At 45.2% G+C, this 57,552-nt stretch carries 60 protein-coding genes (2 of these 60 cut by a window edge); 22 read left to right on the top strand and 38 right to left on the bottom strand.

Going from position 1 to position 57,552, the window contains the following annotated elements; translation table 11 throughout:
- The 7 genes from KNQ08_RS03845 to KNQ08_RS03875 form a co-directional block, all read left to right on the top strand.
- Positions 1-610, top strand: partial view of an alkaline ceramidase gene (locus KNQ08_RS03845; RefSeq protein WP_214804796.1) — the 3' end only. 662 nt of this gene lie to the left of the window's left edge; the window shows 610 of its 1,272 coding nt (coding positions 663-1,272); the start codon falls outside the window, past its left edge; it ends in the stop codon at positions 608-610.
- A gap of 625 nt (positions 611-1,235) precedes the next feature.
- Positions 1,236-1,715, top strand: coding sequence for a DUF4825 domain-containing protein (locus KNQ08_RS03850; RefSeq protein WP_214769728.1), 480 nt, complete (start codon positions 1,236-1,238; stop codon positions 1,713-1,715).
- A 143-nt stretch (positions 1,716-1,858) separates the two neighbouring features.
- Positions 1,859-2,206 carry a PadR family transcriptional regulator gene (locus tag KNQ08_RS03855; protein WP_214805702.1) on the top strand — a complete coding sequence of 116 codons (348 nt, stop codon included), beginning with the start codon at positions 1,859-1,861 and terminating at the stop codon, positions 2,204-2,206.
- On the top strand, positions 2,193-2,915 hold the full coding sequence (locus KNQ08_RS03860; protein WP_214804798.1) for a hypothetical protein: 723 nt from the start codon (positions 2,193-2,195) through the stop codon (positions 2,913-2,915). The genes KNQ08_RS03855 and KNQ08_RS03860 overlap by 14 nt, the downstream gene beginning before the upstream one ends.
- 10 nt (positions 2,916-2,925) lie before the next feature.
- Positions 2,926-3,711, top strand: coding sequence for an ABC transporter permease (locus KNQ08_RS03865; protein WP_214769734.1), 786 nt, complete (start codon positions 2,926-2,928; stop codon positions 3,709-3,711).
- On the top strand, positions 3,708-5,189 hold the full coding sequence (locus KNQ08_RS03870) for a hypothetical protein (protein WP_214804800.1): 1,482 nt from the start codon (positions 3,708-3,710) through the stop codon (positions 5,187-5,189). Before KNQ08_RS03865 ends, KNQ08_RS03870 begins: the two co-directional genes overlap by 4 nt.
- A 12-nt stretch (positions 5,190-5,201) precedes the next feature.
- Positions 5,202-5,840, top strand: coding sequence for an ATP-binding cassette domain-containing protein (locus KNQ08_RS03875; protein WP_214804802.1), 639 nt, complete (start codon positions 5,202-5,204; stop codon positions 5,838-5,840).
- A 51-nt stretch (positions 5,841-5,891) separates the two neighbouring features.
- On the opposite strand, the gene KNQ08_RS03880 is transcribed toward KNQ08_RS03875, so the two are convergent.
- From KNQ08_RS03880 to KNQ08_RS03890, 3 genes are all read right to left on the bottom strand, one after another.
- Positions 5,892-6,797, bottom strand: a complete 906-nt coding sequence (locus tag KNQ08_RS03880) for a TerC family protein (RefSeq protein WP_214804804.1) — start codon at positions 6,795-6,797, stop codon at positions 5,892-5,894.
- 218 nt (positions 6,798-7,015) lie between these two features.
- Positions 7,016-7,966, bottom strand: coding sequence for a TIGR03571 family LLM class oxidoreductase (locus KNQ08_RS03885; protein ID WP_214804806.1), 951 nt, complete (start codon positions 7,964-7,966; stop codon positions 7,016-7,018).
- An 11-nt stretch (positions 7,967-7,977) separates the two neighbouring features.
- Positions 7,978-9,180 (bottom strand): MFS transporter, encoded by a 1,203-nt coding sequence (locus tag KNQ08_RS03890; protein WP_214804808.1) that lies wholly within the window; start codon positions 9,178-9,180, stop codon positions 7,978-7,980.
- A 311-nt stretch (positions 9,181-9,491) separates the two neighbouring features.
- Between KNQ08_RS03890 and KNQ08_RS03895 the strand changes: the two genes are divergently transcribed.
- Together KNQ08_RS03895 and KNQ08_RS03900 are read left to right on the top strand one after the other, a co-directional pair.
- Positions 9,492-9,821 (top strand): winged helix-turn-helix transcriptional regulator, encoded by a 330-nt coding sequence (locus KNQ08_RS03895; RefSeq protein ID WP_055967696.1) that lies wholly within the window; start codon positions 9,492-9,494, stop codon positions 9,819-9,821.
- A 65-nt stretch (positions 9,822-9,886) separates the two neighbouring features.
- Positions 9,887-10,504: a hypothetical protein gene (locus tag KNQ08_RS03900; RefSeq protein WP_174316222.1), complete on the top strand. Its 618-nt coding sequence runs from the start codon at positions 9,887-9,889 to the stop codon at positions 10,502-10,504.
- Between the two features lie 57 nt (positions 10,505-10,561).
- Here KNQ08_RS03900 and KNQ08_RS03905 read toward each other — a convergent pair whose 3' ends face one another.
- The 4 genes from KNQ08_RS03905 to KNQ08_RS03920 all read right to left on the bottom strand — a co-directional run bounded on the left by KNQ08_RS03905 (position 10,562) and on the right by KNQ08_RS03920 (position 12,208).
- Positions 10,562-10,864, bottom strand: coding sequence for a hypothetical protein (locus KNQ08_RS03905; RefSeq protein WP_214804810.1), 303 nt, complete (start codon positions 10,862-10,864; stop codon positions 10,562-10,564).
- 109 nt (positions 10,865-10,973) lie between these two features.
- Positions 10,974-11,666: a hypothetical protein gene (locus KNQ08_RS03910; protein WP_055967703.1), complete on the bottom strand. Its 693-nt coding sequence runs from the start codon at positions 11,664-11,666 to the stop codon at positions 10,974-10,976.
- Positions 11,667-11,691: 25 nt separating this feature from the next.
- On the bottom strand, positions 11,692-11,892 hold the full coding sequence (locus KNQ08_RS03915; protein ID WP_035397707.1) for a hypothetical protein: 201 nt from the start codon (positions 11,890-11,892) through the stop codon (positions 11,692-11,694).
- A gap of 16 nt (positions 11,893-11,908) precedes the next feature.
- Positions 11,909-12,208, bottom strand: coding sequence for a hypothetical protein (locus KNQ08_RS03920; RefSeq protein ID WP_214804812.1), 300 nt, complete (start codon positions 12,206-12,208; stop codon positions 11,909-11,911).
- Positions 12,209-12,396: 188 nt separating this feature from the next.
- Here KNQ08_RS03920 and KNQ08_RS03925 point away from each other — a divergent pair, with 188 nt between their 5' ends.
- From KNQ08_RS03925 to KNQ08_RS03935, 3 genes are all read left to right on the top strand, one after another.
- The gene (locus KNQ08_RS03925) at positions 12,397-13,314 is read left to right on the top strand and encodes an NAD(P)-dependent alcohol dehydrogenase (protein ID WP_214804814.1); all 918 of its coding nucleotides are present in this window, start codon (positions 12,397-12,399) and stop codon (positions 13,312-13,314) included.
- A gap of 92 nt (positions 13,315-13,406) precedes the next feature.
- On the top strand, positions 13,407-14,159 hold the full coding sequence (locus KNQ08_RS03930) for a collagenase (protein ID WP_251133315.1): 753 nt from the start codon (positions 13,407-13,409) through the stop codon (positions 14,157-14,159).
- 26 nt (positions 14,160-14,185) lie between these two features.
- On the top strand, positions 14,186-14,446 hold the full coding sequence (locus tag KNQ08_RS03935) for a hypothetical protein (protein WP_214804816.1): 261 nt from the start codon (positions 14,186-14,188) through the stop codon (positions 14,444-14,446).
- Between the two features lie 93 nt (positions 14,447-14,539).
- Here the strand turns inward: KNQ08_RS03935 and KNQ08_RS03940 are convergent, their stop codons facing one another.
- Positions 14,540-14,851, bottom strand: a complete 312-nt coding sequence (locus KNQ08_RS03940) for a hypothetical protein (RefSeq protein WP_214769767.1) — start codon at positions 14,849-14,851, stop codon at positions 14,540-14,542.
- Between the two features lie 403 nt (positions 14,852-15,254).
- Positions 15,255-16,313, bottom strand: a complete 1,059-nt coding sequence (locus KNQ08_RS03945) for a serine hydrolase domain-containing protein (RefSeq protein WP_214804818.1) — start codon at positions 16,311-16,313, stop codon at positions 15,255-15,257.
- Between the two features lie 109 nt (positions 16,314-16,422).
- Here KNQ08_RS03945 and KNQ08_RS03950 point away from each other — a divergent pair, with 109 nt between their 5' ends.
- Positions 16,423-17,298 (top strand): MerR family transcriptional regulator, encoded by an 876-nt coding sequence (locus KNQ08_RS03950; protein ID WP_214804820.1) that lies wholly within the window; start codon positions 16,423-16,425, stop codon positions 17,296-17,298.
- 144 nt (positions 17,299-17,442) lie between these two features.
- Here the strand turns inward: KNQ08_RS03950 and chbG are convergent, their stop codons facing one another.
- Genes chbG through KNQ08_RS03975 form a run of 5 tightly spaced genes read right to left on the bottom strand, consistent with a single transcriptional unit; the run spans position 17,443 to position 21,394 of the window.
- A complete protein-coding gene (chbG, locus tag KNQ08_RS03955) occupies positions 17,443-18,135 on the bottom strand; it encodes a chitin disaccharide deacetylase (protein WP_214804822.1) in 693 nt (230 codons plus the stop codon).
- Positions 18,128-18,430: a PTS sugar transporter subunit IIB gene (locus KNQ08_RS03960; protein WP_047390543.1), complete on the bottom strand. Its 303-nt coding sequence runs from the start codon at positions 18,428-18,430 to the stop codon at positions 18,128-18,130. The genes chbG and KNQ08_RS03960 overlap by 8 nt, the downstream gene beginning before the upstream one ends.
- Positions 18,427-18,759, bottom strand: a complete 333-nt coding sequence (locus tag KNQ08_RS03965) for a PTS lactose/cellobiose transporter subunit IIA (RefSeq protein WP_419718319.1) — start codon at positions 18,757-18,759, stop codon at positions 18,427-18,429. The genes KNQ08_RS03960 and KNQ08_RS03965 overlap by 4 nt, the downstream gene beginning before the upstream one ends.
- Positions 18,756-20,075 carry a PTS cellobiose transporter subunit IIC gene (celB, locus tag KNQ08_RS03970; RefSeq protein WP_214804824.1) on the bottom strand — a complete coding sequence of 440 codons (1,320 nt, stop codon included), beginning with the start codon at positions 20,073-20,075 and terminating at the stop codon, positions 18,756-18,758. The genes KNQ08_RS03965 and celB overlap by 4 nt, the downstream gene beginning before the upstream one ends.
- A complete protein-coding gene (locus KNQ08_RS03975; RefSeq protein ID WP_214769779.1) occupies positions 20,072-21,394 on the bottom strand; it encodes a 6-phospho-beta-glucosidase in 1,323 nt (440 codons plus the stop codon). The genes celB and KNQ08_RS03975 overlap by 4 nt, the downstream gene beginning before the upstream one ends.
- A gap of 173 nt (positions 21,395-21,567) precedes the next feature.
- Here KNQ08_RS03975 and KNQ08_RS03980 point away from each other — a divergent pair, with 173 nt between their 5' ends.
- Positions 21,568-22,284, top strand: a complete 717-nt coding sequence (locus KNQ08_RS03980) for a GntR family transcriptional regulator (protein WP_058713528.1) — start codon at positions 21,568-21,570, stop codon at positions 22,282-22,284.
- 99 nt (positions 22,285-22,383) lie between these two features.
- Here KNQ08_RS03980 and KNQ08_RS03985 read toward each other — a convergent pair whose 3' ends face one another.
- From KNQ08_RS03985 to KNQ08_RS04070, 18 genes are all read right to left on the bottom strand, one after another.
- Entirely contained in the window at positions 22,384-22,602 is a 219-nt protein-coding gene (locus KNQ08_RS03985) for a hypothetical protein (RefSeq protein ID WP_193748182.1), read from the bottom strand.
- A gap of 682 nt (positions 22,603-23,284) precedes the next feature.
- The gene (locus tag KNQ08_RS03990; RefSeq protein ID WP_214804826.1) at positions 23,285-25,171 is read right to left on the bottom strand and encodes a DUF4084 domain-containing protein; all 1,887 of its coding nucleotides are present in this window, start codon (positions 25,169-25,171) and stop codon (positions 23,285-23,287) included.
- A 210-nt stretch (positions 25,172-25,381) separates the two neighbouring features.
- On the bottom strand, positions 25,382-27,649 hold the full coding sequence (locus tag KNQ08_RS03995; RefSeq protein ID WP_149427253.1) for a putative bifunctional diguanylate cyclase/phosphodiesterase: 2,268 nt from the start codon (positions 27,647-27,649) through the stop codon (positions 25,382-25,384).
- 233 nt (positions 27,650-27,882) lie between these two features.
- Positions 27,883-29,061 (bottom strand): hypothetical protein, encoded by a 1,179-nt coding sequence (locus KNQ08_RS04000; RefSeq protein WP_214804828.1) that lies wholly within the window; start codon positions 29,059-29,061, stop codon positions 27,883-27,885.
- Between the two features lie 37 nt (positions 29,062-29,098).
- Entirely contained in the window at positions 29,099-29,437 is a 339-nt protein-coding gene (locus tag KNQ08_RS04005) for a hypothetical protein (RefSeq protein WP_214804830.1), read from the bottom strand.
- 18 nt (positions 29,438-29,455) lie between these two features.
- Positions 29,456-29,737: a hypothetical protein gene (locus KNQ08_RS04010; RefSeq protein WP_214769788.1), complete on the bottom strand. Its 282-nt coding sequence runs from the start codon at positions 29,735-29,737 to the stop codon at positions 29,456-29,458.
- 33 nt (positions 29,738-29,770) lie between these two features.
- A complete protein-coding gene (locus tag KNQ08_RS04015) occupies positions 29,771-30,196 on the bottom strand; it encodes a hypothetical protein (protein ID WP_244290131.1) in 426 nt (141 codons plus the stop codon).
- A gap of 402 nt (positions 30,197-30,598) precedes the next feature.
- The gene (locus tag KNQ08_RS04020; protein ID WP_167507556.1) at positions 30,599-31,453 is read right to left on the bottom strand and encodes an NmrA family NAD(P)-binding protein; all 855 of its coding nucleotides are present in this window, start codon (positions 31,451-31,453) and stop codon (positions 30,599-30,601) included.
- Positions 31,454-31,506: 53 nt separating this feature from the next.
- On the bottom strand, positions 31,507-31,926 hold the full coding sequence (locus tag KNQ08_RS04025) for an RrF2 family transcriptional regulator (RefSeq protein WP_055967752.1): 420 nt from the start codon (positions 31,924-31,926) through the stop codon (positions 31,507-31,509).
- A 36-nt stretch (positions 31,927-31,962) separates the two neighbouring features.
- Entirely contained in the window at positions 31,963-32,256 is a 294-nt protein-coding gene (locus KNQ08_RS04030) for a hypothetical protein (RefSeq protein WP_149427258.1), read from the bottom strand.
- Entirely contained in the window at positions 32,243-33,121 is an 879-nt protein-coding gene (locus KNQ08_RS04035) for an NmrA family NAD(P)-binding protein (protein WP_214769791.1), read from the bottom strand. The genes KNQ08_RS04030 and KNQ08_RS04035 overlap by 14 nt, the downstream gene beginning before the upstream one ends.
- A gap of 233 nt (positions 33,122-33,354) precedes the next feature.
- Positions 33,355-33,873 (bottom strand): hypothetical protein, encoded by a 519-nt coding sequence (locus tag KNQ08_RS04040; protein WP_214804832.1) that lies wholly within the window; start codon positions 33,871-33,873, stop codon positions 33,355-33,357.
- Positions 33,874-33,893: 20 nt separating this feature from the next.
- Positions 33,894-34,364 carry a DUF7878 domain-containing protein gene (locus KNQ08_RS04045; RefSeq protein ID WP_214804834.1) on the bottom strand — a complete coding sequence of 157 codons (471 nt, stop codon included), beginning with the start codon at positions 34,362-34,364 and terminating at the stop codon, positions 33,894-33,896.
- Between the two features lie 28 nt (positions 34,365-34,392).
- Positions 34,393-35,286, bottom strand: coding sequence for a DMT family transporter (locus KNQ08_RS04050; protein WP_214804836.1), 894 nt, complete (start codon positions 35,284-35,286; stop codon positions 34,393-34,395).
- Positions 35,287-35,452: 166 nt separating this feature from the next.
- Entirely contained in the window at positions 35,453-39,181 is a 3,729-nt protein-coding gene (locus KNQ08_RS04055; protein ID WP_214804838.1) for an ABC transporter permease, read from the bottom strand.
- Between the two features lie 52 nt (positions 39,182-39,233).
- Positions 39,234-42,950, bottom strand: coding sequence for an ABC transporter permease (locus KNQ08_RS04060; RefSeq protein ID WP_214804840.1), 3,717 nt, complete (start codon positions 42,948-42,950; stop codon positions 39,234-39,236).
- 210 nt (positions 42,951-43,160) lie between these two features.
- Positions 43,161-43,682, bottom strand: coding sequence for a GNAT family N-acetyltransferase (locus KNQ08_RS04065; protein WP_149427264.1), 522 nt, complete (start codon positions 43,680-43,682; stop codon positions 43,161-43,163).
- A gap of 15 nt (positions 43,683-43,697) precedes the next feature.
- Positions 43,698-44,924, bottom strand: a complete 1,227-nt coding sequence (locus KNQ08_RS04070) for an MFS transporter (protein ID WP_149427265.1) — start codon at positions 44,922-44,924, stop codon at positions 43,698-43,700.
- Positions 44,925-45,610: 686 nt separating this feature from the next.
- On the opposite strand from KNQ08_RS04070, the gene KNQ08_RS04075 reads away from it, so the two are divergent.
- Positions 45,611-45,916 carry a hypothetical protein gene (locus tag KNQ08_RS04075; RefSeq protein WP_214769814.1) on the top strand — a complete coding sequence of 102 codons (306 nt, stop codon included), beginning with the start codon at positions 45,611-45,613 and terminating at the stop codon, positions 45,914-45,916.
- Between the two features lie 45 nt (positions 45,917-45,961).
- Here KNQ08_RS04075 and KNQ08_RS04080 read toward each other — a convergent pair whose 3' ends face one another.
- Together KNQ08_RS04080 and KNQ08_RS04085 are read right to left on the bottom strand one after the other, a co-directional pair.
- Positions 45,962-46,399: a hypothetical protein gene (locus KNQ08_RS04080; protein ID WP_064299957.1), complete on the bottom strand. Its 438-nt coding sequence runs from the start codon at positions 46,397-46,399 to the stop codon at positions 45,962-45,964.
- 147 nt (positions 46,400-46,546) lie between these two features.
- Positions 46,547-47,140, bottom strand: coding sequence for a TetR/AcrR family transcriptional regulator (locus KNQ08_RS04085; protein ID WP_064299956.1), 594 nt, complete (start codon positions 47,138-47,140; stop codon positions 46,547-46,549).
- A 234-nt stretch (positions 47,141-47,374) separates the two neighbouring features.
- Between KNQ08_RS04085 and KNQ08_RS04090 the strand changes: the two genes are divergently transcribed.
- Positions 47,375-48,259, top strand: coding sequence for an ABC transporter ATP-binding protein (locus KNQ08_RS04090; RefSeq protein WP_064299955.1), 885 nt, complete (start codon positions 47,375-47,377; stop codon positions 48,257-48,259).
- A gap of 47 nt (positions 48,260-48,306) precedes the next feature.
- Positions 48,307-49,917: an ABC transporter permease gene (locus KNQ08_RS04095; RefSeq protein WP_149427268.1), complete on the top strand. Its 1,611-nt coding sequence runs from the start codon at positions 48,307-48,309 to the stop codon at positions 49,915-49,917.
- Positions 49,918-49,984: 67 nt separating this feature from the next.
- Here the strand turns inward: KNQ08_RS04095 and KNQ08_RS04100 are convergent, their stop codons facing one another.
- Positions 49,985-51,055, bottom strand: a complete 1,071-nt coding sequence (locus KNQ08_RS04100) for a peptidyl-alpha-hydroxyglycine alpha-amidating lyase family protein (RefSeq protein ID WP_214769821.1) — start codon at positions 51,053-51,055, stop codon at positions 49,985-49,987.
- 169 nt (positions 51,056-51,224) lie between these two features.
- Between KNQ08_RS04100 and KNQ08_RS04105 the strand changes: the two genes are divergently transcribed.
- On the top strand, positions 51,225-52,256 hold the full coding sequence (locus KNQ08_RS04105; RefSeq protein ID WP_133208676.1) for a zinc-binding dehydrogenase: 1,032 nt from the start codon (positions 51,225-51,227) through the stop codon (positions 52,254-52,256).
- Positions 52,257-52,320: 64 nt separating this feature from the next.
- Here KNQ08_RS04105 and KNQ08_RS04110 read toward each other — a convergent pair whose 3' ends face one another.
- On the bottom strand, positions 52,321-52,815 hold the full coding sequence (locus KNQ08_RS04110; protein WP_214769824.1) for a hypothetical protein: 495 nt from the start codon (positions 52,813-52,815) through the stop codon (positions 52,321-52,323).
- A 141-nt stretch (positions 52,816-52,956) separates the two neighbouring features.
- On the opposite strand from KNQ08_RS04110, the gene KNQ08_RS04115 reads away from it, so the two are divergent.
- The 4 genes from KNQ08_RS04115 to KNQ08_RS04130 all read left to right on the top strand — a co-directional run bounded on the left by KNQ08_RS04115 (position 52,957) and on the right by KNQ08_RS04130 (position 56,482).
- Positions 52,957-53,934, top strand: coding sequence for a DUF389 domain-containing protein (locus KNQ08_RS04115; RefSeq protein ID WP_058704035.1), 978 nt, complete (start codon positions 52,957-52,959; stop codon positions 53,932-53,934).
- A gap of 24 nt (positions 53,935-53,958) precedes the next feature.
- On the top strand, positions 53,959-54,309 hold the full coding sequence (locus tag KNQ08_RS04120; protein WP_050677800.1) for a potassium channel family protein: 351 nt from the start codon (positions 53,959-53,961) through the stop codon (positions 54,307-54,309).
- A complete protein-coding gene (locus KNQ08_RS04125) occupies positions 54,306-55,538 on the top strand; it encodes a chloride channel protein (RefSeq protein WP_058704037.1) in 1,233 nt (410 codons plus the stop codon). Before KNQ08_RS04120 ends, KNQ08_RS04125 begins: the two co-directional genes overlap by 4 nt.
- An 89-nt stretch (positions 55,539-55,627) precedes the next feature.
- Positions 55,628-56,482: a LysR family transcriptional regulator gene (locus KNQ08_RS04130; RefSeq protein ID WP_149427272.1), complete on the top strand. Its 855-nt coding sequence runs from the start codon at positions 55,628-55,630 to the stop codon at positions 56,480-56,482.
- Positions 56,483-56,552: 70 nt separating this feature from the next.
- Here KNQ08_RS04130 and KNQ08_RS04135 read toward each other — a convergent pair whose 3' ends face one another.
- Together KNQ08_RS04135 and KNQ08_RS04140 are read right to left on the bottom strand one after the other, a co-directional pair.
- Entirely contained in the window at positions 56,553-56,840 is a 288-nt protein-coding gene (locus KNQ08_RS04135; RefSeq protein WP_064299947.1) for a putative quinol monooxygenase, read from the bottom strand.
- A gap of 54 nt (positions 56,841-56,894) precedes the next feature.
- Positions 56,895-57,552, bottom strand: partial view of a type 1 glutamine amidotransferase domain-containing protein gene (locus KNQ08_RS04140; protein WP_149427273.1) — the 3' portion only. It continues 5 nt past the right edge of the window; only the last 658 of its 663 coding nucleotides appear in the window; the start codon falls outside the window, past its right edge; the stop codon is at positions 56,895-56,897.

Below are 57,552 nucleotides of genomic sequence, written 5' to 3' on the forward strand. Positions count from 1 at the left end.
CCAAGGGGCGACGGGGAACATCAATGCGAAATATCGCGGTGACCTAGCAAGTCTACAGAAGATGGCGTTTGCTTTAAGTGGACACGTCTTGACGACGATTCCAGAAGTGTCGTATCAACCGTTAACGCACCACCGGATTCAGTCGGTGATCTATCCGATGCGTTTAACAGAAGTACTGGATACGAACGAATTACAAGACATGGCAACTTACGCTGAACAGACATGGGGTGTCAGCGCATCGTGCTGGTCGGCGTACGTTCAAGAGCAATCGGGAACAACACTCACCATCCCGCTCGAAGTTCAATTGTTCGAACTAAACGAAGGTTCGTTCTCAGGCATCCCGATGGAACCGTTCTGTGAAACAGCGTTACAGATTCAACAGATGCGTCAAACGGAACTCGCATTCTTCGGAGGCTATACGAACGGTTACATTGGTTATTTGCCGACAGCGGAAGAACATCCGTATGGTGGATACGAAGTGGCAATCAATCCTGTCGTCTACGGTCCTGTGACGGGTCTTTGGATGCCACCTGTACCGGAAACGGCAAACGAAATCGTGCATCGTATCCGACAACTTTATGAAACAAACAACCCGGCTTCTCTCGTCTGAGAGACCGGGTTGTCGTGATTACGATTTGATTTTTTTGATGATCCAAAATAAAGCGAAAACGATTCCGCATGTCAGTAAGACGAATAAGAAAAGTAGAATAAGTAAGTTAGACAGTTGTAGCATCAAAGACCTCCGTGAATAGGTATAGCTGGATTTTCGAACTTTCGAATAATAATAGAGTAACATAGTAATTAACATTATATAGGGAAATGACTTATTGTTTTTGATATTTCTTAAAGGATCTACTTATTATATGAACGAATAGTTATTTTATTCCATTTTGAAAAAGAGAGGGATATCATGATCATCAAAAGATTTATTTTTAGTGCTATCATCACTTATTTATTTCTCAGTTTGCTTTTATCTTTCAGCATCGGATATACGATCGATTGGATTCTGGAAGCAACGTTAGCTCAAAAGATTAAAGGATACGCTTTTTAAGGTTCACTCGTTTTAGTGTTATAAAGCTTTTAATTGTTGCAGGTGTAAGTATTTTGTACAGTTTACTCTCCTCAAAACAAAGAGCATCGAGTTCACGTAAGCGTTGATTTCCTTTATTTTGAAACTTTTCTTTGTTTGATTACGTTTATTAGGTATAATCGGTCTACTAAAAGGAGAGAGTATGATGAGAAAGAGAATCGGCGCAATTGCTCTAGTGAGCGGCATGCTGATACTCGGAGGTTGCGGAACAGCGGCAACACAAACCGATGTATTTGATCAACAAGGTACATATCTAGGGGATAACAGTAACGTACGAGACATCGTCCAACAGCTACCCCATGGCGATCAGTTAAAGAAGATAGAACTGTCGACGAAGGATAAACCGTATCAACTCACGTTACGTTATGCTGGATTCGAAGAAGGACAGGTCGAACAAAAAAGTCATCGTACGGCAATCTACAATGCAACAGCACTGTTCACATTGATTCCGAATGTCGACCACGTCAACATGACGATCGAGGATGCTTCGTATCACTTTACGAAACAACAGCTTCGCGATTGGTATGGAAAAGACTTTACGTCGTACGATAATGAGAAAGCACTGAAGGCATTCACGAAGCCTTTTATCGAAGATTCGAAGAAAGTAAACGACTTATTGAACTAAACCGACTGGGCACGCTCTTAAACAGGAGCGTGCTTTTTCGTTGATTCATTCTCATAAGTTGTAAAAAGTACTTTGCATTACAGAGTAATTCAGTTTATCGTTAAGGTACTGATACATCCAGAATTAGGAAGGGGTTGGACGGGATCGAGATTGATAAAGAGTTATTAAAGGGGCATGTCGACACGATCATTTTGTCGTTGCTGAACGAACAAGATCGATACGGGTATGAAATCGCGAAGACGATCCGGCAAACGTCAGACGAGCAGTTCGAACTGAAAGAGGCGACACTCTATTTGTCACTCAAACGACTTGAGAAAAAAGGGTTCGTCACATCCTATTGGAGTGACGAAGCAGCGGGCGGCGGGCGACGTAAATATTATACGCTGACGACTGAAGGAGAAATCCTTCTTGCGAAAAAACGACGCGAATGGCGTTTTCTGAAGCAACTACTCCCGAAGTTTCTTGAAGAGGGAGACGGTGCGCTTGAATAAACTCGATCATTTCGTCCGCGACTTGTATCAAGATGCGGATGTGACGGATCCGGAAATCATTGACGTCATGGAAGAGACGCGTAGCCATCTCGAACAATCGATGCGAGACTTGATGATTCAAGGTTATTCTGAAGAAGAAGCGACGAAGCTTGCCATGTATCGCTACGGTAGCAAGGAACATGTCGATCAGCTCTTGACGTGGGTCTATCGAAAAGAGCGGACGTTCGCTTCGTGGTTGCTCCGAATCGGGATTAGTATCGCTACTGCAACGATACTATGCTTTATCGGCACGATGATGTTGAGCCAGCATCAGTCACTCGCCTATGCGGATGCCTTTAATGGTAATGAACGCTCGATTGAAGCGTATGAACGTATTTTAGAAGATCATCTATTGCTAGTATCGATTTCCGGACAAGACGCGGCGTCTTCACGTGATTTCACCATTCATAAATCGATTTGGTTACCGGAGTTGTTCATTTCACACGGCATGTATCTGATTGACGAACAGCACCTGACGACGACAGAAAGTTTCGATGTTACGAAATTCGGTGCGGTGTTCGCGTTGATCGGCATGACGATTTATCTCGTGACATCCGTCATTTGGAGCATCATCAAGCTCTATCATGCAGGACGATTGCATCTATTAAGTATCGTCTCAGTCGTGTTCTTTAACGTCCTGGGTTATTGGTTTTGGGCATTACGAAAATAGGAGGGGTCATATGTCGCAGCAAATCAAGCTCGTTTGGTCGCAAGCGTTCACGGTGAAACGATGCGTGTTCTATCTTCTGATCATTCTCGGGTTACCGGTGCTTCAATTCAGTTTCATTTATGAAGGCTATCAGTTCTTCTTACCGATCGAAGTGTTCGAGGAGACGCTATCAGGAACGATCCCGATGCTGTTTCCGGTACTTGCGGTCTTGATCTTCTTGCCAATCTTCATCGCTGAATACAAGGATAACTATCTGACATATGTCCGAACACGTGCGAGTCTAAAGGATTATCTGCTTGCGGTCGGTTTCGTCAATGCGATGCTGACAGGACTCGTGTTCTTTTTAATGACAATCGTGACGTTCGTCCTCATTCATTATGTCGAACCAGTCATCGGTCTCGTTGACTATTGGTCTCTCAGCGAAAAGACATATGAGACCTCAAATGCATTTTCGTTCTTGGCGGACATTCATCCGTTACTCTATGCCGTCCTCTATGCTGCTTGGATTGGACTCAACGGAGCCGTGTATGCGACGCTTGCTTATCTGTTGATTTTGGCGCTCGAACAAGTCTACCTCGCAATTTCGTTACCGTTCGTCGCTTATCATGTCTTTAATTTCGTCGCGGGTATCATGCAAGCACCACAGTTCTCGCCCATCAGTACGGTCTTTCCGTTCAATATCACGGAACAACCGCTTTGGACGGTGTTCGTGCCGTTTGCTATTTTGATCGTCGTTAACATCACGCTCTATCTAACGATGATTCGACCGAAACCGGAGTGGATCTTCCAATCATGAAGAGGACACGAAACATTTCGATTGTACTTAACAGTCTATTCATCCTCGTGATCAGCTACGTCGCATGGTATAGACGACAAGAAGTTCTGTCCGAGGCACAAGAATTCGGCAAAGACGTCAACACGTGGGACATCACATTTGCGATTCAAAATGATATGTACCTAATCCTCTTTTTCCTGATGCCGTTACTGCTGTTCCTCTCGTTTCGAACGATTGAACAGCAGTATGAACCGACGATTTTGATTCGGGTCGGCTCATTTCGGTACTGGCTGTACTACTCGACAAAACGGTATGTACGCGCTGTCCTGTCACTGTCCGGATTCGTCTTGTTGCTGAGTCTTCTTAGTGCTAGCGATCAATCGTTTACGTTGCAGTGGAGTCCATACAGTCAACTCGCAACGAGTGGTAACATCAGTCATCATCTCGTTACGACTTTCCGCTCACCCCTGTCAGTGATTTTCTTACAACTGATTCTGTGGCTGCTTGTGAGCATTGTCCTACATGGATTGATGTGTCTTGTGTTTCTGTTGCATGAAAAACGTAATGGCTTGTTGCTACAGGCGGCAGGGGTAGTGTTTTGGTGTATCTTTAGTTTTAAATCATCGTTTGGAGTAGGAGAGTTCTTTTCACCCGCTGTGTATTTCTCTGTCGGGGCTGTATCCAATATAATGCATCCTTTGATGGCACTCGTTATCCTCAGTCTCGTGATCGCACTGATTTATTTATCGGTCCAATGGATTCAATTGCTCCGTCAGCTACTGACTTCGATAAAAGAATTATTGCCATATCTAGTCTATGCGATGCTTGCTAGTCTGTACATCTTCCTCAGTAGTAGTCGAGCGTCAACTGAGCTGCAAACGATTGGTGATCTGTTCGTCGTCGTGTTTTACGGTGTCAGTGCGGAGGACAGTTCGTTTCTCCAACTCGTGTCGCATCTGATCCTTTTCTTCGGACTCGCTTACTTAAGTCAATTGCGTCTGCAGGATCAAATGACGGCAATCGGACCATACACATGGATGCGTTACCAACGACTCGAGAAATGGGCACTACATGTCTTCGTAAGGGAAGGGCGTTTTTATCTACTTGCTCTCTCACTTCTGATCCTCGGAACGATGGTAATCGGAATGCTGCAAGGCGTATCGCTATCGCTTTCGACAAGCCTTTTATCGATTTCAACGATGCAGTTGTTGCTGCAACTGATTGGCATCTCGATGTTACAATTAATGCTTTATTCACTCTTCAGCTTCATCTTGCTGTGGCAATTCCCAGATGGATACGCGATGCTCGGTTTGTTCGGCGTCTTATCGGTTTTCTTACTGCCCAATTTCAATCAGTATGGCATCTTTCCGTCCGGATTGAATGGATTCGCCCAGTTGCAGTCGTTTAGTCTGACACATCTCTTGATCGTTTTGTTGATCTATGTTGGGCTTTCACTTGTCTGGTTATATGTTCTGTTTCAAAAAAGCATACGAATATAAGGAGGACGTATCATGGAAATGATCAAGCTCGAGCAGGTCACGAAAGGGTATCAAGGTAATCCGTTATTCGCAGACGTCGATTTGACGATTCAAAAAGGAGACATCGTCGGCATTACGGGACCGAACGGTTCAGGAAAATCCGTCTTATTCATGATGATTTGCGGCTTCATCCATCCGGACGCGGGAACGATCACCGTCCGGAATGAACAGCTCGGTCCGACACGACGCTTTCCGGAAAACGTCGGCGTCATCATTGATCGACCGGGTTATATCGCTCATAAATCAGGGTTTGATAACTTAAAGCAACTCGCAGCGATCCGTAAAGTGATCACAGATGCCGACATCGAACAAGCGATGCGGACCGTCGGCTTACAGCCTGGAAATCGTCAGAAGGTCAAACAATATTCGCTCGGAATGAAACAAAAGCTCGCAATCGCGCAAGCTATCATGGAACAGCAGGACATTTTGATCTTGGATGAGGCATTCAATGCACTCGATCACGATAGTGTCTTGCGTCTGCGGGAACTTTTGTTGTCGTTCAAAAAAGAAGGGAAGACGATCATCTTGACGAGTCACAATCAACAGGACATCGACGCACTTTGTGACTCTGTCTACCGGATCAATCAAGGTCGGCTCGAACAGGTCGGCTAATACAAACAGGGAGTGGATCAACGGATCCACTCCCTGTTGCATTACAATTGATTATTTTCCTGGCTTCGTCTTGTAGAAGCTGTAGAAGACGCTGATCAGGATCACGAGGACGATCGTACCGAGTGACATCCAGATTGGCATTTTGTAGACGTCACTGAAGATCATTTTCGCTCCGATGAAGACAAGCATGAAGCTAAGACCGTGTTTCAAGTAGTAGAAACGATCAATCAAGTTCGCGAGGACGAAGTAGAGACTACGGAGTCCAAGGATCGCCATGATGTTCGCATAGAAAATGATGAACGGGTCACGCGAGTACGCGAAGCTTGCTGCGACCGAGTCGACGGCGAAGACGATATCCGAGATCTCGATGAAGACGAGCGCGATTAAGAGTGGCGTGAAGAACAACTTCCCATCAATCCGTTTCGCGAACTTACCAGACGAGATGTCTTGCGTGATCGGTAAACGTTTCTCTAACCAACGAATCGTTTTGTTCTCTTCGAGCGACGTCTCTTGACCGATGTTTTTGTACATCATCCAACCAGTGTAGACGAGGAACGCTCCGAAGATGTAGTAGACCCAAGCGAAGTTCTCAAGCAACGAAACACCAGCGACGATGAAGATGACGCGGAAGAAGATTGCACCAAGAATACCCCAGAATAAGACTTTGTGCTGATACTTCAATGGAATCGCGAAGTATGCGAAGACGAGTGAGAAGACGAAGACGTTATCAATCGCGAGAGCCTTCTCGATGAAATAAACGCTCGTATATTCGATTGCAGCGGAGCTACCTTGATCGAAGTAGAGCCAGCCCCCGAAGGCAATCGCAATCGCGATCCAGACGAACGTCCACGTCCAGGCCTCCCGAAGCGAAACTTCATGTGCCTTACGATGGAAGACTCCAAGGTCAAGAGCGAGCATGATGAAAACGATGGCTAGAAAAGCAATGAGTAGTGTCAACAGCGCTTCCTCCTTTAAGGTAATTGTTATCTTGAATTTATTATAAGGTCACGAGAACTCAAAAGTAAAGAAATAAATGTTCGGAATGTGCAATTGGTTAAAAAACAATCCCCGAAAGTGGAAGAATGTATTCGAAGTGATGTGCGATGAAACGACATGAAACCCAGTTCCGAGAAGGGACTGGGTTTCATGCATGTTACTTTTAATTATATAAGTCATCATGATAAGGGAGGGAAATGCGGTAAGACGTACGTTCCGAGTTCATCGATGACGTCTTCTGCTGATCGCTCACCGTCGAATAGCGCGAAGAATAAATGATTGACGCCAAGCTCACGATACAATTCCAGCAACTCGATCAGTCGATTGCGACCGATCCGAAAACCGAGTCGAATCGGTGTCGCTTCCTCGTTCGGATCCGCGGATAAATCAAGATGCATCGGCATCGAAAACGGGCGAAACGTTGTGTTACCGGCTGCTTGACTCGCAGCACGCCATTGCTCGATGGCACGTGCTTGTTCGAACGGTCCTTGCGGATAATACATCCAGCCGTCGCCGTTTTCTGCGAGCCAGTCCATATCCTGCTGTGCGAAACCCGTGATCATCGTCGGGATTCGTTTCTTTGGTCGTGGCACGAGTGTCGCACCACGGACTTCCCCATACGTCGAATCGATTTGCGGATAGTCTTCGTATAAGGCTTGTTCCATCACTTGCAGTGCTTCCTTGAACTGAGCACCACGACTTGGATGATCGACACCAAGTCCATTGAAGTCGGCTTGCCGGTCACCGGACGAGACACCGAGAATCAAACGTTCCGGGAACAACGCATCAATCGTCGCGACTTCCTTCGCAGAGCGTAACGGATGACGGAGCGGCAGGACGAGTGCTGACGTTCCGAGGGCGATGTGTTTCGTTTGGCTAAGGAGATGCGTCCCGTATATCAGCATGTCATGAATCTGTCCGACAGCCGGATCAAGAAAATAAGGATCCTTTAATAAGACGTCGCGTAACCAGAGTGTCGTAAAACCATAGTTCTCTGCTTTTTGTGCGAGCTCGACTTGATTGGCAAGCGTCGGCGTTCGCATCTTGAAATTCTCGAGCGGGACGTGGAGACCGAGCGTGAGCTCGCCCTCCCGGTACATCCGCTGATAACTTTTATGATCGTTAAACATAGTGGTCCTCCTTATTGATGTTCGAGACGACGCGAGACACCCGTCAAGATGACGGCAAGGATAACCATGATTCCGCCGACCCATGGCGTGTGGACGAGACCGATCGTATCGGTGACGAGACCACCAATCGTTGCTCCGAGTGCGATTCCGATGTTGAAGGCTGCGATATTCAAGGCAGATGCAACATCGACTGCTGCTGGGACATATTTTTCAGCCAACTGGACGATATAGAGCTGTAGTCCAGGGACATTCATGAACGCAAGGAGTCCCATTAAGATGATGCCGATGATACCGGCGACCTTGAACGGAATCATGAACGAGAGGGCGATCATGACGATGGCATGGATGATGAACATATAGAACAACGCTTTAATCGGATTACCGTTCGCGAGTTTTCCGCCGACCGTGTTTCCGATCGCAACCGCGATTCCGTAGACGAGCAGAATGATACTGATTAAGCTCGGACTGATTTTCGTGACGTCCTGCATGATCGGTGTCAAGTACGTAAAGGCGACGAACGTTCCACCGTAACCGAGGGCAGTGATCAAGAAGCCGAGCATCAAGCGTCCGTTCGTCAACAATTTGAACATGTCGGAGAACTTAGCAGGTGGTGATTGTTTCAAGTCTTTTGGAATCAAGAAGAAACTTGCGATGATTGCGATGAGTCCGAGTGCAGCAACCGCGAAGAACGTCGCGCGCCAGCCGAATGATTGACCGATGAATGTCCCGAGTGGTACACCTGTGACCGTTGCGACTGTCAGACCTGTGAACATCAAGGCGATGGCACTCGCTTTTTTATGCTCCGGTACGAGCTGGACGGCAATCGTCGCACCGATTGAGAAGAAGACACCGTGCGAGAAAGCAGTGATGAAACGAGCAGCGATCAACAATTCAAACGTCGGTGAAATCGCGGAAACGAGGTTACCAGCAATGAAGACGACCATCAATGCCATCAGTAACGTTTTCCGATTCATTCGGTTCGTTAGTGCCGTCAGGATGGGTGCACCGACGGCGACACCGATCGCGTAACCAGAAATGATGAGACCAGCGAGTGTGATGCCGATATTTAAGTCACCAGCGATCGCTGCGAGCAGTCCGACGGGAACGAATTCCGTCGTACCGATCCCAAAGGCGCTGATGGCTAAGACAAGTAGGGCAAGTCCGCCGTTTCTTGGGACCTGTTCCTCCTGGATCCGTGATTTTAATTGATTCATAGGGATTCCTCCTAAAAATGATTTCAGTAAGGATCGTGTTCAGTGGGCCCGACCGAACATGATCCGATTGACATGAACCCAGCATAACCGGGGTGTTTCATTTCGGGAAGTACGTACTTTAAAGTGCGATAGGCACTAAAAAGTACCCTACTCCTTCATTTAGATGCAAGGTCTAAAAGGAGGTTGTACTTTCCGTTGACAATTGCTATCATATAGCCAGCTAATCTGCTTGGGAAGTACGCACTTTCAAGTACGATAGGCACTAAAAAGTACCTATGCCCTTAACGGAATCACGAAAGGATGGAACATATATGCCATACAATATCCCGGTCGAAGCAACACTTGAAGTCATCGGTGGAAAGTGGAAGGTCGTCATCATGTGTCATTTGATCAAAGGCGAGCGTCGGACGAGTGAGCTCCGCAAGCTAATGCCGACGATTACGCAAAAAATGCTGACGCAACAATTGCGCGAGTTAGAAGAAGACGGCGTCATCATCCGGACGGTCTTTGAACAAGTCCCACCGAAAGTCATCTACTCGTTATCCGAGTACGGCTGGTCGCTGAAGCCGATTCTTGACGCGATGTGCGCATGGGGAGAAGGACATATTGATTTGACGGGTGGAGAAGTCGTCTCGTCATGACGAACAAAAGTGAGTCTCGCTCGAGGCTCACTTTTTTGAATACATATACAAGGTGGGGAAAAAAGATGGAGCAATCAATCGTTCAGTTCGATTCGATTACAGTCAGTTTTGAGGATAAAGCCGGCAGACGCCAGTCAATCGAGGAGTTTGCACAAGGATTCGAGCATGGCATCTTATTTTTCGGTCATCCGCCGGAAACCAATGATATCAAAGTCGTCCTTGATCTGAAGACAAACTTTGGTGAACGGACGTTTCGATTTAACTTTTGCCGGATGGACCGGGCAATCGGCCATTATCTAATCGATGGGTTGGTCTGGAAATGGGTCATCTTGTGGGAATGGTACTACCAGGAGAGTTATCAAACGGGTGAGTCCTACCATATCAATCGTCCAAAGGAAGGAATTCGTGATTTTTATCGACAAATCGATGTACAAAATGAGACCTGTTCGAATGATTATTTAGAGTCAGGCATTCACGAGGAGGACGTATCGTGTACGGATAGTTATACAAATTTTGAGAACCTAGATTGGGTCACCGAGGGAGATCCGATTAATACATTAGAGCGGATGCGGAACCAAGGTGTCTTTTTCGAGTATTATTTTAAAACCTGGATTGATTTAGAGCATTCATTGCCCGCGATTCGACGCGTCATGGATGAATTGTATGCACATACACCTGAATAATGCTTAATCAAATAAGCACCGCTCCCTCTGTCATTGACAGAAGGAGCGGTGTTTTGGTTAGAACGCTTTACGTTGACCTTTTAGAATCGTCTGCTGCAGGGGACCAAAATCTCCTGAAACCGTCCGTTCCATGAACAGATACGGTTTTCCATCGACGATGAATTTGCGATCTCCAAGATACTCGAAGTGACGACCGTCGTCCTTTAGTCTTCGCTTAACAGCTTGAATATGGTCTTCATGATGGATGAACCGCTCGTTAAACGTCATGACGATATTTCCTTTTTTGAATCCGAGTAAGAAGACATAGTAGAACCAATAGGCAACGAGACAAATACCAACGGCCAATAACAAATCATACATGTGTGTCGAGCTCCTTTCGTGTATACAGATTTTTACGAATATTACTGTAAAAAGATTCAATCAATTTCAATTAAAAGTAAAAAAGTATTCATCCGAAGATGAATACTCGTTATTTTTGAGCGATATATCTCTTTTGATCGAAATCATATTTAAATTCAACGATCATCCATTCATCACCCGTTGGATTCCGATACGAGTAAAAGAGCGATGTCTGTTTTTCTGGATATTCGACTGTACTGTCATTGTAGGCTTTTCCGATCTTAGAGTAATCTTCTGTGCGGTGAGCCGTCATGACACCTAGCCCTTTACCTGAAAGAATATGATCGAATTCAGCCATCGTCATGCCTGGTTTAAATTTCTTTCCTGGTAAGAGTCGCTTTTTCGAAGGCGTTTTAGGGGTGTATTCCTTTTGCGCAAGATATAACGTGTGACCTTCTTGTTTCGTTTTGAAGATCAGGTGCATGCGCTGTAAAGACCAATGATCGTTTTTTTCATCGTACGGATAAAATGAGAAAGCGTATAAAGCATAGTCGTCTTTGATCTCACTCAATACTACCTTGTGATTGAGTGTCGTGACGCCGTGTTCTTTCTTTATGTATTTCTTAAACGATTTTCCGTAAAGCGACTTTGCGACGTCTGTCGCGGTCATGCCGAGTTTTAGCTTTTTGTAAGATGTATACTCCTTAGTCACTGCATCGACAGAATGAGGTGCGAAAATAGCACCAATCATCGAAAGCGTGATCAGAAGCGCGAAGAGTACTTTCAACTGAATAAGGTGTGATTTTTTCGTACGTGCCATCATGATTGTGTCTCCTTTGACAAACTTATTAAAAACTGTGCGTTTCTTTTCGTTTGAGATACCAGAGTAGTCCGAGGGTAATGAAAAAACCAATCGCACCTATGATTCCGATGAACAGGAAACCAATGAGATCATTGCCGATGTTCTTTTGAAAAAAATAGGATGAACCAAAAATCGCAGTGGTAATCATGAAAATATTGCGTAGATGGCGAAGTACTTGGACTATCATGGAGAACCCCTCTTTCTTAGTTTTTCGTTCGACGGATCTCGGTCGCGACAATCGAGTCCTTTGCAAACGTCACTTGAATCGTATCACCCGTTTGAATGGCAGACGTGTTATCCGTTTTGCCATACACGATCGTGTCCGTTGTGACGCGAATCTCTGTTAATGCATACTGCTCGTCTGGATGTTGTTCACTTGGAGCGACGAATAACGTATCCCCTGTAACTTTCTCGACGATATGTGTATCGTTCTCGTGTGTACAGGCACTAAGCGGCAAACTAAGGAATAGAATAAAAGCGAAAAGCCACCGACGTGTCGGCATGAACCAGGCACCTGCTTTCGTCAGTTAATAGGGTTAGATGAAATCTTATTATTATATAAATTTTACCAGTTGTGATGCTGATTGATGCGAATTAAAAAAACTTTCTTACTCCAAAACAACAGGAATTCGGATCGAAATCGGCGTATGATTAAGGGAATACCATCATCTCGATATGAGGAGGCATTACGATGAAGGCAGCCATCTGTACCCGCTACGGATCCCCTGACGTCTTGCACATCACAGAGGTACCACGCCCGGTTCCAAAATCAAACGATCTACTGATTAAAGTATATGCATCTGCCGTCCATTCCGGAGATCGTCGCATGCGTTCGCTCGATGTTCCGCTATTGGGGAAGCTTCCGATGCGCCTAGCTGTTGGCTTTAAGCGACCGAGACAACCAATTCTTGGCGTTGTTCTTGCCGGTGAAGTCGTCGAAGTCGGTCGAGACGTCAAGCAGTTTCAAGTCGGAGACCGTGTCCATGCCTTGACCGGATTTGGCTTCGGTGGATACGCCGAATATGCGTGCGTGTCTGAGAAACGTTGCATTGCAAAAATGCCGCAGCACGCATCGTACACGGAAGCGGTCTGTCTCCCGTTCGGTGGTACGACGTCGCTCCATTTCTTCCGAAAACTCCAAATCGATCAGATGAAGACGATCTTGATTTACGGTGCGTCGGGCGCTGTCGGGACGGCTGCCGTTCAGATCGCCAAAGCAAAAGGGCTGCAGGTGACGGCTATCTGTAGTGGACGAAACACGGAAAGGGTCAAAGCGCTCGGTGCCGATCACGTCATCGATTATACAAAGGACGGCTACGATGGATTGTTGCTGAAGTACGATGCCGTCTTCGATGCGTCCGGAAAGATCAATAAGACGCAAGCGAAACGGCACGTCAAACAAAACGGTGCCTTTGCATCCGTCGCGGGGCAGGGTGTCGCGAGAGAACGGAAAGAGGATCTACACTATTTGAATGAACTGTTTGAAGCGGGACGATTTAAAGCCGTTATCGACCATATCTATTCCCTTGATGAGATCGTCGAAGCCCATCGTTACGTTGACTCCGGACAAAAATTCGGTAACGTCGTCGTGTTAATAGCAAACGAATGATTCATCGAACCACCTGGGTCAGGTGGTTTTTTTATGTTTATCCAATATATGTTAAAATAAAATAGGCTTTTTTAAGGATGGGGGATATAGCGATGATGAAACAGATTCATGCGTTTGAGACAAAAACGGACTATGACAAATACGAAGCGGTCACGCATCGCTTTCAAGCACGGTTAGACGAGTATCAAACGATCTTACAAGAGAAGTATCAACTGATCGACGTGTCGAAAGGAATCGTTTGGACGTCAGCGGAACTCGCGACGACCGTCTTCTCGGACATTCCGATTCCAGCATTTACGAATAAGGACTTAATTTACATATCACCAGACGTTGCAGAATGGCGAACGTTATTTTTGTCTCAACTCGACGGGAAGGACGTACCGCATATTCGAGCGTTCTACGAAACGCTCGCGGAAGATCACGTCTTGACGATTGCTGGTCATGAACTGACCCATCACTTGGATTTGTTCGTTGATGAATTCGACGATGAGAGAGAAGACGGAATCTGGTTCGAAGAGGGGATGTGTGAGTATCTACCCCGCAAGCATTTGTTGTCGGACGAAGCATTCAAGCGAATTACGACAATTGAGACAGAACTGGTCGAGCTCTTTCAGGAGGAGTATGGAGCGCGCTCGATTGATCAATTTGGGAGTTTCTCCTATACCGGTAGTCTGTCGAGTATCATGTTTGATTATTGGCGGAGCTTTCTCGCAATCCACCATCTCATCGAGGAACGATATGACGGGGACGTCTTACGCGTTTTCGAAGCATATCGGAACTGGCATGAGCAGGGGCGGATCGTGCCGCTCTCGACATACTTTAATCTTCAGACGGTAAGACGCTAAGCTGTGTTTGTAGAGGAGGAGGGCTTATGAATCGTTACAGTATTCTTTCGTTATCTGCATTCATCTGTTTTTGTTTCTTATTTTTCTTGATGAAGAGCGGAGTCAGTCTGAAAGGGTTTGGAAGCGTCTATATCCTGCTTCTGTTTATCGTTCCGTTAGTCGGCGTATACACAGGGTACAAAACGAAGCATCGAGTACTTAGATGGCTATTCGTTGGTATCCATCTTATTACGTTCTGTATGATGTCCTATTTACTGTTACTGGCTTACGGTATTTCTGAGTCGTAAAAAGGTTAAACGAAAAGGTCAGTTGATTCCGAGTAAAAAGAATCTTCTGACCTTTCGTGATATGTAGTGTGAAATTAGAAAGCATCACGTGATTTAGTTTCGCTTCGGCAAACTAGTCGTCGTGCCCATCTCGACGACGTGATCATCTTGAAGACGATACAAGAAATATTCCTCTTTTTGAAGTCCTTGCCCCTGTACTTTTACGGCAATCTTATAGCGTTTCTCTTTATCGCGGTGTTTGTCGTCATAAGCAGAGTGGAGTGAGACGACACGAGCTGGACCGTATTTTTTCTCGACATAGGTTTCGACTTTTGTGCTGACGTGCTGCTCGAATCGTTCATCGTATCGGACGTCTAAGTAAAACAGCAGTCCACCTAATAGGAGTGAGGCAACCAAAACGTTCATTCCGACTTTTTTCAATTCATCACTTCCGATCGTTCCATAGCATTGAACCTAGAAAAGCTGTTACTAATGATCGGAAGACGATGCATCATAACAGCGATTGAATCATTAATTTGAAAATCTACATCATTTGAGTGATTGCTTTAAAGATCGACTCCAACTAATTTAAGAATGATGACGATCGTGATAGCTGAGAGCGCAAAAGAACCGGCAAAAGCAAGCTGTTTTTTCAAAAGTATCTCCTCCTCATGAAAAGGTTACCATTATTATACCATTAAGTAATGTATCTGTAAAATTAATTCCAATTAGAACCCTGGATTTTCATCATAAAATTTTAGGAATAGATGACAACATCCCCACTCCTCGTTTTGTCAAGAGAGCAGTGATTTTTCATGTTTCCTACATTCTACTTTATTAATAGTCGATGAATCGCCCTTGCCTCAGCATATGTCGATTCCTGTCCGAACCAACGATAAGTGAGAGTTGATAATGGCGAAGTTCCAGTGTCATTCAATAAAGCGATAGATAAATTATTCTTCCGATCAACGATTAAAAACTGTCCGCCTGATCCCACTCCCCATAACAGAGGATTTTTAGCATTTGATTCTAACCACCAAAGATATCCATATCCTGAAAAACGATCGACGTCCGAAATCTTAGAGTAAGCCATTGTACTCTCCTCAACCCACTTGATTGGAATAACGGATCGTCCTTTCCACTTACCATCTTGGGCATAAAGCGCACCAAATCGGGCAAGGTTTTCGGCAGACATATAAAATCGATACATCGGAATGGATGTTTCTTCATTCTTTTCATAAGTGACATGAGAAGGGCTGAATGTTTTCATGCCAACAGGCTTGGCGATCCATTGTTCAAAAGCATCTCCGATTTTCATTTTCGTCTCTTTCTCAAGAATAAGACCCAACATGTTAAAATCCCAATTGTTATAGTAATAAAAACTTCCTGGAGTATGACTTTCGCGTTTTGGACGTAAATCTTTCATTCGTTGTGATTCACCCAATGCGTTTAAGTAGATACCTGATCGTGCTTGTAATAAGTCCCGAATTGTTGCGGACTTCTCTTGTTTCGTTAAGGGTTGCTTGGAATCATCGACAGAGAGTTGTCCCAATGTCATATCCAAGTCTACTAACCTTTTTTCCTCTGCAATCCCAAATAGTGCACTGATGATGCTTTTACGAATAGAAGCAACATTATACAATTCGTTCGAAGAGCCGATGGATGCCACTTGTTGGGTATCCTGAATTGCATATAATACGTCCGACTCATTGCGTTTCATCTGCTGTTGAAGACTTATCTTCAACTGTTCAGTATCTGTTTTACTTTGAAGTGAAATATTTTCATTATCTGTTTCGTTTTGTACGAACGGGCGGGTAAGATAGACGAAAAGACTCCCAATTACTATTAGAGATAAAAATAAAAGAGTACGTTTCCTTCTTGACTTCATAGTTCAGTTCTCCTTCAATCAATGTTGTGATGACACTGATTGATTATCAACCTTCAAGTAACTTTAAGGTCAAGCTTTCTATAAAATATAGTTTAAAAGGAGAGATAACTTGAGTTTATTTAAAATTGGAGAGGCTGCAAAACAAAGTGGGATACCTGCATCGACACTACGATATTATGATCAGATTGGTCTGATCCGTTCGCGTCAAATCGATCCACATAGTAAGTATCGATATTACACACAACACGACATCACACATATGAAAATCGTCCAGCATCTGCGCAGGATGAATTTTTCTCTTGAAGAAGTTCAACTTTTTTTAAACGAAAGAAATATGAATCTTCAACTTGGATTGTTAGATAAGAAGAAACAAGAAATTAAGTTAAAGCGGTTGGCACTTCTTCAGACTGAGAAGGAAGTGCATCGCCGAATCGAATCTATAGAAAAGGAATTAATTTCGTCAACAATCACGAAAAAGGATAGTTGGGAAATAGTAGTGAAACATTTTGATGAACGACCTATTCTATCGAAGCGAAAGATTTTCGACAGAGGCGGAATTGATATCTATCAAGACGCGTTTCTACAGTTACTCAAAGAAAATTCGTTTGAGGATCTACCCGTTACATCGCTCGTGTTACAGCATCATCATATCCAACTAAATGAAGAATTTTCTCACTTCGAAAGACATCTTCCAGAAATCGATTTAGAGGTAGGCGTGCTTCTTCCTTCCATGACATCCCCGTTTCAGAATGCGACTTTGCCTAGTGGTAGTTATGCTTGTATTGTGAGTAGAGGTATGGCAGGGAAGGAACGATTTCGTAAATTATATTCATTTCTACAAGAATGGCTTCAAGAAAACAACTATAAAGTCGAGGGACCATTAATTGATATCGTCTTAACAGACCTCACTCAGTTAACTGCGATTGATTATACGGAAGATATACTTTCTGAGACTCAATTTCGCATTACACCAAATAATGCGTAGTGTGAAAGCAACAATCATTTTGTACTTTAATTTTATATATGTAAAATTAATTCTAAAAAAATCGCAATTTCTTATTACAACGTTTCATAAAGAAAATGACAACATCCCTACTCCTCGGTTCGTCAAGGCAGTAGGGATGTTTTTTCATGTCCACCAATCCGGTGGAGTATATCTCGTTAAAAGATCTTTCTCGACGAGTCGCTGATTCACATAAGATGTGACGCTTGGAAGTAACGCATCCATGTTGGCAGGGTGCACCATGACCTCAACGGATGAACCGGGTGTGATTGAATCAAGTGTCGCAAACGAAACGCCCTCTCCATAAAACCGCTCATCGAAGCGATTCGTCAGCCAGAGATCCCGGTGCTTCTCGTTCCCCGCAGCACGGAACGTCGTTTGATATTCGTTAGCGAGATCGACGATGATGGAATCGATCGCGGACCAGCCGTGGATATGATGGTGACTGTCTAAGTGATGCAACGACAGCCCGGTAGCAAGAAAAGCTTCAATCTGGGCTTTCCATTCTAGGTAGACGTCTTTAGGATCCGGTGGCTCTTCTTTCAAAAAGCGACTCGTGAAGCGGAACGTTCCGTCCTCCTTCGTTAACGACTGACTTGTCGAAGCGAGCGGTCTTCCCCAAGAGAGCACGAGATGTACGCCGACATGCAGGTCCGGGTGTTGCTGAGAAAGTCGAACAGCTTCTTCGACCGCATGTCCGTTCATCATCAGCGTCGTCGAATTGACGGGACCGTAAAGATGACTCTCGATGATGCCTTGGTTAATACCCGTCGTCAAACCGAAATCATCAGCATTGACGATTACACGCGTCTTAGGCATGTGCCGTGCCAGTCAGCGAGAGTGCTTGATCAAGCACTTGATCGCCCTTCATCAACCCGTATGCCATGTTGTCAATCACAGCAACCGGCACGTTAACTGCTGTACGGATTTTGTTCTCGAGGTACCGGACTTGCGGACCGATCAAGATGACGTCCATCGTCGTATGTTCCTTTAGTCGCGATTCGGGTACTGCTTCGATCGTTGCGTCAAGCCCTCGTGCTACGGCTTCCGTCCGCATTTTTTCTACCAAGATTGAAGTGGACATGCCTGCTGAGCAGACGAGTAAGATATTCATTTCGCTTCCTCCAGTCGATTGATTTTAGTGATCATGTCGATCATCTCGGTCGCCAGTTCCTTGACCGTCATCGCCGTCATCAGATGATCTTGAGCGTGGACGAGTAGGACACTCATCTCGTTGCTCGTTCCTCGTGCTTCTTCTTGCAAAAGTTCCGTTTGTAGTTTGTGTGCCTCAAGAAACGAAGTCTCTGCTTCCTCGAGTTTCGCTTGGACAAGTGCTTCGTCACTGCGTTTGGCAGCAGCAATCGCCTCAAAAGCACTCGAGCGTGCATTTCCGGCATGTAAGATGATCATGAACGATAGTTGTTGGATTGATTCTGTCTTCAACTGATTTTCTCTCCTTCGTGGATGCTGTCTTTGTTTCGATTGATTTCGGCAGTCATGGCGCGAGCTCCTGCTACGACGAACGGGATGTAAATGAGCGTCGCGAGCGTCAAGTTGAACACCTGAAGCAGGACACCGCGGATGCTGCCACCGGTGACAAGATACCCGCTGATGATCGGTGGTGTCGTCCATGGTACGATGGCGACCGTCTTTGGAACCATTCCGGTTGATAGTGCAACATATGAGACGACCGTCAAGACGACCGGTGCGAGGATGAACGGAATCAACATGACCGGGTTGAGCACGATCGGCATGCCGAAGATGACCGGTTCGTTGATGTTGAACAGACCAGCTGGAGCGGATAGCTTAGCGACTTGATGATAGGGATGATTACGTTGTTTCCTTACGACGATGAAGATGGCGAGTAGAAGTGACAATGTCGTACCAGAGCCACCCATGAAGACGAACGCATCGAGAAACGGTTTCGTTACCGTGTACGGGACGTCATAGGCGGAGGCGCCAGCTTGAAATGCAGCTAAGTTCTGTTCGATCAGCGGCAGGTAGATCGGCTCTATGACCGAACCGATGATGTTCGTGCCGTGTAATCCGAAGAACCAGAGGACATGGTTCAACAGAGCGATGATCAGACCGGCAGCGAGCGAATCTCCGAAACCTTGAAGCGGTTGCTGGATTGCCTTGAAGATGACTTCGAAGATGCTGAGCTCGAGTTTTATTTGAATGAACAACTGGATCGCAGCAACGACCGTCAAGATGATCATCGAAGGAATCAACGCTTGAAACGATCGGGTGACACCACCGGGCACACCGTCCGGCATCCGGATCGTCAGTTTCGTATGGATGAGAAGGCGGAACGCTTCCGTCACGAAGAGCGAGACGATGATGGCGACGAATAAACCTTGTGCGCCGAGCCAAGCAAAGCTAAGTCCCCAGTCTTTCGTGACCGGAACAAGCATGACGTAAGATGCGATCGACAGGATACCAGCGGCAAGACCGTCGATATCGTAGGACCGTGCCAAGTTATAGGCAATCGAGAAAGCGACTAGTAAGCCGAGGATCGCGAAGGAGGCATTCCAGATGTTTCCGCCGAGCCGTTGCCAACTGCCTTCACCAAAAGCGTTGTTCATCGAGCCGACGAAGTCGAGCGACCAGCTGCCGAGCTGGATGGCAGGGAAGTTATTGATCAGGATCGCGAGCGAACCGACGATGATGAGCGGCATGACGGAGACGAACCCGTCACGGATGGCGACGAGATGGCGCTGGGAACCGATCCGTCCGGCGATTTCAATGAACTTGTTCATGAGAGAACCTCCTTAAGTTGGAATTGGGGTAAGTACGGGTGATGCGCGCGAAACAGCTCTTCAAGTAAAGCGTCGATCCGTTTTTCGTCTTGGATCAATGGGTTCATCAGGGCAGCGAGATAAGCATCCTCATACTTCCCGGAGATGGCGGCTTGAATCGTCAGTTGCTCGAATGTCTTTAAGTTCGTGATCAGTCCACGCACGTGGAGTGGTAAGCTACCGATCGACAGAGGTCGCGGTCCGGCTTTTGTGATGACGGCGTTGACCTCGATGACCGCATCTTCCGGTAAGTCACGGATCGTTCCTTGATTCAGCGTATTGACGGTTTGGATATCACCACGGTCGTTATAGAGCGAGTCCATTAAGTTACACGCTGCATCCGAGTAGTAGGCTCCACCGCGTTGCTCAAGCTCCTTCGGTTTTACATCGAGCGATACGTCTCGGTATTGCTCGAACAGTCGGCGCTCGACTTCTTGGACGACTTCGGCTCGTGTTCCATTCTCTTCGTAAGCCTGTAAATCTTTAGCGAGCACGTCACGCGTTTGGAAATAATACTGATGGTACGGGTTCGGCAACATTTTAATTGAATTCAGGAACGACTCCGACCAGCCGAGTCCGACGATATTCGCTGGTGAGTAGTCGTTCCCTTGACGCAATGCGGAAAGAACGTCTTCTGTGCGGTCGACACCATTCACCGTGACTTGTCGACCAAAGATGAAGTGATTCAACCCGATAAATTCGATCGAGACGTGCTCGACGGGAGCATGTAGGATTTCAGCAACGGAGTTCCGCATGTTGAACGGGATGTTACAGACACCAATCACCTTCTGATGCTTGGAATGTTTCAATAGTGCTTCGGTCACGATCCCTGCAGGATTGGTGAAATTAATTAACCAGGCTTCGGGACAGAGTTCCGCCATCTCGTCAGCGAGCTCTAGTAAGACGGGAATCGTCCGAAACGCCTTGAACATACCGCCAGCGCCATTCGTCTCTTGACCGATGAAGCCATGCTTCAGTGGGATGCGCTCGTCAAGCGCACGGGCCGCAAGACCACCGACTCGGATTTGCGTCGAGACGAAGTCGGCTCCACGGAGCGCTTCTCTTCGATCGAGTGTCCAACGAAGTGCGATCTTCACGTTAGACTTGTCAATCATCCGTTGTGCGAGTTTCCCAACGGTTTCGAGCTTTTCTTTTCCGTCTTCGATATCGACGAGCACGACCTCATCGACCGGAAAGGAGTGGTGACGCAGAATGAATCCTTCGATGATTTCCGGTGTATAGCTGGAGCCTCCACCGATGATGACGACCTTGAGTGGCATGTTGTGAATTCCTCCTTATGAAAGCGATTTCTTTTTGTTGTAACAAATGTAACAAATAATACAACTTAGAGCAATATAAAAATACAAATAAAACAAATTATGATTTGTATTTGCATTTGTATGATGTCTGTATCACAATAAAGGCACAAAGGATTAGAGGAAGAGGTGGGGGTATGTCGCAATCGACGTTACAGACGGCAATCAAGGAAGAGTTACTGTCGCGAATCAAGAGAGGCTATTACGAAGAAGGGAAAAAATTCCCGACGGAGTATGTACTTTGTGAAGAGTTCGATGTTAGTCGGACGACCGTTCGGGGGGCATTGAACCAGTTGACGCTTGAAGGGTATCTGATTCGACAGCAAGGACGTGGGACGTTCGTCGCCGGTAAAAAAGTTCGGCAGACCTTGTCGCATACACCGAACAATTACGCCGCTCAGTTAGCGGTGCAAGGTAAGCGGGGCGAGGTGTCGTTGATTCAATTATCCGTCGTCTCTGCGACCGACGTCCTAACGGAAGTCTTTCCTGTAGAAGAGCAAGCGCCCATCCAGAAGATTGAACGGATTCGTCATGCCGACGGTGAACCGACACAATATGAGATCTCATTCATCCCCTGGTCGATTGCTCCAGGAATTACGAAGGAACAAGCAGAACATTCGTTGTTTGATACGCTATCGAAGGTCTTCGATATCCAAGTGGCGAAAACGACGGAGTCACTCGAAATCGTCTTAGCGGATGAAGCCATCAGTAGTCATCTGAAATGTCCGGTCAATGCGCCGTGTTTTTATATCGAGACGGTGACAGAGGATCAGGAAGGTCAGATCATTGAGTATTCACGATCCTACTTCCGTGGGGATAAGACAAACTTTGTGATTGAACGTTCGTATCGTTAAATGGAATAGCATTGTTGCCGAGAAGCACGAAAAAAGGTTGAATCCCTTCACACATCGAAATGGATTCAACCTTTTTTGACGTCATCATTTTGTTTCAACTCACATTATGCTAAGTAATAGTTGAGGCTGTTCGGAGAGTAAGTAATCGTTTTCGACGTAGCGATGATAGGACAATGACGAATCGTTCACATGAAATAGCGTCAACTGTCGACTCTCGAAGTCGACTTCTTCTATGTAGACAAGTTCTGTAATGCCACCGGAATGATGGGGAGGAAGCAGTTTTAAGGATAATCTTTCCCGTAAAGCGATGAATAACATGACGTCCATTTTATAAGTCATAGTAACGGAAGTATCATTGTGAAGAATAATGGATGAATCGATGGAGAGACAAATAAGCGGATTCATAGTGGGTAACGATACCGGATGAGTCATTTCTTTTTGAAGGTGCTGCATGATGAACCTCCCTATAATAAGAACGTATGTTCATATTATGGGGTATGAATACATTTTTTGCAATATTATTTGAGGTGAATCGTTTATCAAGGCATCAATCATGATTGTTCAAAGAGTTTGAATGGAGTTTTATAGATGGATTCTGGTACAAACGATAAGATCATGCTTTTCAAAAAAGGATGCTGAATTTTCATAGGTTTTGAGATAATCGGATCATATCCGTGCACCGGATTCCGTTTTCAATGATTTCCTTTTTGTAGTGCCTCAAGAAGTAGTTCGTATCGACACCGATTATTCGAAATCTAGACGTTTGACTATCTTATATGAGGGTTCTGCCACTAGCAAAAAATTCATCGGAGGATTTTCCTGATGAGACAATTGACGAATGTTTACATTCATAACTGTATTCTTCTTACATTTTAAGATGAATTAGCGAACCACTATTTTTATTAAATATAATATCAATTAATAAAAACCAGCATCTGATAAATAATCAGGTGCTGGTTTCATATTCTAAAGAGTCTATATCCAAGACAAATAAGTTTTTTTAACTCGGCATATGTTGAAGTTCATTATAAAGAACGTAGCTTCCTGAGGGAATGTCTTTTGCGCGATACATGGCGAGATCCGCGTGCTGTAGCATCTCGAGCATACTCGAGGCATCCGTCGGATAGCAGGAGATACCGATGCTTGGCGGACAAGAAATCATATGATTGACAATCTCATAAGGTGCTTGTAACGTGCTCAACAACTGATTTGCAATACGATGAAGTTGTTCGTATGATTTAACATTCTTTAAAAGTAATGTAAATTCATCACCGCCTTGCCGTGCCATCATGTCAAAATCCGCATCGAATGATTGTAGTCTTCTAGCGACCGCTTTCAATAATTGGTCACCGACATCGTGTCCCAGAGTATCGTTGACTGCTTTGAATTGATTTAAGTCCATGAAAAATAAAGACACATTTGATGGAGGATGAAAAGAATCACTTTTAATGAGCTTTAACAGGCGTTCTTCGAACGCAAGGCGATTGAATAATCCTGTCAACGCATCATGATAGGCAAGGTATTGAATACGTTGTTCATTTCGCTTTATTTCAGTCACATCCTTACCGATACCGAAGATTCCAACAATTTCGTTTTGGACGATGATTGGAACATTGGTGATGTTCATATACATACTGGAACCGAATGCATTTTCAACAACGGTCTCATAACTTCGGGGCATACCTTTAAATACTTCCTTTAGTTCTTCTGCGACCGTCATCCGATGTGTATCTTTGACATAGCGAAGGCTATTTTGACCCATCAAGTCGGTCTTAGAGACGCCGAGAAGATCGCTACAGGCAGTATTCGCACTATCAAATTGACCTTTAAGGTCAGTTGAGTACACTGGATCTGGATGATATTCGAACAAGGATTTATACCGTTCTTCACTTAATTCAAGCGTTTGTGCTTGATCGTAGTAGCGACGGACTAATTTATGATTCTCGATAATAATTAAGACTTGCCGGGTAATGACGAGTAAAATGGAAAGTCCTGAACCTACTGTCACGATATCGAAACTACGCGAGTGAAATCCCATGAAGACGAACAGAATCAAGACTCCCCCATAAGGCGTGAGCATTTGAAAAATATTTAACTTTTCGTGATGAGTCGTTAACGTTGTACTTATAGTATTTGGCTGATGTTGAAGACCTGAAAAAGCTAAAACGATCATTGCTATGATGAACAGAGGATCAATTAAACTACCTGAGATGTATGTGTCTTGAGCAATCAAATACAAGTAAACAGAGTCAGCGATTGCTTGTATCGTGACGGCTGCGATAATGAGATACATAGATAAACTTTTATCCTTACTCGTAAGGTTAAAGAATAAAAAGGAAGCGGCGACTAACATGCCCAAGTCTCCTAAAGGGTAGATTAGGGAGACAATGAGAGCATTCATGGTTGCCGCACTCGTATCCAAAATAGGCTCGATTAAAAAGTGCCAAGAGAAGGTACTCGCAACGACTAAAATAATCATGACATCGAATAAAAATGAAATGCGTTGCTGTATAGCTGCATCCTTCAAAATTTTGTAAATCAGAGCGTAAAGCAGGAAGATAACTTGTAGAATGTAAAACACGTCTGGCCATCCTGGAAACGCCACGTTTTTGTGAAAAATATTTTCTGTGAAAAACCAAATCAATTCGGCGATTAAATAACAAAAGGTGCCGAAAGTGATAAGTAACCAGAACTTACGATCATTTGAATCAGCCCATTTGATAGCAATCCTCAAGTAGAGAAGGGCGATCAACAATCCTGCAATTGAAAAAATATTTCCCCCTAGTGCTTCAAGAAATTGAGAATCAGAAAAAGTGACAATCCATCCATAATAGCCTAAAGCATAAAGTAGAATGATGAGGATAAAGCTTTTAGGTTGTTTAAACATGCTATTCTTATACTCCTTCTTATCATATTCACTTAGTATACAATGAGCTTATTTTTTGAAAAGAATTTGTTTATAAAACAGGTCTATACTGGTTTATCAGCAGAGCATCTTAAAATTATTCCTTAAGATCAAGATAGAAAAATAAGTCGCCATCATAAAGTGCATGACATAAATGATCAAACGTCATCTACGGCATGCACTTTAAAATTTTTAGAGAGATGTGGTCTTCAAAACATCTTGTGTTTGAAGCAATGTAACAAATGCGTCAAAATCGATTGGACGAGAGAATAAGTAACCTTGACCGATCGTACATCCGTAAGAAGTAAGAACCTCTTTTTGTTCAATCGTTTCGATTCCTTCCGCTACGACGGTTAAATTAAGATTCAAGCCGAGCTCGATGATCGTCTTGACCATAGGCGATTTTTGATTAGAAAGCAGGCGATCGATAAATGACTTATCGATTTTCAATGTATCAATCGGAAGTTGCTCGAGTACATTCAAAGACGAATACCCTGTTCCAAAGTCATCGATGGATGTTTTAATCTGCGAGGTCTTCAAACATTGCAAAATCGAAACGCTCTCTTTGATGTTTTGAACAATGCTCTCTGTAATCTCAAGTTCGAGCCACTGCGAGTCAAGAGATGTCTCCTCGAGAATCTCGATGACACGCCGGCAGAAGTTTGGACTCTGAAATTGAAGAACAGAAACGTTGACCGATAGAAGTAAGGGTTCAAATCCTAAAAGCTGAAGTTGTTTACTTTGGTAAGTCGCAGTGAATAGGACCCACTCTCCGATTTCATTGATCAGACCTGCTTCTTCAGCGATTGGGATGAACTCAGCTGGTGAAATCCACCCTAACTTTGGATGATGCCAACGGAGCAATGCTTCCATACCAACGATTCTCCCAGAACGAAGATTGACTTTAGGTTGATAGTAGACGCTCAATTGATGCTCACGTATCGCATTTCGTAAATAAGATTCAATTTCAAGCTTTCGTACTAAGTTGGATTGAAGTTCAGTTCCATAGGAAACAAATGCGTAATTTCCATTCTGTTTAGCTTGATAAAGAGCTTCAGCTGTATGAGCCTGTATTTCTTCGATCGTCAAACTTTGGTCAGGAAATACACTGACACCACCATGCGCTACAATATTCAATTCTAGCTCCTTCAAACGGATAGGAGCTGCAAGATGAATAAGTATCTTTTCATTCACAACAGTGATATTAGATCTCTCTGTTTTCAGAAGCACAATCATAAACTCATCTTCACTGTACCGATACATTTTAAAATTCTCTTTCAGTACATGTTTTAAGCGGAAAGATACTTCTTTCATGATCTGTTCTCCAACATGATGCCCGAAAATATCTGTGTACATCCGCACTCGTTCTACTTGAAGCAATATGAAGGCAAGCGGTGCGTGTTCATCTTTGAGGCTATTTTTGGTGTCTTGTAAAAATGATGCACGATTACCTAAGCTCGTTAATGGATCGATATATGCGATTTGGTTTAATTCAGCTAATAATTCACTATTTTTCATGACAGTAAAAGCTTGTCTAATGATGATAAGAAAAAAAATCATGATCCATCCTGTACTTAAGGCATTTAAATTCCAGGCATAACTTTGCATCATTAGGATGGAGAGGATCAAGATGCTCGAATAAGGAAAGATAAATTCTTTTTTAGTTGAGACATTAAGAGCAAATGGATCAATCATATTTCCTTGTCTAGGCTCTTTTTCATGATATCGAGCGGTGTAACCGATAAATAGTAATGCGATAGTCCAAATCAAATCGACACTGCCACCTGATATATAGCTATTCTTAATTGTAAATTGTGCAAAAGTGATATCTCCGATGACTTGTAAAAATAAACCGATGATGAGATAAGTCAAATATGCATTTCGTTTGTTGAATAGAATTAAATAATAAAGCGTGATGATAAAAAAAAGAATTCCTAAATCGGCAATTTGGAAAAGAAACGTGTGGGCGATGTACCACAAAGACTGCTGATTAATCTGATAAAGCGGATAAAGCAGGTAATGATAACTAATTGAAGTCGCGGCTATCATATAAATCATTGTATTAAAGAAGAATGCCGAGTTTGAAAATTTTCTCGTTTGATTCATAAGTTGATTTAACAGGGCAGCAAAGTAAAAAAAGTAAGAGCAGACCCAAGTTAAAGATGATAAGTCCGGTGTATTTATGACATGATTCGTAACAAGTAAGATGATCCAAACAAGTGTGCCAAGGGCAGAAAAACTTGTTCCAAGACCTAAAAACATCCAAAAACGTCTAGCGGATTCATTCTTGAGATAACTTTTTATGATCCAACTCGTACTTAAAATACCGACGAACAACTGGACCGTGTTTAATAGAACCAATCGCATCCATTCAGATCCTTCAAAAAAATGGTTCCCATACCAAAACAATAAACCAATTCCGATGGACAGAAGGAAGGGATAACTTATAGTTGTACGCAAAGATTTTTCCTCCCTTATGTTTAAATAGCTTTCAAATAAGTATCGGATATATTGGATTTATATTTAACGTAATGTTCTAATGTCGTTCGGATTTTAAAAATAGCTACTATTAAAATATAGAACTTAAAAATAAGCCTAGTTCTCCCAATTGAGTTGATCTAGGCTTACATTTAGTTTGTTATCGTTTTTTATTTTTTGATTTAAACGATTTAAAAGCTTTTTTACTGTCGTGTCTAGTAATTTGAAGCTTTCAAGTTTACAAGATGGTACGTCGTTTTCGTTCCATTCGTGATGCTGTACGCCAGTACACCGTCATGGTAAAGAGGAATGGAAACCAACTCTTCAAAGTTAGTCAGAGGAGCGACGGTCTTCGCTTTTAAGTTCGCATACATCAACTGATGGATGCCTTCGCGGAAGATGACTTGTGTATTTGAGAGGAACTGAATGCCGTCGATCGTCGTCTGGGCACTGGAAGCGGAATAGTTCAGCGTCTGTTCGTCCAATCCGATGGGTTGGAATATGGCGTCGCCTTCTGTTCCAAGAGCGAGATAGGTACCGCTGCGACTGAAATCAATTAATCCGGATATCTCTTTTTTGTAGGCACCATCCAGCGTCTCAAGCACACGGACGTTCTTTCCGTTGTTAAAGTGAGACGTGTATAAGGTCACGCCGTCATCGCTATCGCGGTGCTCGTATGTGAATAGACCGTCTCGTACCTTTCCTGTTTTTAAGATGAAGGACTGGAGTGGTGTGATCTTTCCGGTTTTTAAGGAATACGTTTTTATCGTGGAGACCGTTTTTTGTGCAGTCGCTTCTTGCGTGATCCAGGAAACCCGAGTTGACGTAACATCGATTCTCGGAGGGGACGTATCGAAGCGACTTTCACCGACATCGAGCGTCGTCACCTGATTCGTCGTAATCTTCAATTGACGAATCGACCATTTTACACCTGTTTTCGTCGGTTGTTCCGTTTCGACCCATAGTAAAAATTCACCTGTACCCGTCATCATCGGGATTGCATGCTTCGTCGCATGGACGATTTTGTTGTGCTGTCGTTTCGTATCGTATGTATAAATGGTGCTCTTATTTTCTTGTAGATCCAAGTAAAACATCTGGTTTTGATAAGCATACTGTGGATCGATCGAGACACGGTGTTTGCTTAATAAGGAAGAAAGGTCGTACGTTTTCGTTTGACCTAACGTGACGCGCTCCGATTGCTTTTCTAATTCGATTGCTTGTTGGTTCTTGGTGTCGGTCGTTGCTATCTTGGAGGAAGTGTTCACTTGTTCAGATGACGCGACATTTTTTTTTGCTACACGCGGTGTTGCTTGTTCTTCCATCATGGTACAACCCGCTGTCGTCCAAACGATGGTCGAAAGACAAAAGACAGATGCGAATCGATGTAATTTCATATCGGATAGCTCCTTCGAAGATTTTCGGAAACGTAAGTCAGTGCTGCATTTCATGGGAAGAGGGACTCGGACGACGGGTGTGAAGAAATACGAGATACCACCACTTTAATGTGTAGGCGAATAAGAAGACACACATCCATGCCCACGGTCGCAGTGTCGTCAATCCTTCGTAAAAATGTCTGAACTCTGTAATGTCAAGACGGTACATGGAGTTCCAAATGAATAATGCACACAGAAAAAGCATGGCTAACATCGCTCGAATCGATGCTTTTCTCAAAGATGGATGCTTGATCGCGACAAAAACTGCACTGATAAGTGTGATGAAAAAGAAAGCATAGAATAATACCCACACCCACATGTCATTGGTTGGACCCATATGTATTTTCCTCCTCAGTTAATCATGGATGCGTCTAGACGATCTTCTAAACAAAACAGAAAGAATGACATCAATCAGTAAGCCGATCAAGAACCAACTGATCAAGGTCAGGATGTAGATCAGGAACAGCGGGACATGGAAGGAATCTAGCCATGTTCCAAGAAAGGATCTTGATTCAAGAAGCCAGAAGACAGGGCTCGTCAGAAACAATAAGATATTTTTGTCGTCGTAGTCGAAGGCATTGAATAGACAGACGGCAAGTGAGAGCAAGGGAAGCCAAAGTCGAAAACCTGTACGCATTGTTATTCATCTCCTGTTTGAGTGGGGTGGGTTTCATCGGACTTGAATCAAAAAGGCGGATAGACCATCGCCGTGTTCATTCCATCCGGCAACGACCTCATAGGTATACGTACCTTGAGCAGACGGTGCGATAAGAATATCGTTTTTTAAAGCAACCTGTGCACTTTTCGTTTTCGAATCCCAGCGTACGACTTGGAACGTATCGGGTTTACGATCAAACGAGAGATGAATCTTTTCAGAGGGTGAGACAATGACGGGTTTACTTTTTTCAGTCATGTGTAGTGCATCGACATAGATCATGTCCGCACATTGTGCACTGAACAAACTGGACCAGCAATAAGAACCTTGGACAGTTGGAATCGCTTTACCGTTTACTTCGACGTCGGGGTCGTAGGGTTCAATACGGAATGGCTCAAAATAGATAAAAAAAGCAACCACGGCAAGTAGTGAGCCAATCAAAATGAATTTAAGGATACCAGCTCCTCCTTTATTGAATAAATAATAGTGTTAAATCGGTAATTAAAATCAATCAAGTCATATATCATGCAGAAGAATCTTCATATAGAATCATTTTCCACAATAAACTATCAAATCCCTTCAAATGGATGAAGGGATTATGAATGAGGCACACGTGTCTCTTTGAGACGACTAGGTGCAATGAAAGAATAGAGGTTAAGAAAGTAGTTATTTGAACTCCTATACTTTTTTTAGACGACTTCTTAGCGCTTAAAGAGCGTAATATCGATTTTGCGAGGAACCTAAATGAAGTGAAACTAGCTATGGTTCTTCAGAATGGAACATATGACGAAACAATCAGCGTCTTTTGAGGAAGTCATTTTCCTTTTACGAAGAATAGAGGAATCAATGCTTCTCCCAGTGGGCTTGATAATCGAGAATATATTGACTTAGGGGAATCGGCTCGGTGCCAGTCACTTCGCGGAATTGACGATTCGTTCGTTTCGTGAGTCCGAGACTAATCGGGAGGTGTAACATGATGACTTCATTGACGTAGCTTTTCGGATATCCTTTTTGGACCATCTTCATTTGGAAGAATGGAATCGAAGGGTTCGTGTAACGAATCGACTTTCCTAAGAGTAGCGTCATCAGACTTGCAATCTCATGGAAACCGAAAACTTCCTCGCCATGCAACGTATAGACACGATTGAAATGGGGAGCAGGATGTTCGAGGCAATGGATGACGAACGTCGCGATATCCCGGATGTCGATCATGCTTGTCTTCCCAAGACCAGCGGGCGTAACGATCTGCTCGTGAAAACGGATGTCATCACGCATGAAGAGATTCAAATTTTGCATGTAGTATCCGGGACGGATGATCGTAAACGGGATACCGGTCTCTTGAATGATTTTTTCGATCGTATGGTGAGGTGTCAGCGGAAAGACTGGAACATCCTTGAACGAGAGATAAACAATGTGCCGGACTGAGGTGAAGCGCAAATAGCGCAGAAAGAGATGGAACTGTCGTGTTGATACTTGGGACGGATACATCAAAAAGAGTTGATCGACGCCTTTTAACGCTTGTGAAAACGTTGAGATATCGGCGTAGTCCAGGTGACGATAGTGAAAAGCATTGCCGAATTTCTCTGAAGCAGCTGCTGGATCGATGACAGCCGCATGAAAGGGAATATGTCGCTTCATCATTGCATGACCGACGGCTAGTCCGACGTTTCCTGTGAATCCTGTTACTAAAATCGTCATGTGTAACGTCCTTCCTGTACACTTGACTGAACTGCTGTTTGATGAGAAGTAAATCATGATATGTCTAAGAAAAAGTGAGGTGGTAAATCGTCCGCTAATTGCTTTATCGTAACTTGATTGAGCGTATTAAAGAACGAAATCAGTGCAACATCTAATAGTTGATCTAATGCACGTACCTGATAACGCGTTCCCGGGAAAAGCGGACGTTCGAATAATGCGACGACTTCTCCGACCCGGACAGTATGACTCAATGGAAGGAGTTGAACACCACCTTCTCGTCCAGCATGGGTTCGTAAAAGACCTGCTCTTCCTAAAATTGAAATGATCTTCGTAAGATGCTCGTACGAGATGTTACATTGAAGCGAAATATCTCTCGTCTTTACGTATTCTCCTCTTCGTGTCATCGATTTTGAGGTGTGTGCCAAAAAAAGTAATGTCAGTAAGCCATGTTCCGTAGCACGTTTCAACCGCACGATCGCATCTCCTTTCATTTTTGACTGATGATGATTTCAGACAATCAAGAGACAATATCGCGTCATGGAGGAAAAGGGCGCTTTCGTCATGTAAACATGCGTGTAGGAATCATCGAATGTGATCAAAGCAGAAATGAGGTGTGCGCGAATGTACCGACAGGAGAGGCTTCGCCGTTGAGGCGTAATCAGTTCATCTCTTCGAGAGTCGAAGTCGAGCAACAATTGCAATGGGTACTCTGTGAATATCGTCACCTGACAATGAATGCCGAGCCGGTGATAATAATCGACGATGCATTGATGAACGAACAGTGCTCGTTCATGAGTAATCATATGCTTTGCCCTCCTCTTCATTTACCCAATCGGATAGGTGGTCTTTTATATATTGCCGAAGGGTGATCGGTCGTTCACCAATTAGTTCTAGAAAGTGGTTATCCGTCTCATCCGCTAGACCTAATAAGATCGGCACATGAAGTTTGATGATTTCATTGGTTTCTTCGTAAGACAATCCATGTTGCATCATAAAGGACCGGAAAAAATCAATCGACGGGTTCGTATACATGATCTCTGTTTCAAGTTCTTCTCCGAGAAGCCGGGCGACTTCGTAAAAATTGTAAGCCGCTTCACCGCTGATCGTATAGATTTTATTGAAGTGAGTGGCTGGGTTTTCAAGACACGTCATTACGACGGTCGCTACGTCACGGGCATCAATCATGCACGTCTTACCAATTCCTGCCGGTGCGAAGAGGTGTGCATGATCTCGTAACATATCTCGCATGAACATGTTTAAATGCTGCATGTAGTAGCTAGGACGAATGATCGTGTAGGGAATGTCGATTTGGCGAATGACGACTTCAATACGATGATGTGGCGTGAATGGGAGGGATAGAGCGTCTTTGGCTGAGAGGTAGACGATGTGTTGCAGGGCAGTCTGTCTGAGATAATGAATAAAATATTCGAATGTCTCCAAGTCCGCGTTTGCAGGAAATTCGAGAAAGATTTGATCGCATCCTGCGAGTGCCTCTACGAACGTCGAGGCATCTTGGACATCGAATCGACGAAAGTCAAAATGCTCTCCATATAATTCGGAAGCGGCTTGTGGATCGGATACCCCGATGCAAAAAGGCTGTTCTTCCGTGCGCATACGTTGGCTGACGAGCTGCCCGATCGGTGAAGAAAAGTCCGTAATGAAAATCATGGAAAAATTCCTTTCCTCTCTTAGATGAACGAGGCATTACTGATGTTGGAAAGTGGTAAATAAAATACTTGTATTAGTTATATAATACCCTAATTATCTTTCAAATACCGGATAGATAATAGTTCCTGCTAAAAACATAATTAAGTATTCCATTTATTCAATATATGAACCTTAATATTCAAAAAAATTAATTATTAATACTTATGTTTACATATCTAGGTTTATTATGAATATTACTCGACGTACTTGTCGTGAAAGCTATTGTAAAGTTCCGCGTATGTTTCCTTGAGTGACTTAATCGCAGTCGCATCGCCAATAACATCCACTACATCCGTCGACACATACAAAAGGAAATCCGAGTCATGAAAGACGATGTAAGCTGATGTGTGCCCTCGATAGACTTTTGTGCAATAGGAAATGATTTCATTGAGCTCTATATCTTTCACATGTGCATAGACGACACCTTTATGAGCTACTTCATCTTCCACGATATACTCTTTCCAGTTTCGAATCGTGATCGACGAGCCTACTCGTGCCTTTGCTGAATAACGACGAAAACGATGAATGTACGCAGCGACGAATAGAAGATGGATGGATCTGTCTTCTTGAAAAATCGTCTGAAGAATTTCTTTTAACTGCGAAGCATTTAGGTCTTCCATTAAAAAGCGGATACGGCGTTCTGGTGTTGACTGAAAATAGGGTGTTGGCTTCCTGATATCAAGCTCGATCTGGAACTGAGATAAATCAAGCATATAGAAGTCTCCTCATTCTATTAAAGTTTTGGTGACGAATAGGGAATGTGACGGATGAAGACATCCAGCTGAATGTCGAAGTACGCTTCAAGATCGAATCGAAGTTGCCTTTCTAAATCAGACAAGCATGTCACTAAGGTGTCGAGAGGAAAAACAGTGTTCATCCGTTCATCGCCCCAAATCGATTGAATATTTCCTTGATTCGTGGAGGGGACCATCGATACGATTGCCCCTTCTTCATCATGGTCAAACTCCACCGAATAATAATAAAAGGCAGGAATGAATGAAGGCGTCACCGATCTTTTCCACCGATACAACGATTTATAAAACTCGAAGATGGATAACGATGTTTCGAGATATAGTGCATGATCAATGATGATTTTGACATTCGCTTCAATCGACAGAATGGTGGGGATGTCCCTTGCTGAAGCATTTGAAATAGCGTTCGGTGAATTTAAAAAATCATACGTACATATGATTTGAGAAGACATGTTCATCACTCCGGTTCATGAATTGACATTAGCTGAATACTTTATTTCGTTGCCGAAACAGACGAATCCCTAGAGCAATCGAAGCCCCGATGCAACTAAATAGACACCCGATGATTAAAGGAAGAGATAGCGTCGATTCACCGATCAATACTGAAGCAACACCGCCGATCAACGGGAATAGTGCTACCATATAGCCGCTCTTCGCACCACCGATCCGTTCGACGAGTTTCAAATAAAACAGCCACGCAAGAAACGATGCAATCACGGTTAAATACAGTAAGGCAGAAAGATAGGTGACGGTTGTCGGGAGCGTAAGCGGTGTTCCTTGAATCATGACGATTGCGCCCATCACTAAACTCGCGACAGTGAATCCGATCGCATTGGCATGAACCGGGTTGATCCGTTGCTTGGCGTTCCGCGCTGAACTGGCGTCACCCACTGCTGTTAATAGCGTGCCGACCAAGGCAATCAAGACCCCTTTTAAATCGGTCAGTCCATGGATGCTGCCTAGACTCGGAACAATCAGGACACCGACGCCGATGATACCAAAACATCCGCCAATCCAAACGCGCGCATGGAGGGTCTCTTTTAAAAACAAGCGCAGAGCGATTGGTGTCAGAATGACCTTGAGTGAGAAAATCAACGTCACGATCGCGGCAGAGCTTAACATCGTCGCGTAATAGAGACATAAGTAACTCAGAGCGAAGTTACAGACACCGAATACGACGATGAAAGGCATGTCCGTCGCGGTAGGTTTGTTCGTTCGTTTAACGAATAATGCGAATAGGATGAAAAGAACAGCGGTCATCGCTAATCGATAGGTCAAGGATACTTCCAAGGCGACAGGTGTTCCTTGGATTTTGACAGCAATGAAGTTCAGTCCCCAGACGATCAAACAAAATAGATACATGAAATATGTCATAGTAAAGCCTCGTTTAAGTATTTTTATTTCCAATTCTTTTCCTATCTATCATCTTAACAAAAATGGAAGTGTAACAAACGATTTCAGTAAAAATCATCTGTCAGCATAAACAAAAAATCACTGACCGTCATATGACAGTCAGCGATCTAATAGATAGAAGTATCAATCATAATTTGATTTTAACGGTGTAGAGAAAACCGGTGAAGCCTGTTTTTACGTTCATGACGAAGGTATCTTCTGTCTTCGGTACGATGTAGATGACATCAATTTTTGAGTGTAAGGGAGCGTAATAACCTAAGCTTTCTGAATAGGCTTTTTTGTTCAGATTAATTGTTTCTTCAGGCGTGTAGCTTTTCTTGTGACGATCAATCAATGGGAAAGAAGAGGGTTTATAGTCGATATAAGAGTCAGCTGAATCTTCACCCTTTACCTGCATCTCAAGTCTGACAGATACGGCTTGTTTATCTTTCGGAAGATCCTTAAGTGGAACACGTTTCGCCGAACTGACCATGAATCCACGTTCTTTCATTAAATTTTTATCACCAGCATAAGTCTGAAGACCACCTTTATTCATCAGTTCTTCGATGGCGTCTGTATTCGTTTTCTTTGACTGTTTCTTTTGTCCGGTCTTCACGGTGGTTGATGTAACATCTACAGCATCGACTTCGATTTTGACGGTCGTCGGCTTCGCAATGGCTTCGCTTGTCGCGAGAAGAACATACGTATTTTTATCACTTGGAACACGGAACACAAGATCGACGCGAGAAGCGGAAGGTGGGAAATAGCGATAGCCGTCCTTCCAAGCGTCTGGGTTCCGGTTCTCATAATCGACAGCTTCGTATACATTACCGCTTGTATCCTCTAACGTGAATAGATTTGGCTTATAAATAGCATACCCGCCATTTGCGTCTTCATCCTTGTAGTTCTCAAGGATGACGGGAACGGTAACATATAGTTCATCATCAAGAGTTGGTAATTTCAACTCCTTTGGAGGTGATAGGAGAAGTTTATCAACATGGAAAATATTGCTTTTTGTTTTAGGATCTCCCGGATAGGTTTGAACGACTCCACGATTCATTAGTTGATCGAGCTTGCTCGAATTGACTTTTTTCGTAGAGGACGCTTTCTTTTTCTTGTCTTTTACATCTGCCAATTTCGTTCCTGTCGTCTTGACCGTTGGTGCAACTGTTTGTACCGGTTTCGTGGACGCAGGTCCTTCTTCTGTCGTAGCAAAGAAGAATAAGGAAGCGACACCAACGACAAGGGCACCACCAACTGCGGATAAGGCGAGTCGGAAACGTCGTTCCGTCGCTTTCGTATTCGTTGCGACACTTCCAATCGCAGCATTTGGTGTAATGCTGACGGCGCGTTGAGCGGGTAAGAGGGCACCGAGAACTCCCGTGATGGCAGGAATCAACAACATAACACTCAAGAAGCCGAGCTCACCTGTTGGGAACTGGTTATAGACGAAGCCGATCATCGCAAGAGCGATCAGTAAGCCGATGATTCCAGCGAACAGTCCCGTCATCAGTCCTTCACTTAAGACGAGCGTCCGGATTTGACCGTTCCGCCAACCAGTTGCCTTCAAGACGGCAAGCTGACTCTTTCGTTCGTTGACGTTTTGCCACATGATCTCCGTCGTCGTCAGGATAGCGATAAGTAAAGCGACACCCATCGCAACATAATGCATCGTGCCGACTTCGAGTGCAACGTATTCGCCGAGCCATGTCGCATACAAGACACCTTTCAGTCGGAAGGTGATGAACAGGAAGAAAATGAACAGACTCGTCGGCAAGGCGATTGCGATTGTCGAGAGGATCGTCCGTTGCCAGTAGGTTGCGAGTTGGTTGATGCTCATCCCAAGGACACTTTGTGCCCGGACGAAGCGACGTCCTTTTGAGACTTCACCAGAACGCATACTTTCGAATGGTTGAATCCGGCGAATGAGCGTCATCGGGACGAGCGTACCGCCCCAGTAAATCAACAGTCCGGCGAGTCCAATCAAGATGATCCGTGATAAGGCAATCGGATGATCCGTCGTTAGCCAGAACGAACCGAGGATCGTCCAAGAAATCAAGGCGACGAGTGTGCCGAGTAACGTTGCTTCTAGGAACAGAAGCTTCGAGAGCTGACGTGGACGCCAACCGAGCGACAGTAAGATCGCGAATTCCTTCTTGCGGGCATAGAGTAAAATGATATTTGAACTAAAGACATACACGAGCGCAACAGCGATGACACTTGCGATGATGCCGCTCATGCCGACTTTCGCTTCTTGGAAGATGGCCATCGACGAACCGAGTTTGATCCAAGGTTGCTGGATCCAACCGAGTGCCGATTCACCTTTTAATCCAGGGAGGTATGTCAGCGCAAGCTGTGGCGAGGAGCCGAGCGTGACATCGGTGATCAGACCGGTCTTGTCCTCGATCTCTTGAGCAACAGCTTTCAACTTTTTCTCACTCGTCGCGTTCATCGTCTCGACACCTTTGACGTTGACACGAATGGCAGAGATAGCTTTATCACCACGTAACTTAAAGGCGGCGTCAAGCGTCGTCAGCATCGATGGTGGTTTCGTCAAGAAGTCATACGGATCGTTCGTCGGTTTGACTTCTCGGACTGGATTGACCGGTTTTTCATTCTTGTCCATGACCCATTGGGCTTTCGCCGGGAAATAGGTCTCCATCGGCAGTTCCGTCAATGGGTCTTTTGAGATGTTCAATTTCTTCGGATCAAAGACACCAATGTAGTTCAAATGCATTTTCGGTACTTTATCAAGGTTACCCGTGTTGTCACCGAAGAGACGAGCTTTTCGATACATAGATCGTTTCGAAATGAGGGCGTCCTTATCGACTTCTTGAGGTGTTACTTGATAGGTGAACGGCCAACGTTTGGCAAAGGGACTAGCAATCGTTTGATACTCGACAGACGATGGCTTTAAAAACATCCAGTCAAAGCTACCACTTGCTTTTTCCGGAACCTTATCTTCGAGAATGTTCTTAATAAGTTGCTTTGATGCTTGCTCTGTCGAAATATAGTATTCCTTCGTATCTTTAACAGGAAGCGTCTTGAGATAGGATTCGCCACCTTTTTTCATGATACTGCGCACCGTTTCAACCATTGAATCTTTGACGAGCGGGATATCGACTTTCTCGTAGCGATAGGTCCGCGAAGCATTGACGTATTCCTGACTGTTCATGATCAATGGGATGTCCCAAACACCGTCACCATAATCGTTCACGACATCGTCCTTCGTGAAATAACGACTATGCGCAGCCTTTTTGGTTGCCTGATCGAGTCCAACGAGTTGTGCTTCTGCTTCCGGATCAATCCCGGCAAGCATCACTGCGCTCCCGTAACCGTAGATAGGAAACTCGCCTAATTCTTGCGGTGAAACATCTCGATTCAATCCGTCACTCTCAGGAGGGAACCAACCGGCTCCGGCAAAGAATGAATAAGATTCTGTTTCTTTCTTTAGCCCGGTATCTTGCATATCCGTAAACGAAATTTTGTAAATGCCCGGTTCTTTGAAATTATAGGTATCCGTTTCAGCATTCGTATTGTAGTTCCCAATCATCGCAATCGGTGCTGCGACTTCGACGTCAGCAATCTGCTTGATCGTCTCATATTGTTTGCGGGTGATCCCGCCATCGAGCCCACTCATGTAGTTCGGTTCGAGCAGGTTCAAGTCTTCCGTCACGCTCCGGCTGCCTTCCGGACGAACGACGATATCGTACGATGAGCCCCAGCGTTTTTGCAGTTCATCGACGACCGTTCCGTTGTTGGCTTGCGTCGTACCGATTAAGTAACTTAGTCCGGTACTGACGATCAGGACGCCGACGAGGAGCAGAATGAACCGCTCCTTGTTGCGCCACCAGGAATTCCAGATGAATTTAAGCATCGACAAAACCTCGATTCCTTTCAATGATGGTACGACCCATGTCAAATTCCTCCTAGTGATTAAATGATTGTTTTGTCAGATCGATTTTGACGGTCGTTGGTTTGGGAAAAGCTGGATCAGAAGCGAACAGAACGAATCGCTTCTGATCGATGGGTACTTGATAAACCAACTCCACTCGTGACTTGTACGGTGCGAAATATTGAAACCCGTTTTTCCAGGCTTTCTCATTGCGATTCACATAATCGATCGGTTCATAAACGGTTCCTTGCAAGTCTGTCAAGGCATACCGATTGGGACGATAAGTGATGAATCCTCCCATATCATCCCCTGTATCTTGCATGACGACAGGGATCGTCACGAAACGATAACCAGCACGTTGCTTTAGATTCAGTTCTTTTGGTGTGTCAATCAATGCCTCGACATGAAAACGATCAGATTGGTGTTTCGGATTCCCGGGAGTTGTTTGCGTGACACCTCGCCTCATCAATGTTTTTAATTTTTCCGTTTCCTCTGTTGAAGGATTAGTAGCTGACGCATTCGCTTTTTTGATATCGTCGAGCGTGATCTTGACGGTCGTCGTTTTTTCGACGGCCTCATCTTTTGCAAGCAAGACGAACACCTTTTGGTCAACCGGTACTTGGTAAACAAGATCGACCCATGATTTTTTCGAATTGATGTATTTGAATGCATTTATCCAAGCCGTTTTATCGTGATTGACATAATCGACGGGAGTAAACTCTTTTCCGTCAAGAGCAATCAACGAGAAGGTTTGTGGTCGATACGACGAAAACGAACCTGCAGCTAATTCATCCCGGTTATGAAGGAAAACTGGAATCGTCACGAAACGATATCCTGACTTCTCCTTGAGCTTTAACTCTTTTGGTGTTGAAACGAGCTTTTTAACAGAGAAGTCATAATTCTTCGCCGCCGGGTCACCCGGGTACGTCTGAATAGCGCCTGCGTTCATCAATTGCTCCAGTGCCGTGTTGTCTTCGGCAGTATGTTTCTTATCGTCAGGATCTTGAGCGAGATTTTTTAATTTTTGTCCGGTCGTTTGTACTTTTGGTGTCGTTATTTCTTTTTGAGCCGTTCTCGTTTCAGGTGCAGCGAGGAGGAATAAACTCGTCGTTCCGATGACGAGCGTAGCAGCGATGCTACCGAGTGCCCATTTGAAGCGACGTTCGGTCAATTGTTGATTATCGTTTACGCCACCGATGGCTGCATTCGGCGTGATCCGCACAGCACGCTGGGCAGGAAGCAAGGCACCAAACACACCAGTCGTTACCGGAATCAGGAGCATAAGACTTAAGAAACCGAGTTCACTGGATGGGAACTGATTATAGACGAAGCCAATCATTCCTAAGGCAACTAGTAGACCGACGATTCCAGCGAAGAGTCCAGTCATCACTCCCTCGCTTAAGACGAGAAGTCGGATTTGACCGTTGCGCCAACCGGTTGCCTTCAGGACGGCGAGTTGATTCTTTCGTTCGTTGACGTTTTGCCACATGATCTCGGTCGTCGTCAGGATAGCGATGAGTAGGGCGACGCCCATTGCGACATAATGCATCGTACCGACTTCGAGCGCGACATATTCACCAAGCCAGGTCGCATATAAGACGCCTTTCAGTCGGAACGTGATGAACAAGAAGAAGATGAACAAGCTCGTCGGTAAGGCAATTGCGATGATGGACAGAAGCGTGCGTTGCCAGTAAGTCGCGAGTTGGTTGATGCTCATTCCAAGAACACTTTGTGCTCGGACGAAACGACGTCCTTTTGAGACTTCGCCAGAGCGCATGCTTTCAAATGGTTGAATGCGTCTGATGAGTAACGTCGGAACAATCGTACCGCCCCAGTAGATCAAAAGCCCGGACAATCCGATCAAGATGATGCGTCCGAGGGCAATCGGGTGATCCGCTGTTATCCAAAATGATCCGAGAATCACCCAGGCGATGAGTGCGACCAGCGTTCCAAGAAGTGTTGCTTCTAGGAAGAGGAGTCTGGATAGCTGCCGTGAACGCCATCCGAGCGAGAGTAAAATCGCGAATTCTTTTTTTCGAGCATAGAGCAAGATGATGTTCGAACTGAAGACGTAGACGAGCGCGACAGCGATGACGCTCGCGATGATGCCACTCATTCCGACTTTCGCCTCTTGGAAAATCGCGATCGACGACCCGAGTTTGATCCACGGTTGCTGGACCCAACCGAGTGCCGATTCTCCTTTTAGACCGGGTAAATACGTCAAGGCGAGTTGCGGGGAGGAACCGAGTGTGACGTCCGTGATCAGACCCGTCTTATCCTCGATTTCTTGTGCGACAGCTTGCAATTTTTTCTCACTTGTTGCGTTCATCGTCTCGACCCCTTTGACGTTGACGCGAATCGCAGAAATTGCTTTATCCCCGCGTAACTTAAAGGCAGCATCGAGTGTCGTCAGCATCGATGGTGGTTTCGTCAGGAAGTCATAGGAGTCGTTGGCGGGCTTGACGTCACGGACTGGATTGACCGGACGATCATTTTGATCCATGACCCACTGTGCTTTTGCCGGGAAGTAAGTTTCCATTGGAAGTTCAGTCAACGGATCCTTTGAAACATCGAGCTCCCGTGGGTTAAAGACACCGATAAAGTTGAGATGGACTTGTTTCCATCCTTTAAAACCACCTTCGAATTCACGTGCTTCGCGATACATGCTTCGCTTGAAGAGTAAGGATTCCTTGGCGACCTCTTTTGGTTGAACTTGGTAGGTAAAGGGCCAACGGGAACCGTACGGACTCTTAATTGTTTTGTATTCAACCGGTGAAGGTTTCAAAGTAATGGAAGACAGTGAATCACTATTGTTCGCATCGCCTGTTGATAAGGTGTTTTTAAGGATACCGTCCACCAACTTTTTTTGGACGTCTTGAGTCGTAATCGAATAGGAGGTAGGCTCTTCTACTGGTAGTTTACTCAGGTATGTTTTCCCACCTTTTTGTTCAATCTTTTGGACCATGTCTGCAACGCCTGTTGCAGTGAACGGAAGCTCTACCTTTTCATATGTATAGGTGCGCATCGCATCGACGTATTCGCGAGAGTTCAATAGAATCGGAATCTGCGTCGCTTGATCACCGTACGAAGCGGGAAGATCCGTTTCGCTGAAGAAACGGCTATACGTTCCGGTAGTGGTCGCTTTTTTCAAACCGACGAGCTGGTCTTCAGCAGCAGGATCGATTCCGGCAATCATGACTTCTGAGCCGTAGTCATAGAGGGGTTGTTCACCAAGTTTTAAAGGGGAGACGCCTGTGCGCGTTGCATCACCCATTGGTTCCCAGCCAGCAGCAAGAAACGTTGTCATGGTATAAGATTCGTTTTGGAGTCCCGTATTTTGAGAATCCTTGATTTTCAAGCGGTAAATCCCTTCTTCTTGAATCGTATGGGTACCGACGCTACTCGATGTCGATGTATAACCAATCATCGCGATTGGTGCTGCGACCTCGACATCAGCAATCTGCTTGATCGTCTCATATTGTTTGCGGGTGATCCCGCCGTCGAGTCCACTCATATAGTTCGGTTCAAGCAGGTTCAAGTCTTCCGTCACACTCCGGCTGCCTTCCGGACGGACGACGATATCGTAGGACGATCCCCAACGCTTTTGCAGTTCATCAACGACCGTTCCGTTATTGGCTTGCGTCGTTCCGATCAAATAGCTCAGTCCGGTACTGACGATCAGGACGCCGACGAGGAGCAAGATGAAACGCTCCTTATTGCGCCACCAGGAATTCCAGATGAATCTCAGCATGTACTATTCCTCGCTTTCGTTTGATTTGAAGAAAATTGTGTAATGTGACCTCCTTATCACTTATGTACATATCCATATATTTCTTTTTATTTTTCCATTATATACAAATAATAGTGAATTGACTAAAAAATCTGTTAATTAGGTATGTTCGTTTTTAATAGATTAGAAAAAGCACCTCACGAAGGAGGTGCTACATCAGGAGTAATTCTTTTAAGCATAGAGTGGGCTACATTTCCGCATGATGATTTCGTCGAACGAACGCCCTTCATAGGATACAGCATCAGGAATCGTTTCTACGATGTCAAAGCCAACTTTTTTATACGAAGCGATGGCTCGCTCATTATGCGAAAACACTTCAAGTTCAAGTTGATGAAGTCGAAGTTCCTCGAAACAAAACCGGATGATACACGCGATCGCTTCTGTCCCGTATCCTTGACCGGTCCAGGGGAGGGCACGCATCGAAATACGAAAGCCCGCTTGTTTCAACTCTGCCTCAATGTCTAAAATGGAACATTCACCAATTATTTCACCGGAATTCAAACAGATAGCGAAATCGAAGCGCGATGGATCAGCTTGAATCGAAAGAATGTGCTGTTCAATCTGTTCAATCGAAAACGTTGCTATCGTACCAGTCAAATAACGTAATGTCTCATCCTGGGTTTGTTCGAATAAGACGTGTGCATCGGTCACGTCAAGCGGACGGAGGAAAATTCGTTTTGCGGTCAGGTTCATGAATACCTTCCTTTCTCATGACGAAAGCTTGATCGTTTCGTCCGTTTCCGTCGTAAAATGATGCCGTTTCGTTCGATCCTGGACGATCCAAACGATCCATCCACCGATGAACAGGAAGCTGACTGCAGCGACGGTATACGTCAAGCGGATCGAGGTCTCCGCATAGAAACCAATCAACGCCGTCAAGAGAATGACACCAGCTGACTGCACGACGTGGATGCTACTGAGGAATCGTCCCATCGATTCGACCGGAATGTGCGTTTGAGCGAACGTCATGAAGCCGGTGTTCGCAAACGCGAGGGCAAACGTCAGCAAGAAAAAGCCGATTGCTGCCGTCAGGAACGACGTCGCTGTGGCAAAGATCACATAACCGATCGGTGTCATCAGTGCTCCGAATTGAATCAAGAAGCGGAGCGACAAGCGATGCGTGAAGATCGCATTGACGGCAGAACCACAGATGATGCCGATTCCAGCGATACTGACGAGAAATCCATACGTGCTTTCATCCAGTTGCAACACGATCGTCGCAAACGAGGCTTCGAGCGAATCGAGTCCGCTCATCAGGACGATCATCAGCGCATAGAAGGCGTAGACGAGCGTGACGTAGCGCCGAGTCCGTGCAAACTGAAGCGTCTCTTTCCAGTCCGCAAGAATCACTTGGAGTGAGAAGGACGTCGCTGGAGTCTCTGCCTGGCGGACGTCGGGCAAGACGAATAGTAAGGCAGCAGAACACAACAACGCTCCTGCATTCAGGATGATTGCCGTCTCCGGAGAACCGATTAAAAATAAAAATCCAGCAATCGACGGTCCGAGAATAAAGCCGGCTGATTGAATAAAGTTCTTCAACGCATTGAACCGTTGGCGACTCGTCTCCGGGACGAGCTTCGTCATGTAGATCAATGACGATGTCTCAAACAGTGTGTTGCCGATGTTCAGGATAAAGACGAGGGCATAGAGGACATACAACGAATCGATCAGTGTCAGTGAAAAGACGAGCCCGGCACGCGAGACGTCAAGCATGACGAGCAAGCGGCGCTGATTGATCCGATCGACGACACTACCGGACCAGAGGCTCGTCAACAGTGCGGAGATCGGCAACAGAATATAGAGAACGGAGACGGCGAACGCTGATCCCGTTCGTTCAAGGACAATTAAATTCAAGGCGATGAAGTAGACCCAAGCGCCGATGTTCGAGACACCAACACCAAGTAATAGCAATCCAGGGTATTTCCAATTCGACATATGACACACTCCTTTTTACTGTTTTTTAAGCCAATAAAAAAATCCCACCTCCAAGACGTTGGTCTTGGGGACGAGACTGTGCGTGTCGTGGTGCCACCCATGTTCGCGAGACCGTCACCGGTATCGCCTTCATCGGTACGACCGTTTTCAAACGGCAAATACCTGAGCTCGATAACGGGAGCACCCGTCACGATATCCCCGATTCGGTTCCACCGTGCTGCTCAGAGGCTTGGTTCGGTCAATGGCTGATGCTCCTTTCCACCAATCGGAGCTCTCTAGGAAAAGCCGAGATGACGTACTGTTCTCTTCGACGCGTTTAATTCATATGATTTGTCTCATCCTAGCATATACAGAATGAAACCGTAAAGAATTTTATCAATTTTTTACAATTATTGAAAATGATACATAGATATCAGAATTAGAAAAAGCGAACTAAATGGTAAAAGATGTAACAGGTTGTATGATACATTGTCATACTCACACGTTCACTTTCAAGAAAGTCGTACGAAAGGAGGGAAAGAAATGAAACGTTTGATTTTTTCATATCTCCACTCCTTGTTCTAACCGGAGCTGTCTTTTTCACGACGTTCCGTCCAGTCGAGCAAGCAATCTATTTCTTAATCTTATTTTTACTGACCTGTCAATCAGCGATGATTCTAGTGGAGCGTTTCGTCAAACGTCATGATGTGATCCGTCGACTAAATACGATCCATCCACTTATCGGAATCGTAATGGGGACAGTTGTGCTTGCCGTATTAGTCGGTGGTCTAGCACCTTCGTTGACGAATCCGAGTCTCGTTGGTCTTCTCGTCATCTTCCTTTCCATGTATAGCGTAATCCTCGTTCTCGGTTTCATCATCAGTTGTTTCTTCGAAGGCATTACGCGTCAACCGAAGGATCAATTGATTCGCCCAGTCTTTCTGTTCATCGGAACAGGCTATCTCATCTTGACCGTCTTCGGAATTTTGCAACTTTATCACCAAGCAGGATGAAATAACCCCCTTGACGTACGATGACATCAAGGGGGTTATTTGTTTTTACTGCACTTTCAGTAAGAATCCGAATTGTCCGTCTCCTTGTTCCCAGCGCGAGTTTAGTTCGTACGCATAGAGGCCAGGTTCTGTCGGGGCGTTGAACTGATCTTTTTTCAAAGCGACAGGGGATTCCTGTTTTTGATCATCCCATTGTGATAGTTTTACGCTTTTAAGATCACCAGATAATTCGACACGGACGGGTGCTCCAGCAGAGACGGTAACTGGCGTTTTCCCTTTTGCTAGGTCAAGACCGTCACGGTACGTCTTATCGACACATTGACTGCGGAGTAAGCTATCCCAGCAATAAGATCCTTGGACAGTCGGAACATCCTTTCCTTTTGCCTCGACTTCGGGATTAGGTGGCGCACCACGGAACGGTTCGAAAACGATGATGCAAACGACGAGGATCAGTAGAACGGCTAATGTTAGACCACGTTTCATGAGACACCCCCGATGGATTTTCTTTATTTTACCAAAATATAGAAAGGCAACATTGCTGCCTTTTCAATTGAGGTCATTCATTTTTTCAAAAACCGTAGGCGATGTCGTTTCCTAGTTAGGTTTTATCACTCTCAAGTCAAACCGTATTTATCGAGGTGAAATTCCTTTGATGATTACTTCTGAGAAATTCGACGTGTAAGGTAAGAGTTGCTCGTAAATCTGGGGATGTGACAGGCCTTCCGCAAGTGTTTGGAAATAGAGTAGCAAAAATTCATCAGAATACTTCAAGTCGATCTTCTGTTCCTTACGACCACGGTGAAATAAATCGAGCATCATCGCGTGACTATCACTTGCGAATTTCTCCATTAATACTGACAAGCCATCATCCTGTTTCGTTGTGATTTGTTGCATCATCTCAAGATAAAACGATTCATCGAGATCCTTCAGAAATCGTAATTTATTGAAGCTGATTTCAAGAAGCGTTTTTTCGAAAGACTCATTTTTGGATAAGATGACTTCTACGGATGTACTCATCTCCGTAATGAACCGTTTGTACACTTCTTGGACCAATGCCTCTTTATTACCGAAGTATTTGAAAATCGTCGTTTTGGCGACATTTGCCTGTTTGGCAAGTTCATCGACTGTCATTGTCTTATGACCATCTTGTTGATTCATTAAGCGAAACGCTGTATCGAGAATCTGTTTTTTCTTTTCTTCCGTTCGTTTTTCAAAACCATTCATTTGTCTCACCTCTTATAAAAAATACTTCTCCCTCTAGTGTAATGGATTAGAAATGGACTATCAAATTAATTTTAGTACATTATTATCTTTACAGATAAAAATAAAAAACATAAAATGAACTAAAATAGATTAATTGGTATTTTATTTAAAATGATTGTTTTAGTTTAATACTACACTTGTTGATTTAGTTTGTTTTAAGTCTGAATTTAGAGATGAAGAGAGGAATGAAGAAACATGAATCCGATTATTGAACTAAAAGGAGTTAAAAAGAAATTCTCGAAATTTCAAGCTTTATCCGACGTCACGTTCTCGGTTCAACGAGGTGAAGTGATTGGCTTCATCGGTCCGAACGGTGCAGGGAAATCAACGACAATTCGGACGTTGCTCGGGATCATCAAACGAGATGCGGGAAAGGCGGAAATCTTCGGGAAGGATGTCTGGCGCGATAGTGTTGAAATCCATAAAAGAATCTCATATGTGCCAGGGGACGTCGCATTATGGGGGAATCTGACGGGTGGAGAAATCATTGATCTATTCATGAAGTTACACGGTGGTGGAGACCAAACGAAGCGTGATGCTCTAATCGATCGCTTTGAACTTGATCCAAAAAAGAAGGCGAAAAGTTATTCGAAAGGAAATCGGCAAAAAGTCGGTCTGATTGCCGCGTTAGCAGTCGATTCCGATCTCTACATCTTCGATGAACCAACATCCGGTCTTGATCCGTTGATGGAATCTGTTTTTCAAGAAGAGGTAGAAAAAATCAAACAAGCTGGAAAATCGATTTTATTGTCATCGCACATTCTCAGCGAAGTCGAACGACTAGCGGATCGTGTCGTCATCATTCGAAAAGGCGAAATCGTTGAGACGGGAACGTTACAAGAACTGAGACATTTGACACGATCGGTCATCACGTTAGAGACGAAACAGGATCTTTCATTGATTAAAAACTTGGACGGTGTTCATGACTTCACGCAGCGCAATATAAATCAGGCAGTATTTTCAATGGATTCTTCTCGCATGAATGCGGTTCTTACAGAGGCGATAAAACTGGAAGTAGTTCATTTAGAAGCAGTGCCTCCATCACTAGAGGATCTGTTCATGCGCCATTACGAAAAATGACGACGGTATATACTACGTGCTGCACATGATAAAGAGGAGGAAGACGAATGCGATTTCAATTTACCTGTTGGCAGATCCTGTTGTCTCAGTATCTCAGACGGGATAGCAAAAAAATCATAATATGGACGTTCGGTGTGACCTTATTTACGGTCGGCTTTATTCCTTCATTCGAAGAGATGGCGAAAGGGGATAGTCTGCGTGGATTATATGAAACCTTGAAAAATCCAGCGATGATCTCGATGATCGGTACGACGCCTGTCTCAATAGCGGACTATACGTTAGGCGCGATGTTCTCACATCAAATGCTCATCTTCTGTGCATTATTGTCGATGGTCTTATCGTCACTCCATGTCATTCAACACACACGGAAGGAAGAAGATTTAGGGCTGACGGAGTTGATGCGTTCTTTTCAAATCGGACGACAAGCCAATTCACTCGCTATTCTAATTGAAGTGATTTTAATCAATCTTAGTATTTCGATACTGATCAGCGGTGCGTTGATTGCTTTTCAAGTCGAGACGTTTTCAAATGCGGGTGCAGCTCTATTCGGTCTTTCGGTTGGGGCTGCAGGGATCTTAGGTGCAACGTTTGCCTTACTGATTGCTCAAATCATGCCGTCGTCTTCTAGTGCGACGGCAGGTGTGATGGGATGGATTGGTCTTCTTTATTTAGGACGCGCCGGTACGGATGTATCGAATGACCAACTATCAGTGCTCAATCCGCTGGGATGGACGTATTTGACCTATCCATTCACGGAGAACAATTGGCTGTTTCTCGTAATGGCGATCGGAGTGAGCCTCATTTTGATGACCGTGGCTCTAGTTCTTGAAAATCATCGGGACATGGGCGCTGGGTATCTGCCTGAAAAAGAGGGACGTGCTACAGCCAATCGATCCTTGTTATCGATCCGTGGTCTGTTGATTCGGATTAGTCGCGGAAGCATCATCGCATGGATGGTCGCTTTTCTAATCATGGCTCTTGCCTATGGTTCGATTTATGGAGACATGCAGACATTCATTGACAGCAATGCAACCATCCAGCAGATGTTCACGGTTTCAGGTGTTACGATTGAAGAATCCTTTACCGGCACGATCATGATGATCATGATGGTCCTCGTTGCGATTTTACCGATTACGCTCATGAACCGGTTATACACCGAAGAGGACCGTCGGCGCTTGAGTCCGTTGTTCGCGACGAAAGTCTCACGACAGCAACTGTACTGGAATACGATTGGTTTAGTTGTCGCGTCATCTCTCATCTCGATGTTCATCGTCATCAGTAGTCTAGGTTTTACTGCCATTTCAGTAATGGGACCGGACGCGACCATGACATTCACTGACTTTTTCATTGCCGGAATCAACTATCTGCCATCAGTTCTCCTGTTTCTTGGATTGGCTGCTCTATTCATCGGGTGGCGACCAACGTGGAGCAAGTTAACCTATGTATACGTGACCTATTCCTTCTTTATTGGGTATTTCGGTGGAATCATCGACTTACCAAAATGGGTGGAGTATACGGCGATCCAAGGATTGATTCCGCAAGTACCGACGGAAGACTTCGATGGACTACTGTTCGGTGTCCTGCTCGTAGTAGCATGTCTACTTGTTGTCATCGGTCAAGTCGGATATGCACGTCGTGATTTTCAGGAAGGATCTTAAATGAAGCAGCCTGTCTCGATTTAATAACGAGACAGGCTGCTGACGTATTAAGGCGAGGTATATTTCATCACTTGGAAAACACCTGAAGTCGCTCATTCATTAGTTCCGCGACATAAATCGTTCCATCCGAACCGACCGCGATGTCGTGCGCAATCCGGAGTTGTCCCGCTTCTTTGCCCCATGCACCGAATCGTTTCTCAATCCTTCCTTGTTTGTTCAAGATAACGATTTGGCTTTGCGCGTTCTTTTTTTGTCCATTTAAATAGTTTCCGCCATCAGCGACGTAGACTTTACCGTTCGCACCGACTTCGATTCCGTACGGTCGACCGAGTTCTTTTGACGACCACGTATCGATGTGTTTGCCGTTTCGATTAAAGATTTGGACCCGGGCGTTGTCCCGGTCCGACACATAGAGATTCATCTCATCGTCGCTACTGATCCCATGCGGCAGATTGAACTGTCCGTCTTGTTTGCCGAGTTCATTGACTTCCCATTTGACTGTTCCTTTTGGATCGAACATGACGATGCGACTATTCCGGTAGCCGTCAGATACGGCGAACGAGCCATCCTTTAGGACGGTGACGTCTGTCGGACGAGCGAATGTCTTTTCATCCAGATGTAGGGGGATGCTTGGCAAGACGTTTCGGATGCGCAGACCGACTTCCGTGAACGGACCATATGCGTTCCCGAACGCTTGCAAGACTTTGCCTGACGGGTCGAGCTTGAAGACTTGGTTCAGGCTGATGTCGGTAATCCAGATGTTGTTTTGGTCATCGACTTCGAGACCGTGCGGTGACTTGAATAGACCGGCGCCTAATCGCTTCTTCACGTGCATCGTCTTTCCGTCGAGCACGATCAATGTCGGTTCTGTGATGTAGGTGTCATCCCCGTATGAATTACTACCCCGGTGTAAATAGTAGACGTCACCGTTCGGAGCAACAGCGACGCCGCTTGCTTCGCCGGCAATCGAACGATCGCGCGTTTCAAGTGGCCAAGCGACCTGACCGCGATACGTCGTATCTTTTGGGATGGGTTGATAGTTGTCTTTCATGACGGGATCTGCGCCGCCTCTAGACCAAACAAGACCTAGTAATGTAAATGTTGCTAATGTACCTATAAAGATCACTCGTTTTTTCATGCATCGTTCCTCCAGACGTAAATTCGTATACAAATTATATCTAGATATTAAACGAGGGCGAATCGTTCTACAGTAGGAGACAGCGGGTTACGGAAGCAGGATATTAAAATCAGGACGAACGGGTAAAGAAGAGAGATATCATATGGAAGAAAGAAAGTGAGGCAAAAACATGAAGGCAGTCACCGTAACGGGGCATGGTGGGCTTGAGAAGCTCGCCTATATCGACCAAGAAACACCACAACCGAAACAAGGGGAGGTACTGATTGAAATCAAAGCCTGCGCCTTGAATAATACAGAAATTTGGATGCGGGAAGGCGCCTATGGTGCGGAGAGTGAATCAGGCTGGAAAGCAGAAGGTGTCAAATTCCCCCGAATTCCCGGTTCAGACATCAGCGGTCGGATCGTCGCAGTCGGAGACGGTGTCGCAGAGACGGAAATCGAACGCGACGTCGTCTTGTTCCCGTTCACGGCGAGTGGAGAAATCGCTGATGAACAGAGTGCCGAGGACTTATCGTTCATCGGTTCCGAGTATGACGGCGGATACGCAGAATATGTCTGCTGGCCGCTCGAACTTTGTTACGACATGCCCCTTGCCTCCTATACGGACAGTGCGGTCTTCTCGGTCAGTGGATTGACGGCGTGGCACATGGTCGAACAATTGGATTTACAAAAAGGACAGACGGTTCTCGTAACAGGTGCCAGTGGTGGTGTCGGCTCACTCAACGTCCAGATTGCAAAACGTGTCTTCGGAGCCCGTGTCGTCGCACTCGTCGGTGACTTGAAGCTGACGGATCAATTGCACGAACTCGGGGCGGACTTGGTCGTTTCCTACCGTGAGCAGAACTGGGATCAGCAGGTCATGCAAGAAGTCGGTCCGGTCGATGCGATTCTCGACGTCGTCGGCGATGCGGTGTTTAAACAAGGACTGGATCTGCTGAAGCGCGGCGGAACGTACTGTATTTCCGGATCTTCCGGGGGACAGGTGACGTCGCTCGATTTTCGGACGCTTTATTTAAAACATATCCGCCTACAAGGATCCGTCCTTGGCAATCGCCATGATTATGAGAAATTACTGGAGGCCGTTCGGACGCAGACGATTCAGCCCGTCATTGACCGGACGTTCCCGCTCGCTGAAGCGCGAGAAGCCCAAGCGTACTTCAAACAAGCAGGTAAATTCGGCAAGGTCGTCTTGCTACCATAAGATAAACCGAACAAAACGAGCTATCCTCTTCCTGTGCAGGAAAGGGTAGCTCGTTGTCGTATCGTTAACGGTTTGGCAAGATGTAAAAAAATGTGACGGTCGAGCTGACAGGTGTCTCTTCCGTATAATCAACCAATTCCTCCTGTGATTCATGAATCGTATAACGGTTGCCCGGAAAGAGTTCCGTTACCCACGTTGGAACGTGTGAAGCGAGAGGGTAGGACTGAATCCGCTCAAGTGGGAAAGGTGTCCCGTCCGGATTCGTCGTGTGGACATGTAGTGCGTCTTGTGAAGCATCCTCGAGGACAATCGTTATGTAAAGCTGATGTTCAATCTGTTTTTCCGCTAGTTTTTGTTGCATTTCCTGCATAGCGCTCAACGCGATCCGAAGATGTGCTTTACGAATGCGCAGACTCGCGTTGCCATGTCCATAAAAGTCAGGGTGTTCGTGCCAGTCGTTAAACCAAACGTCTGAATCAATATAGGCTGGAGAAGAAAAACTTTTGAATTCAAGCTCGAGATTTTTAAAATAACGGCGTTTGCCGCGGAATTTTTTCATGAACGATGCACCTTTCATTAAAGGGATTTTATTATTTTTCATAAGGGAAATAAGGCGAAGACACTAAAAATTGGGTAAATAAAAACCAATGACTTGAATGGTGCGACTCGTATTGATCGACGGTGGAAAGGTGGAGCCTTCATGGAAGCATCGGTCTATGATCTGCAAGAGACGAGAAATAAAATCGACAAGGAGCTGACGATTCGATCGAGCAATGCTGTCATCTTGATGTGTGCGATTTTCATTGCCTCGATCGGATTGAACTTGAATTCGACCGCTGTCATCATCGGAGCGATGTTGATTTCGCCGCTGATGAATCCGATTCTCGGTCTCGGTATGGCTTTAGGGATCTCGGATATACCTCTGTTCAAGAAAGCACTTCGGCTGTTGCTCGTCCAGTTGACGATCAGCATCGTGACATCGACCGTCTATTTCTATTTTTCGCCTTTGACGGCAGCGAGTGATGAACTGATTGCGCGGACGTTCCCGACGATTTGGGACGTACTGATCGCCTTTGCTGGGGGAGTCGCGGGATGGATTGGTTTACGCAAGAAAGGGGCGAATAATATCGTTCCCGGTGTCGCGATTGCCACCGCCTTGATGCCACCAGTCTGTACGGTCGGGTACGCCATTGCGAATCAGAACATGACCTACGCGCTTGGTGCTAGTTATCTGTTCCTGATCAACTGTAGTTTCATTTTGATCGCGACGTTCCTAGGTGTCAAATGGCTCTTACGGACGGATCAGAGTTTACGGATCCAGGCATCAAAACGAATCAATCGTTCCTTGATCGCGCTAGCCTGTCTCATCAGTATACCAAGTGTCTATACAGCCTATCTGCTTAGTCAGGACAGTTTGTTTGAGACGAATCTTGACCGTTATGTCGAGGAAACGTTTCAAGAGACGTTCGTCGTTCAGCATAGCTATGACGAGAAACGCCAGCAATTGACGGTGACGACGTTAGGCAAACGGTATGATGCACGTGAACGGGAACGGCTGGAACAGTCGCTCGACGACTATGGACTATCACGTGTCAAACTGACCTTGATCCAGATCCCTGATTTGAATCAACTTGATCCTGACCAACTAGAGAAATTGTTTAATGAACGTATGCAGTGATGACGGAACTGAGGAGGAAAGAGCATGCTGGCGTTCTTTATCTTGATCCGAAATTTTTTTCATGTCATCCGTATCTTATTCAAGCAAGAAGAACAAAAGGCATTGATGATCATGGTCGGGGCACTTTTCTTGATTGGGACGGTCTTCTATCACAATGTCGAACAGTTCAGTATTCTGGATGCCTTCTATTTCTCCGTTATGACGCTCGCGACGGTCGGATACGGGGATCTCGTCCCTCAGACGGCGTTCGGTAAATTGTTTTCGATCGTGTATGTCATGCTTGGCGTCGGTGTTCTCAGTGCCGTCATCGTGAACTTCAATATGGCCCTAAAACAATATCACCGGGACAAGAAGAAGAAGGAGGAGCAGAAATGAAACCACATCTGACGCACTTCTTGCATTGTCTGATCCTCGGAGCAATCGTCGGATTGACGGCTGCCTTGTTTTTAAGTGGCATCAACGCATCGATTCATTATGTATGGGAGTGGTTACCGTCTGTACTGGATGTATCTTTCTATGGACTCGGCGTCGGTCTACTCGGTGGTATCGGTATTGGTCTGATTCAAAAGTCTGTGGGGGATTACCCGAAGACGATGCACGAGACGCTTGCTAACTTTAAGCAAGAAGGTCGTGTACCTTATCGCGGTGCCCTCTGGAAAAACGCCGTTGCCGCATGGATCGTGCTGACGTGTGGAGCGAGTTTAGGACCAGAAGCTGCGCTGATCAGCATCTTAGGGGGAATGGTGACGTGGATCGGTGACCGGCTAAGGTTGACGGAGCCGGAACGGCAAAGTTTCTTGCAGACGGGATACGCTGCGATGCTAGCGACGATATTTCATGCCCCGTTCGTCAGTGTCTCTGAAGCGATCGAGGAGGAACCGATGCAACGAGCAACGTCACGCTGGCAAAAGATACAACGCATCTTTTATTACGGCATTTGTACGCTCGTCGCAATTACCTGTTTTCGTTTCATCATGCACCTCGTACCCCATGACCGCTTGTTCGCAATCAAGATACCACCGATTACGTGGAATGCGACTGTCATGTGGTTCATCCTTCCGGCGATTCTCCTCGGTATCGCGTTCGGACTCTTCTTCTTATGGATGGAGCGGGTGACGAACTGGATGGTCTCTCGCGTCGGCAACCCAATCCTTCTCGCACTCATTGCGGGAATCGCGATTGGTCTTGCATCCATGCTCACACCTTACTTACTGTTTTCTGGTGAACATGAAATCCTAGACTTTACGAAGGAAGGAGCCTCATGGTCAATCGGCGCCTTATTGTTGCTTGCGATCGGAAAGGTGGGATTGACGCATCTTTGTTTTTCCTGCGGCTGGAAAGGTGGAAAGATATTTCCGTTGATTTTTTCGAGTACAGTCCTGGCATTCTGTCTCAGCCAATTAAGTCCGTTCATGCCTGGATTGATCGTAACACTTGTCGTCACGGCAAGTTGTGCTGTCGTCTTGCGTCAGCCACTCGTGACCGCTACGCTTCTCCTCTTTCTATTCCCGTTGCAATTCTTTCCGTTGATCCTACTTGTCTGTCTTGGCGTTCAACAATTCATGAAATACTACGGAAACCATCTTTCATTATCCGATAAATAAATTTATGACTTACTAAATTATTCGTTATTTGTCTTATGGATTAAATGAATCTATACTTTTCAGGAAGACCTAGTAAAAGGAGAACACACATGATTGATTTTGAATGGTATCGGAGTTTCATTCACGTTTACCAACAACGTTCCGTCTCAGCGGCAGCCCGAATTCGCTTTTTGACGCAACCGGCGGTCAGCCAGCATATCGCGGCACTGGAAGCAGAACTAGAGACATCCTTGTTCATCCGTGCGCCACGGCAAATGATTCCGACGGACACGGGAACAGCTCTCTATACACAAGTCGTCGGATTGATTGATCGGCTCGAGGAGTTATCGCTTGAGATGAAGTACGAAGCAGGGGAACAACCTCGTCCGGTCTTGAAGTTCGGGGGACCGACGGAATTCGTCACGCATGGGATCGTACCGAAGCTACCGCTCGACGTCGCACAGTTCACGGTAGTCTTTGATTTGACGGTTCCCTTGTTGCAACGCTTGCTTGCGAATGAGCTCGACTTCATCATCTCAACGAAGCGGATCGATGAACCGGGCGTCCAATACGTCCCGATTGCTGACGAACGCTTTCATTTGATCGCCCCGATCGGCTACGAAGTTCCGGAAGCGGATCTAAAGGAATGGATGGACCGACAGCGATGGATTAGCTACGGACTTGAGTTACCGATCATTCGTCGGTACTATCAGACGCAGTTCGGAGAACGACCTGGGATCCGTCCTGAAATGATCTTACCGAACGTAGATGCGATACTAAAAGCGATCGAAGCAGGACACGGGATCAGCGTCTTGCCCGATTATCTCGTCGAGGCAGCGGTCAGTGCTGGACGAGTACAACGGATTGCGCCGGAACGATTCGCGACGAATCAGTTATACGTCGCCTATCGAACGGACTCGCGCCACGATCCGGTTTTGCAACAGGTGATTAAGGCGTTAGGTTGAATTGTATGAAAAAAGTCCAATCCACAAGCAAATGCTGAGAGGATTGGACTTTTTTTGTATGAATTACATATTACTTTGATACGTCATCTAAGAACGTCAAGTATCGATCAACGACGAGATTGGCACTGTCTGCTCGATAGGCTTGATAGTGTGGTGAGGCGACATGCTGATCGAAAGCGTCTTGATCACGCCATTGTTCATAAAAGTAGAAGACGTTCGGATCATCGATAGCGCGATGTGTCTGATACGTCAGGCACCCTGCCTCGGCACGCGAAGGGGCGATCACACCTTCGATGATAGAAGCGAGCTGTTCGCCTTGATTCGGATGCGCTTCGATCCGGGCAATCAGTTGAATCATCTAAAAGACCTCCTATGAAAAGAGATCCTTCATCCAAAGGATCTCTTGTTTCGATTAGTTGAGTGTATTAATGACGGCTTTCGCGACCGCAATCGTGGACTGTGGATTTTGACCCGTGACGAGGTTTCCGTCGACTTGGACGTTTTCCGTGAAGTTGTCAGCCTTGATGATGTTCGCACCGAGTTCACGAAGGCGTGTCTCGAGCAAGAATGGCATGTAGACGTCAAGACCTGTTGCGCGTTCTTCTTCATCCGTGAACGTTGCGATCGTCTTTCCAGCGACGAGTGGTGTTCCGTCTGAGAGTGTCGCACTGACGAGTCCAGCTGGTCCGTGGCAGACCGCAGCGACCGTCTTGTTCGCTTCAAACAATGTCCGAAGGGCGTTGTTCAAGGCATCACTTTGTGGCAAGTCGAACATCGTACCGTGTCCACCTGGCATGAAGATTGCATCAAATGTTGAGAAGTCCTGGATTGCTTTTAAATCAAGTGTCTCTTTCAAGAGTGGAGCTGTCGCTTGGATCTCAGCTGGAACTTCGTCTTCAAGGCTCCGTGCGTCGATTGGTGATTCGCCGCCGTTCGGACTTGCGACCGTTACCGTATATCCTGCATTCTTGAACTCAATGTATGCTTCCGCGAACTCCGACAACCAAAGTCCTGTCGCATGACCTTCCTTCATTTCCTTTGCGTTCGTGACGACCATTAAGATGTTTTTA

The organism is Exiguobacterium sp. s46 (genome assembly GCF_018618875.1).
In the GTDB taxonomy this organism is placed as follows: Bacteria; Bacillota; Bacilli; order Exiguobacteriales; family Exiguobacteriaceae; genus Exiguobacterium_A; species Exiguobacterium_A abrahamii.

What these genes read in the sequence shown, in the direction of transcription:
- KNQ08_RS04050 (WP_214804836.1), bottom strand. Translation starts at nt 35,286, where the DNA reads ATGACATATTTCATGTATCTATTTTGTTTGATCGTCTGGGGACTGAAC.
- KNQ08_RS04080 (WP_064299957.1), bottom strand. Translation starts at nt 46,399, where the DNA reads ATGAAACGTGGTCTAACATTAGCCGTTCTACTGATCCTCGTCGTTTGC.
- KNQ08_RS04105 (WP_133208676.1), top strand. Translation starts at nt 51,225, where the DNA reads ATGAAGGCAGTCACCGTAACGGGGCATGGTGGGCTTGAGAAGCTCGCC.
- KNQ08_RS03870 (WP_214804800.1), top strand. Translation starts at nt 3,708, where the DNA reads ATGAAGAGGACACGAAACATTTCGATTGTACTTAACAGTCTATTCATC.
- KNQ08_RS03980 (WP_058713528.1), top strand. Translation starts at nt 21,568, where the DNA reads ATGTCGCAATCGACGTTACAGACGGCAATCAAGGAAGAGTTACTGTCG.
- KNQ08_RS03925 (WP_214804814.1), top strand. Translation starts at nt 12,397, where the DNA reads ATGAAGGCAGCCATCTGTACCCGCTACGGATCCCCTGACGTCTTGCAC.
- KNQ08_RS03865 (WP_214769734.1), top strand. Translation starts at nt 2,926, where the DNA reads ATGTCGCAGCAAATCAAGCTCGTTTGGTCGCAAGCGTTCACGGTGAAA.
- KNQ08_RS04055 (WP_214804838.1), bottom strand. Translation starts at nt 39,181, where the DNA reads ATGCTTAAATTCATCTGGAATTCCTGGTGGCGCAACAAGGAGCGGTTC.
- KNQ08_RS04085 (WP_064299956.1), bottom strand. Translation starts at nt 47,140, where the DNA reads ATGAATGGTTTTGAAAAACGAACGGAAGAAAAGAAAAAACAGATTCTC.
- KNQ08_RS04040 (WP_214804832.1), bottom strand. Translation starts at nt 33,873, where the DNA reads ATGCTTGATTTATCTCAGTTCCAGATCGAGCTTGATATCAGGAAGCCA.
- KNQ08_RS03900 (WP_174316222.1), top strand. Translation starts at nt 9,887, where the DNA reads ATGGAGCAATCAATCGTTCAGTTCGATTCGATTACAGTCAGTTTTGAG.
- KNQ08_RS03905 (WP_214804810.1), bottom strand. Translation starts at nt 10,864, where the DNA reads ATGTATGATTTGTTATTGGCCGTTGGTATTTGTCTCGTTGCCTATTGG.
- KNQ08_RS04070 (WP_149427265.1), bottom strand. Translation starts at nt 44,924, where the DNA reads ATGTCGAATTGGAAATACCCTGGATTGCTATTACTTGGTGTTGGTGTC.
- KNQ08_RS04135 (WP_064299947.1), bottom strand. Translation starts at nt 56,840, where the DNA reads ATGATTCAACTGATTGCCCGGATCGAAGCGCATCCGAATCAAGGCGAA.
- chbG (WP_214804822.1), bottom strand. Translation starts at nt 18,135, where the DNA reads ATGCCTAAGACGCGTGTAATCGTCAATGCTGATGATTTCGGTTTGACG.
- KNQ08_RS03935 (WP_214804816.1), top strand. Translation starts at nt 14,186, where the DNA reads ATGAATCGTTACAGTATTCTTTCGTTATCTGCATTCATCTGTTTTTGT.
- KNQ08_RS04045 (WP_214804834.1), bottom strand. Translation starts at nt 34,364, where the DNA reads ATGTCTTCTCAAATCATATGTACGTATGATTTTTTAAATTCACCGAAC.
- KNQ08_RS04030 (WP_149427258.1), bottom strand. Translation starts at nt 32,256, where the DNA reads ATGATTACTCATGAACGAGCACTGTTCGTTCATCAATGCATCGTCGAT.
- KNQ08_RS04020 (WP_167507556.1), bottom strand. Translation starts at nt 31,453, where the DNA reads ATGACGATTTTAGTAACAGGATTCACAGGAAACGTCGGACTAGCCGTC.
- celB (WP_214804824.1), bottom strand. Translation starts at nt 20,075, where the DNA reads ATGAACAAGTTCATTGAAATCGCCGGACGGATCGGTTCCCAGCGCCAT.
- KNQ08_RS04100 (WP_214769821.1), bottom strand. Translation starts at nt 51,055, where the DNA reads ATGAAAAAACGAGTGATCTTTATAGGTACATTAGCAACATTTACATTA.
- KNQ08_RS03960 (WP_047390543.1), bottom strand. Translation starts at nt 18,430, where the DNA reads ATGAATATCTTACTCGTCTGCTCAGCAGGCATGTCCACTTCAATCTTG.
- KNQ08_RS03940 (WP_214769767.1), bottom strand. Translation starts at nt 14,851, where the DNA reads ATGAACGTTTTGGTTGCCTCACTCCTATTAGGTGGACTGCTGTTTTAC.
- KNQ08_RS04130 (WP_149427272.1), top strand. Translation starts at nt 55,628, where the DNA reads ATGATTGATTTTGAATGGTATCGGAGTTTCATTCACGTTTACCAACAA.
- KNQ08_RS03850 (WP_214769728.1), top strand. Translation starts at nt 1,236, where the DNA reads ATGAGAAAGAGAATCGGCGCAATTGCTCTAGTGAGCGGCATGCTGATA.
- KNQ08_RS04005 (WP_214804830.1), bottom strand. Translation starts at nt 29,437, where the DNA reads ATGGGTCCAACCAATGACATGTGGGTGTGGGTATTATTCTATGCTTTC.
- KNQ08_RS03985 (WP_193748182.1), bottom strand. Translation starts at nt 22,602, where the DNA reads ATGTTATTCATCGCTTTACGGGAAAGATTATCCTTAAAACTGCTTCCT.
- KNQ08_RS03930 (WP_251133315.1), top strand. Translation starts at nt 13,407, where the DNA reads ATGATGAAACAGATTCATGCGTTTGAGACAAAAACGGACTATGACAAA.
- KNQ08_RS03945 (WP_214804818.1), bottom strand. Translation starts at nt 16,313, where the DNA reads ATGAAGTCAAGAAGGAAACGTACTCTTTTATTTTTATCTCTAATAGTA.
- KNQ08_RS03885 (WP_214804806.1), bottom strand. Translation starts at nt 7,966, where the DNA reads ATGTTTAACGATCATAAAAGTTATCAGCGGATGTACCGGGAGGGCGAG.
- KNQ08_RS04110 (WP_214769824.1), bottom strand. Translation starts at nt 52,815, where the DNA reads ATGAAAAAATTCCGCGGCAAACGCCGTTATTTTAAAAATCTCGAGCTT.
- KNQ08_RS04090 (WP_064299955.1), top strand. Translation starts at nt 47,375, where the DNA reads ATGAATCCGATTATTGAACTAAAAGGAGTTAAAAAGAAATTCTCGAAA.
- KNQ08_RS03975 (WP_214769779.1), bottom strand. Translation starts at nt 21,394, where the DNA reads ATGCCACTCAAGGTCGTCATCATCGGTGGAGGCTCCAGCTATACACCG.
- KNQ08_RS03990 (WP_214804826.1), bottom strand. Translation starts at nt 25,171, where the DNA reads ATGTTTAAACAACCTAAAAGCTTTATCCTCATCATTCTACTTTATGCT.
- KNQ08_RS03920 (WP_214804812.1), bottom strand. Translation starts at nt 12,208, where the DNA reads ATGCCGACACGTCGGTGGCTTTTCGCTTTTATTCTATTCCTTAGTTTG.
- KNQ08_RS03895 (WP_055967696.1), top strand. Translation starts at nt 9,492, where the DNA reads ATGCCATACAATATCCCGGTCGAAGCAACACTTGAAGTCATCGGTGGA.
- KNQ08_RS04095 (WP_149427268.1), top strand. Translation starts at nt 48,307, where the DNA reads ATGCGATTTCAATTTACCTGTTGGCAGATCCTGTTGTCTCAGTATCTC.
- KNQ08_RS04065 (WP_149427264.1), bottom strand. Translation starts at nt 43,682, where the DNA reads ATGAACCTGACCGCAAAACGAATTTTCCTCCGTCCGCTTGACGTGACC.
- KNQ08_RS03875 (WP_214804802.1), top strand. Translation starts at nt 5,202, where the DNA reads ATGGAAATGATCAAGCTCGAGCAGGTCACGAAAGGGTATCAAGGTAAT.
- KNQ08_RS03910 (WP_055967703.1), bottom strand. Translation starts at nt 11,666, where the DNA reads ATGATGGCACGTACGAAAAAATCACACCTTATTCAGTTGAAAGTACTC.
- KNQ08_RS04060 (WP_214804840.1), bottom strand. Translation starts at nt 42,950, where the DNA reads ATGCTGAGATTCATCTGGAATTCCTGGTGGCGCAATAAGGAGCGTTTC.
- KNQ08_RS04120 (WP_050677800.1), top strand. Translation starts at nt 53,959, where the DNA reads ATGCTGGCGTTCTTTATCTTGATCCGAAATTTTTTTCATGTCATCCGT.
- KNQ08_RS04035 (WP_214769791.1), bottom strand. Translation starts at nt 33,121, where the DNA reads ATGATTTTCATTACGGACTTTTCTTCACCGATCGGGCAGCTCGTCAGC.
- KNQ08_RS03890 (WP_214804808.1), bottom strand. Translation starts at nt 9,180, where the DNA reads ATGAATCAATTAAAATCACGGATCCAGGAGGAACAGGTCCCAAGAAAC.
- KNQ08_RS03915 (WP_035397707.1), bottom strand. Translation starts at nt 11,892, where the DNA reads ATGATAGTCCAAGTACTTCGCCATCTACGCAATATTTTCATGATTACC.
- KNQ08_RS04000 (WP_214804828.1), bottom strand. Translation starts at nt 29,061, where the DNA reads ATGAAATTACATCGATTCGCATCTGTCTTTTGTCTTTCGACCATCGTT.
- KNQ08_RS04010 (WP_214769788.1), bottom strand. Translation starts at nt 29,737, where the DNA reads ATGCGTACAGGTTTTCGACTTTGGCTTCCCTTGCTCTCACTTGCCGTC.
- KNQ08_RS04115 (WP_058704035.1), top strand. Translation starts at nt 52,957, where the DNA reads ATGGAAGCATCGGTCTATGATCTGCAAGAGACGAGAAATAAAATCGAC.
- KNQ08_RS04125 (WP_058704037.1), top strand. Translation starts at nt 54,306, where the DNA reads ATGAAACCACATCTGACGCACTTCTTGCATTGTCTGATCCTCGGAGCA.